Source organism: Natrinema soli (assembly GCF_028618695.1).
In genome coordinates this window covers 26,110-83,780 of sequence record NZ_JAQIVI010000091.1, presented here as the reverse complement: position 1 = coordinate 83,780, position 57,671 = coordinate 26,110, and the positions used below count along the sequence as shown (strand labels likewise).

At 56.6% G+C, this 57,671-nt stretch carries 48 protein-coding genes and 7 pseudogenes (1 of these 55 running past the window's edge); 27 read left to right on the top strand and 28 right to left on the bottom strand.

The window, feature by feature from the left end:
* The 3 genes from PGX04_RS05845 to PGX04_RS05835 form a co-directional block, all read left to right on the top strand.
* Nucleotides 1–372: the 3' portion of a PH domain-containing protein gene (locus tag PGX04_RS05845; RefSeq protein ID WP_273737642.1), read on the top strand. Its footprint begins 201 nt before the window's first position; the window shows 372 of its 573 coding nt (coding positions 202–573); its start codon lies beyond the left edge, outside the window; the stop codon is at nt 370–372.
* Between the two features lie 760 nt (nt 373–1,132).
* On the top strand, nt 1,133–1,333 hold the full coding sequence (locus tag PGX04_RS05840; RefSeq protein WP_273737669.1) for a hypothetical protein: 201 nt from the start codon (nt 1,133–1,135) through the stop codon (nt 1,331–1,333).
* Nucleotides 1,330–1,572 (top strand): hypothetical protein, encoded by a 243-nt coding sequence (locus PGX04_RS05835; protein ID WP_273737641.1) that lies wholly within the window; start codon nt 1,330–1,332, stop codon nt 1,570–1,572. Before PGX04_RS05840 ends, PGX04_RS05835 begins: the two co-directional genes overlap by 4 nt.
* Nucleotides 1,573–1,943: 371 nt before the next feature.
* Here PGX04_RS05835 and PGX04_RS05830 read toward each other — a convergent pair whose 3' ends face one another.
* Together PGX04_RS05830 and PGX04_RS05825 are read right to left on the bottom strand one after the other, a co-directional pair.
* A complete protein-coding gene (locus PGX04_RS05830; protein WP_273737640.1) occupies nt 1,944–2,243 on the bottom strand; it encodes a hypothetical protein in 300 nt (99 codons plus the stop codon).
* A 301-nt stretch (nt 2,244–2,544) separates the two neighbouring features.
* A complete protein-coding gene (locus PGX04_RS05825) occupies nt 2,545–3,132 on the bottom strand; it encodes a class I SAM-dependent methyltransferase (RefSeq protein ID WP_273737639.1) in 588 nt (195 codons plus the stop codon).
* An 81-nt stretch (nt 3,133–3,213) separates the two neighbouring features.
* On the opposite strand from PGX04_RS05825, the gene PGX04_RS05820 reads away from it, so the two are divergent.
* Complete coding sequence (locus PGX04_RS05820) at nt 3,214–3,537, top strand: rhodanese-like domain-containing protein (RefSeq protein WP_273737638.1); 324 nt, start codon at nt 3,214–3,216, stop codon at nt 3,535–3,537.
* 125 nt (nt 3,538–3,662) lie between these two features.
* Here the strand turns inward: PGX04_RS05820 and PGX04_RS05815 are convergent, their stop codons facing one another.
* The gene (locus PGX04_RS05815) at nt 3,663–4,196 is read right to left on the bottom strand and encodes an ArsR/SmtB family transcription factor (RefSeq protein WP_377042274.1); all 534 of its coding nucleotides are present in this window, start codon (nt 4,194–4,196) and stop codon (nt 3,663–3,665) included.
* A gap of 133 nt (nt 4,197–4,329) precedes the next feature.
* Between PGX04_RS05815 and PGX04_RS05810 the strand changes: the two genes are divergently transcribed.
* Complete coding sequence (locus PGX04_RS05810) at nt 4,330–6,618, top strand: heavy metal translocating P-type ATPase (RefSeq protein ID WP_273737635.1); 2,289 nt, start codon at nt 4,330–4,332, stop codon at nt 6,616–6,618.
* On the opposite strand, the gene PGX04_RS05805 is transcribed toward PGX04_RS05810, so the two are convergent.
* The 7 genes and pseudogenes from PGX04_RS05805 to PGX04_RS05775 all read right to left on the bottom strand — a co-directional run bounded on the left by PGX04_RS05805 (nt 6,615) and on the right by PGX04_RS05775 (nt 12,879).
* The gene (locus PGX04_RS05805; RefSeq protein WP_273737634.1) at nt 6,615–6,821 is read right to left on the bottom strand and encodes a heavy-metal-associated domain-containing protein; all 207 of its coding nucleotides are present in this window, start codon (nt 6,819–6,821) and stop codon (nt 6,615–6,617) included. The two genes, PGX04_RS05810 and PGX04_RS05805, sit on opposite strands and share 4 nt — an antisense overlap.
* 192 nt (nt 6,822–7,013) lie before the next feature.
* Nucleotides 7,014–7,771 (bottom strand): annotated as a pseudogene (locus PGX04_RS05800) (IS1595 family transposase); the annotation flags it as partial.
* Between the two features lie 781 nt (nt 7,772–8,552).
* Entirely contained in the window at nt 8,553–9,104 is a 552-nt protein-coding gene (locus tag PGX04_RS05795) for a hypothetical protein (protein WP_273737633.1), read from the bottom strand.
* Nucleotides 9,097–10,020, bottom strand: a complete 924-nt coding sequence (locus PGX04_RS05790; protein ID WP_273737632.1) for a ParA family protein — start codon at nt 10,018–10,020, stop codon at nt 9,097–9,099. The genes PGX04_RS05795 and PGX04_RS05790 overlap by 8 nt, the downstream gene beginning before the upstream one ends.
* Nucleotides 10,021–10,476: 456 nt before the next feature.
* A pseudogene (locus tag PGX04_RS05785) lies at nt 10,477–10,914 on the bottom strand (ISH3 family transposase); the annotation flags it as partial.
* The gene (locus tag PGX04_RS05780) at nt 10,914–12,143 is read right to left on the bottom strand and encodes a tyrosine-type recombinase/integrase (protein ID WP_273737630.1); all 1,230 of its coding nucleotides are present in this window, start codon (nt 12,141–12,143) and stop codon (nt 10,914–10,916) included. The gene PGX04_RS05780 and the pseudogene PGX04_RS05785, both read right to left, overlap by 1 nt.
* Nucleotides 12,144–12,168: 25 nt before the next feature.
* Nucleotides 12,169–12,879 carry a hypothetical protein gene (locus tag PGX04_RS05775; protein WP_273737629.1) on the bottom strand — a complete coding sequence of 237 codons (711 nt, stop codon included), beginning with the start codon at nt 12,877–12,879 and terminating at the stop codon, nt 12,169–12,171.
* Nucleotides 12,880–13,550: 671 nt separating this feature from the next.
* Between PGX04_RS05775 and PGX04_RS05770 the strand changes: the two genes are divergently transcribed.
* On the top strand, nt 13,551–14,144 hold the full coding sequence (locus PGX04_RS05770) for a hypothetical protein (RefSeq protein WP_273737628.1): 594 nt from the start codon (nt 13,551–13,553) through the stop codon (nt 14,142–14,144).
* 114 nt (nt 14,145–14,258) lie between these two features.
* On the opposite strand, the gene PGX04_RS05765 is transcribed toward PGX04_RS05770, so the two are convergent.
* From PGX04_RS05765 to PGX04_RS05745, 5 genes are all read right to left on the bottom strand, one after another.
* Complete coding sequence (locus PGX04_RS05765) at nt 14,259–16,031, bottom strand: ThiF family adenylyltransferase (protein WP_273737627.1); 1,773 nt, start codon at nt 16,029–16,031, stop codon at nt 14,259–14,261.
* Nucleotides 16,028–16,561, bottom strand: a complete 534-nt coding sequence (locus PGX04_RS05760; protein ID WP_273737626.1) for a hypothetical protein — start codon at nt 16,559–16,561, stop codon at nt 16,028–16,030. The genes PGX04_RS05765 and PGX04_RS05760 overlap by 4 nt, the downstream gene beginning before the upstream one ends.
* Entirely contained in the window at nt 16,558–16,929 is a 372-nt protein-coding gene (locus PGX04_RS05755; protein WP_273737625.1) for a hypothetical protein, read from the bottom strand. Before PGX04_RS05755 ends, PGX04_RS05760 begins: the two co-directional genes overlap by 4 nt.
* A gap of 1,834 nt (nt 16,930–18,763) precedes the next feature.
* Nucleotides 18,764–19,036 carry a hypothetical protein gene (locus PGX04_RS05750; protein WP_273737624.1) on the bottom strand — a complete coding sequence of 91 codons (273 nt, stop codon included), beginning with the start codon at nt 19,034–19,036 and terminating at the stop codon, nt 18,764–18,766.
* Nucleotides 19,037–19,038: 2 nt separating this feature from the next.
* On the bottom strand, nt 19,039–19,233 hold the full coding sequence (locus tag PGX04_RS05745; RefSeq protein ID WP_273737623.1) for a hypothetical protein: 195 nt from the start codon (nt 19,231–19,233) through the stop codon (nt 19,039–19,041).
* Nucleotides 19,234–19,828: 595 nt separating this feature from the next.
* Between PGX04_RS05745 and PGX04_RS05740 the strand changes: the two genes are divergently transcribed.
* Complete coding sequence (locus PGX04_RS05740) at nt 19,829–20,449, top strand: hypothetical protein (RefSeq protein WP_273737622.1); 621 nt, start codon at nt 19,829–19,831, stop codon at nt 20,447–20,449.
* 679 nt (nt 20,450–21,128) lie between these two features.
* On the opposite strand, the gene PGX04_RS05735 is transcribed toward PGX04_RS05740, so the two are convergent.
* From PGX04_RS05735 to PGX04_RS05725, 3 genes are all read right to left on the bottom strand, one after another.
* The gene (locus tag PGX04_RS05735) at nt 21,129–21,368 is read right to left on the bottom strand and encodes a hypothetical protein (protein ID WP_273737621.1); all 240 of its coding nucleotides are present in this window, start codon (nt 21,366–21,368) and stop codon (nt 21,129–21,131) included.
* Nucleotides 21,369–21,773: 405 nt separating this feature from the next.
* Nucleotides 21,774–21,920, bottom strand: coding sequence for a hypothetical protein (locus tag PGX04_RS05730; protein WP_273737620.1), 147 nt, complete (start codon nt 21,918–21,920; stop codon nt 21,774–21,776).
* 106 nt (nt 21,921–22,026) lie between these two features.
* Nucleotides 22,027–22,161, bottom strand: a complete 135-nt coding sequence (locus PGX04_RS05725; protein ID WP_273737619.1) for a hypothetical protein — start codon at nt 22,159–22,161, stop codon at nt 22,027–22,029.
* 83 nt (nt 22,162–22,244) lie between these two features.
* Between PGX04_RS05725 and PGX04_RS05720 the strand changes: the two genes are divergently transcribed.
* Nucleotides 22,245–22,421, top strand: coding sequence for a hypothetical protein (locus PGX04_RS05720; RefSeq protein WP_273737618.1), 177 nt, complete (start codon nt 22,245–22,247; stop codon nt 22,419–22,421).
* Nucleotides 22,422–22,430: 9 nt separating this feature from the next.
* A pseudogene (locus PGX04_RS34085) lies at nt 22,431–22,991 on the top strand (transposase); the annotation flags it as partial.
* A gap of 1,018 nt (nt 22,992–24,009) precedes the next feature.
* Here PGX04_RS34085 and PGX04_RS05710 read toward each other — a convergent pair.
* Nucleotides 24,010–25,296 carry a Cdc6/Cdc18 family protein gene (locus tag PGX04_RS05710; protein ID WP_273737617.1) on the bottom strand — a complete coding sequence of 429 codons (1,287 nt, stop codon included), beginning with the start codon at nt 25,294–25,296 and terminating at the stop codon, nt 24,010–24,012.
* A 600-nt stretch (nt 25,297–25,896) separates the two neighbouring features.
* Here PGX04_RS05710 and PGX04_RS05705 point away from each other — a divergent pair.
* A complete protein-coding gene (locus PGX04_RS05705) occupies nt 25,897–26,829 on the top strand; it encodes a WD40/YVTN/BNR-like repeat-containing protein (protein ID WP_273737616.1) in 933 nt (310 codons plus the stop codon).
* A gap of 271 nt (nt 26,830–27,100) precedes the next feature.
* Here the strand turns inward: PGX04_RS05705 and PGX04_RS05700 are convergent, their stop codons facing one another.
* Together PGX04_RS05700 and PGX04_RS05695 are read right to left on the bottom strand one after the other, a co-directional pair.
* Nucleotides 27,101–28,021 (bottom strand): ZIP family metal transporter, encoded by a 921-nt coding sequence (locus tag PGX04_RS05700; RefSeq protein WP_273737615.1) that lies wholly within the window; start codon nt 28,019–28,021, stop codon nt 27,101–27,103.
* 1,159 nt (nt 28,022–29,180) lie between these two features.
* A complete protein-coding gene (locus PGX04_RS05695) occupies nt 29,181–29,378 on the bottom strand; it encodes a heavy-metal-associated domain-containing protein (protein ID WP_273737614.1) in 198 nt (65 codons plus the stop codon).
* Between the two features lie 129 nt (nt 29,379–29,507).
* Between PGX04_RS05695 and PGX04_RS05690 the strand changes: the two are divergent.
* A pseudogene (locus PGX04_RS05690) lies at nt 29,508–29,888 on the top strand (Lrp/AsnC family transcriptional regulator); the annotation flags it as partial.
* Nucleotides 29,889–29,957: 69 nt separating this feature from the next.
* On the opposite strand, the gene PGX04_RS05685 reads toward PGX04_RS05690, so the two are convergent.
* Nucleotides 29,958–30,098: a hypothetical protein gene (locus PGX04_RS05685; RefSeq protein WP_021780798.1), complete on the bottom strand. Its 141-nt coding sequence runs from the start codon at nt 30,096–30,098 to the stop codon at nt 29,958–29,960.
* Between the two features lie 56 nt (nt 30,099–30,154).
* Here PGX04_RS05685 and PGX04_RS05680 point away from each other — a divergent pair.
* The 8 genes and pseudogenes from PGX04_RS05680 to PGX04_RS05645 all read left to right on the top strand — a co-directional run bounded on the left by PGX04_RS05680 (nt 30,155) and on the right by PGX04_RS05645 (nt 41,214).
* Nucleotides 30,155–31,434, top strand: a pseudogene (locus PGX04_RS05680) (RNA-guided endonuclease InsQ/TnpB family protein).
* Nucleotides 31,435–31,475: 41 nt separating this feature from the next.
* A pseudogene (locus PGX04_RS05675) lies at nt 31,476–31,688 on the top strand (LIM domain-containing protein); the annotation flags it as partial.
* 87 nt (nt 31,689–31,775) lie between these two features.
* Nucleotides 31,776–34,382: a heavy metal translocating P-type ATPase gene (locus tag PGX04_RS05670; protein ID WP_273737613.1), complete on the top strand. Its 2,607-nt coding sequence runs from the start codon at nt 31,776–31,778 to the stop codon at nt 34,380–34,382.
* Between the two features lie 36 nt (nt 34,383–34,418).
* Nucleotides 34,419–34,727 carry a cupredoxin domain-containing protein gene (locus tag PGX04_RS05665; protein WP_273737612.1) on the top strand — a complete coding sequence of 103 codons (309 nt, stop codon included), beginning with the start codon at nt 34,419–34,421 and terminating at the stop codon, nt 34,725–34,727.
* Nucleotides 34,728–34,771: 44 nt separating this feature from the next.
* On the top strand, nt 34,772–36,124 hold the full coding sequence (locus PGX04_RS05660; RefSeq protein ID WP_273737611.1) for an MmgE/PrpD family protein: 1,353 nt from the start codon (nt 34,772–34,774) through the stop codon (nt 36,122–36,124).
* A 141-nt stretch (nt 36,125–36,265) separates the two neighbouring features.
* A complete protein-coding gene (locus PGX04_RS05655) occupies nt 36,266–37,099 on the top strand; it encodes a phosphosulfolactate synthase (protein WP_273737610.1) in 834 nt (277 codons plus the stop codon).
* A 617-nt stretch (nt 37,100–37,716) separates the two neighbouring features.
* A complete protein-coding gene (locus PGX04_RS05650; protein ID WP_377042272.1) occupies nt 37,717–39,987 on the top strand; it encodes a copper-translocating P-type ATPase in 2,271 nt (756 codons plus the stop codon).
* 231 nt (nt 39,988–40,218) lie between these two features.
* Nucleotides 40,219–41,214 (top strand): ion channel, encoded by a 996-nt coding sequence (locus tag PGX04_RS05645; protein WP_273737608.1) that lies wholly within the window; start codon nt 40,219–40,221, stop codon nt 41,212–41,214.
* Between the two features lie 100 nt (nt 41,215–41,314).
* Here PGX04_RS05645 and PGX04_RS05640 read toward each other — a convergent pair whose 3' ends face one another.
* Both PGX04_RS05640 and PGX04_RS05635 read right to left on the bottom strand, forming a co-directional pair.
* Complete coding sequence (locus PGX04_RS05640) at nt 41,315–41,896, bottom strand: ArsR family transcriptional regulator (protein WP_273737607.1); 582 nt, start codon at nt 41,894–41,896, stop codon at nt 41,315–41,317.
* Nucleotides 41,897–41,902: 6 nt separating this feature from the next.
* Entirely contained in the window at nt 41,903–42,205 is a 303-nt protein-coding gene (locus tag PGX04_RS05635; RefSeq protein WP_273737606.1) for a hypothetical protein, read from the bottom strand.
* Between the two features lie 453 nt (nt 42,206–42,658).
* Between PGX04_RS05635 and PGX04_RS05630 the strand changes: the two genes are divergently transcribed.
* The 5 genes from PGX04_RS05630 to PGX04_RS05610 all read left to right on the top strand — a co-directional run bounded on the left by PGX04_RS05630 (nt 42,659) and on the right by PGX04_RS05610 (nt 47,972).
* Nucleotides 42,659–43,015, top strand: coding sequence for a four-helix bundle copper-binding protein (locus PGX04_RS05630; protein ID WP_273737605.1), 357 nt, complete (start codon nt 42,659–42,661; stop codon nt 43,013–43,015).
* Between the two features lie 81 nt (nt 43,016–43,096).
* Nucleotides 43,097–43,462, top strand: coding sequence for an SPW repeat domain-containing protein (locus PGX04_RS05625; RefSeq protein ID WP_337959448.1), 366 nt, complete (start codon nt 43,097–43,099; stop codon nt 43,460–43,462).
* Between the two features lie 84 nt (nt 43,463–43,546).
* Entirely contained in the window at nt 43,547–45,460 is a 1,914-nt protein-coding gene (locus PGX04_RS05620; RefSeq protein WP_273737603.1) for a glycoside hydrolase family 15 protein, read from the top strand.
* Nucleotides 45,457–46,956: a vitamin K epoxide reductase family protein gene (locus tag PGX04_RS05615; protein WP_273737602.1), complete on the top strand. Its 1,500-nt coding sequence runs from the start codon at nt 45,457–45,459 to the stop codon at nt 46,954–46,956. The genes PGX04_RS05620 and PGX04_RS05615 overlap by 4 nt, the downstream gene beginning before the upstream one ends.
* A gap of 2 nt (nt 46,957–46,958) precedes the next feature.
* Nucleotides 46,959–47,972: an SDR family oxidoreductase gene (locus PGX04_RS05610; RefSeq protein WP_273737601.1), complete on the top strand. Its 1,014-nt coding sequence runs from the start codon at nt 46,959–46,961 to the stop codon at nt 47,970–47,972.
* A gap of 134 nt (nt 47,973–48,106) precedes the next feature.
* On the opposite strand, the gene PGX04_RS05605 is transcribed toward PGX04_RS05610, so the two are convergent.
* The 3 genes and pseudogenes from PGX04_RS05605 to PGX04_RS05595 all read right to left on the bottom strand — a co-directional run bounded on the left by PGX04_RS05605 (nt 48,107) and on the right by PGX04_RS05595 (nt 51,393).
* The gene (locus PGX04_RS05605; RefSeq protein WP_273737600.1) at nt 48,107–48,805 is read right to left on the bottom strand and encodes a plastocyanin/azurin family copper-binding protein; all 699 of its coding nucleotides are present in this window, start codon (nt 48,803–48,805) and stop codon (nt 48,107–48,109) included.
* Nucleotides 48,806–49,004: 199 nt separating this feature from the next.
* A pseudogene (locus PGX04_RS05600) lies at nt 49,005–49,207 on the bottom strand (ISH3 family transposase); the annotation flags it as partial.
* 170 nt (nt 49,208–49,377) lie between these two features.
* The gene (locus tag PGX04_RS05595; RefSeq protein WP_273737667.1) at nt 49,378–51,393 is read right to left on the bottom strand and encodes a copper-translocating P-type ATPase; all 2,016 of its coding nucleotides are present in this window, start codon (nt 51,391–51,393) and stop codon (nt 49,378–49,380) included.
* A 406-nt stretch (nt 51,394–51,799) separates the two neighbouring features.
* Between PGX04_RS05595 and PGX04_RS05590 the strand changes: the two genes are divergently transcribed.
* On the top strand, nt 51,800–52,399 hold the full coding sequence (locus PGX04_RS05590) for a winged helix-turn-helix transcriptional regulator (protein WP_273737599.1): 600 nt from the start codon (nt 51,800–51,802) through the stop codon (nt 52,397–52,399).
* Between the two features lie 98 nt (nt 52,400–52,497).
* Complete coding sequence (locus PGX04_RS05585; protein ID WP_273737598.1) at nt 52,498–52,950, top strand: cupin domain-containing protein; 453 nt, start codon at nt 52,498–52,500, stop codon at nt 52,948–52,950.
* An 81-nt stretch (nt 52,951–53,031) separates the two neighbouring features.
* On the opposite strand, the gene PGX04_RS05580 is transcribed toward PGX04_RS05585, so the two are convergent.
* Nucleotides 53,032–54,639 carry an MDR family MFS transporter gene (locus PGX04_RS05580; protein WP_273737597.1) on the bottom strand — a complete coding sequence of 536 codons (1,608 nt, stop codon included), beginning with the start codon at nt 54,637–54,639 and terminating at the stop codon, nt 53,032–53,034.
* 381 nt (nt 54,640–55,020) lie between these two features.
* On the opposite strand from PGX04_RS05580, the gene PGX04_RS05575 reads away from it, so the two are divergent.
* Nucleotides 55,021–57,624, top strand: coding sequence for a heavy metal translocating P-type ATPase (locus PGX04_RS05575; RefSeq protein WP_273737596.1), 2,604 nt, complete (start codon nt 55,021–55,023; stop codon nt 57,622–57,624).
* Nucleotides 57,625–57,671 lie beyond the last annotated feature (47 nt).

The window sequence follows — 57,671 nt, the reverse complement described above, 5'->3', positions numbered from 1 at the left end:
CTGCCGGCGTGGGTTGGATACCTCCCGCTCGTACTCACTGTGGTCGGCGTGGTGATCGTCGGGAAGACGTATTTGGAGTGGCTGCGGCTGCTGTACGTAATCACCGACGAAGAGATCTACGTCAAATATGGGCTCATCTCGCGCGATGTCACCCAGATCCGTCTCGATCGCGTCCAGAACACTGCCTACGAGCAAACGATCCTCGAGCGAGTACTCTCGTTTGGCGATGTGCGCGTATACACTGCCGGGACGAGTACGGAAGACATCACGTTTCGAGATGTGCCCAATCCAGAACACATCAAATCCATACTCACACAACTGCTCAGTGACCAACAGCGCAGTAACAACAGAGAAAACCCCCTCTCACCGTAACTGATTTGGGTATACGCCCAGCTCGCTTAGTCGTAACCCGACAGAGAATACGCCAAGATGGCAGGAAAGCGTAACGTAGCAGAGCACTCACTGCGAGGGTGATAAGTTGTCGAGATGGGCGTTCGATATATTGATACGAATAGTGAACATGTCATTCTATGATACACTGATAGTGTCTGCCCGAGAAGCTATTTTAGAGGCGTCATCACTATCTTGTGCCCATGCTAACACTCAGAAGCAACCGACTACGAATTAGTCGTCTCAATCAGACCTGTGTATCCCGGCTAAGCAATAGCTCTTCTGCCGACATTGTAGCGGGGAGTCATTCACCAGTTCGACGGTCATGAGAACGCCTCAGATTCTTCTATCTCCGCGACGCTGATTTGGTGCTGTTATTGATGGAGAACACCATGTCACGGCCGTGATCCAGAGCAAGAGATTCGACAAACGGCGCGCGATAGCACTGTACCTGGTGAGTTTATAACCCCCTGAAAGGGTGCGGGGCTCAATGAAGCCCACCGCAGAAACCCATGCGAACAATCAACGTAGCAACCGTGTCACTAGACACTGAGACGGCGTGGTTTCTGAACCGAGGTATCGCCAGATGACCGACTGCAACGTGTGCCGAATGCCGTATTGTTCAGCACTCACTCGTGAGCGGGCTGGATACGCTGGCCGGTTCTGTTCAGACAGCTGTGAGGTCCGGTACGAACACCTGCAAGCGGACGCTCAAGACATGGCTCAGGAGGGATGCGTGCTGATGCTCGAGCAGATCGACCACCGTGGCAAGCGCTTCACGATCGATGACGACGATGTCGTCGACAACGGGAGAATCGACCGCTGTCGTCGGGCAGATGCCCTAGAGCGGCAGGCCCAGCGAGAGCTCCGCGAGCTCGAACGTGCGAAAGCGGTCGCTGGTCCAGCCGGTGCGAATCCCAACGTCGAGGTACTCGACCGATGACACCAGACGAGCCCGATCCACAGGACGTCCCTGAGTTCGACCAAGCTCTCGGTGTCGATGATCCGGTTCCCGACTCGGAGTACGGTGATCAGGGGTATCACCCAGAACGTGGCGCCGTGGATGGTGGTCAGATTCCCGTCGACGATCTGCATGAGGCACTCCTTGAGGCCGATCAGACCCTCAGAAAGATCGACGAACGACTTCCCGACCTACTGACGCTCAACAAGGTCACTCACTGAACTACGCGCTACTGCAGACGCGTATGCTCGGCTCGATCCTGAGCACCACAACGGTGGGGACTACGTCACCGTACGCAGCGTAGCCGCTCGTCGGAGATAGATCCTGTCTCTATCTCGGGTTTGCGCCCTCTTCTGCAGTTCTGCGGTAGTGAGTTGGCCTTAACCAACGATTCCGAGAGGAGTCCCAAACCGTTGGTTAATATTCCCAGTGCCTGGCCCCTGTTTCAGTACCTGCTACCGATGTATGGGTCTATCGGCGCCAAGAGGCCTGAGGCGCGTTCGAAAGCGTACCCAGCATCTACGAGCTCCACGAGGAGCCTGCAGCACAGCTTGCCGACCAGTGGCCCGCGCTTCCCTCGGCAGCACGGGTTTCATCGGAGTGCGGCGAACAGCTGCTCGCGGCGGCCCATGAGCGGACGACGTGGCGAAACACGACCCAATCTCGTCACGACGTCGAGCGCGCGACGTTCCTCTACGACGAAACCGGGAGCGGGATTCGCGATGAGACTTGTCTTGAGACCCTTCATGAGGACGCAGACGACGCCGTCTGGCTGGTGCCAGCGATTGCGCTCCAGCAATCCATCAAGGATACCAGTACCGAGAGCCCGGGACGCGAGAGCCCGAACAGGAAGTACCTCGAGTGTCGGGAGTGCAACCGGGAGACCGCACATCGATTCTGCGAATTCGAAGCTGTCCCTGACAATGAGTGGACCGGTCAGCCAATGTGGGAGTGCCAGGTGTGTGGAACGCCCCGATACGGGCCGGAACCTGAAGCAGATCAGTAGGGAATATTTCGTCTCGTTTGGTATAAGACAGCTATACAGTAGATGTGCGAACTGTCGGCTGGGATTCTTATCAGCTTCAGATGATTTTCTGAACGGAATGAAAGATACAGTGCGCGTATCGGTCACACGACTTTGCTGGTATCGGTGTTCGATGCAGAGCGTAGATTGACCAATTCAGAAGACCCGCCTATCGTTCCCCGATGAGCGCGTAATGGTACGGCGGCAGGTCAATTTCTTGAATATCCTCAAACGTCTCTGCCATGATTTCGTGCGTTTCGCTGACCGACATGCGTAGTTCCTCCGGCGGGCCGCGTGCTGTTCCATCAACGGTTGTTTCCTCTTTCGACAGGGCACGCCAATTTACGATAATGAACCGTCCGTTGGGACGTAGTGATTGATGCGCCTGTTTTGTAAATCCAACTTTGTCTTCAACGCCGTGGAAGGTATTCGCAATCAACACCACGTCAACAGGCTCGGGAAGTACGTCGGTTAGGTTCCGAGCGTCACCGTGGATATTGTTGATGTTTGCAAGTCCTCGCGTGTTAGCGGTCGCCGAGAGTTCGGCCAATAACTCCTCATCAACGTCAATTGCGTAAACCGGCGCACCATCGACCAGTTCAGCGGCGGGAAATGTGAAATAGCCGTTCCCCGACCCAATATCCCCAACAGACTGACCGGATGACAGTCCCAATGTTCGGAGCACGTCCTTCGGATTCGACCACAGTTCTTCCCACCAGTCCCAATCCGGTTGACGTGTATTCTGGAAACGGCTCATATCACACCATTTGTTTTGAGCAGATTAGTCCCGTCGTTTGAATCACAGTCCACATGAACCTCGATACGGAAGATAACCTTGATGACGACGATTAACCCCGAAACACTTCGGGAACAGTTGAAGAACGGCGAGGACGTGTGTGTCGTCGATATTCGGCCGGAAGACGACTACGAGGAAGACCATATCGAGGGGAGCCAGAATCGTCCCATCCGAGAGGCACTTCTTTCAGGGGATGTTGAGGAAGCCCTCGCCGAGTTGGACGACCTCCCGGACGATGAGGACCTTGTCATGGTTTGTGACGCAGGTGTCGCCTCAACGGAAACAGCCCATCAACTCCAAGACCAAGGTAAAGACGCGAGCGCCCTTGATGGCGGATTAGACGCATGGAAACGTGACCAAGAATAGTCGATAGACGCTGTTCTCGGCGACCGTTCTCATCGTTATGGGACTCGGATTTATCGCTGGCGTGTTCTAGTACCTATTCGTGACTTGCCATCTGTGACTTTCACTTGAGTGATCTTCAAGTACAGCTAGTCCCTCTGGGGGACCTCGTGTAGCTCGATGAGCGCCCGGTTCAGCAGTTCGCGGATGAGGAATTCTTCGTAGTGCTGTGTTGCACAGTACTCGCACGGCTTCATCTCCCGTGCAACCGCTTCGATGTCGTCGCCGTGTCCCTCATAGAGCGTTTCTACGAGGTTCGTTAGCTCCGCTGTCGCCGTTTCCTGCGCCCCAGTGAGCGTCTCCTCAGCGTCCTTTGGGAGATCATAGGAGAAGATGCGGGTGTTCGATTTGTAGTATTTCCGCGTGCCACCGCCAGCTTCCTCCAGTCGCGCTATTTCGACCACCCCTGCGTCCTTCAGGACGTTTACGTGATGGCGCACCGTCGTTTCGGCCTTCTCTTCGCCTCGGCGTCCCAGCTCATCGTGAATCTCCTCGATCGTCATCTCTTCCATAGTGAGCATATCGATGATCTTCGCTCGTACGTCGTTCTCCAGTGCTTTCGCCTTCTCCGGATCCGTCGTCACAACCTCACGGATCGGAACGTCAGATTCGAGTAGAGCCATTTTCTTGGGAGTGTATAGACGCACGGTGACAGTAAGAGTAACGCCATTCAGCCAGTAGTGGTATAATGAATAGAACACCGCTATAATATTCGTCGTAATGGTTTTCACCGTCGCGCAGCAGTCTACAACCACAATGGGAACGACACAGAACCAATTCAACGTCGGGGGGATGTCCTGCTCGTTCTGCGCCGAGAGTATCAAGAAGGCATACAGCCGAACCGACGGCGTCGAAGACGTCGACGTGAGCCTCGCCCACGAAGAGGTGCTCGTTCGCTACGACGACGAGACGCTGAGCGAGGTTGAATTGAAGGATACGCTCCGCGACCTCGGGTACACGATCCGTGACCCGGACAAAGAGAAGCGATTTGAGGAACAGCAGGCAGAACTCACCAACGGGAAACGTCGACTCTTGCTCGCCGGCAGCGCATCTATCGCTACCGCCGGATTGATGCTGTGGATGATCTTCGTGCTGGGGCGATTCGAATCGACATCGCTCGCGATGGATCTCGTTACCCTCGGCCTCGCACTCGGCACGATGTTCGGCCCTGGCCGCTACATCCTCGAGAAGGCATACAACAGCCTTCGAAGGCGCATCTTCAACCAGCACGTCCTGCTGGAGGCCGGTGCGTTCGCGGGCCTCTTTGGGGGCTTTCTCGGCCTGTTCGTCTTCCCCGAGTTCCCGACTGTCCACTTCTTCGCCGTCTCCGTCTTCATCACCACCTATCACATCCTCTCAGAATACACCAGTCTCCTCGTCCGAACGCGGGCATCCCAGGCAGTACAGAGCCTGCTCGACCTTCGGCCGGACACCGCCCGTCACGTCACCGACGACGGTGCTGTCAAAGAAGTCGCTATCGACGACCTCGAAGTCGGTGACCACGTGCGCGTCAAACCCGGCGAGACAATCCCCATCGACGGCGCGGTCGTCGATGGGGAATCGACCGTCGATGAGTCGGTCGCGACTGGCGAGTCTATCCCCGAAGAGAAACAGTCGGGCGGCGAGGTGATCGGCGGGAGCATCAACGAGACCGGGACGCTTCTGATTGAAGTAACCGCCACCGGTGAGGATGCGTTCCTGAATCAGGTGGCCCGTGAAATCGAGCAAGCGCGCGCGATGAAGCCCGGCATTATCCAGCTCGCCGATCGCGTTCTCAAGTACTTCGTCCCCGGCGTGCTGACGATCGCCGTCCTCTCGTTCCTGCTCTGGATTCTCGTGCCAGCAGTGGTCCCCGGCACGATCCTCGGCACGGGCCCACAGGTACAGACCGGAGCCTTCGCTGCGCTCGCGGTCCTCGTCCTCGGGTATCCGTGTGCGCTCGGCATGGCGACACCGCTGGCCCTGATTCGTGGCGGCGGCAAGGCCGCGAATCGGGGCATCCTGATGCGTAGTAGCGACGCCTTCCAGATTTTCCCGGACGTCGACCACGTCGTCCTCGACAAGACGGGGACCATCACGGTTGGGACGCCCGCAGTCTCCGAGGTCGTGGCGCTCGAGAGTGACGAAAGTGAGGTGGTCGCGACGGCGGCAGGCGCGGAGGCGTTCAGCGAACATCCCCTCGCCGACGCTATCCTCGAGGACGCCGACGAACGCGGCGTTGAGTATGCAGATCCCAAATCGTTCGAGTCGGTGACCGGCAAGGGTGTGACGGCGACAGTCGACGGGGATGATGTGCGGGTCGGCAAGCCAGATTGGCTTACGACAGAGGGCATCGACCTCTCAGCGGCCACCGACGAGATTGAGCGCCTCCAGCATCGGGGCCTCACTGTATCGGGCATCGCTCGTGATGGTACTCTCGTCGGCCTCGTCGGAATTGGCGACGAGATCAAGGCCGACGCCGCAGCGACAATCGAGCGGATGATCGATGCGGGGATTACCCCGGTAATGATCACCGGAGACAACGAGCGCACCGCTGAGGCGGTCGCGGCTGAAGTAGGCATCGACCAGGTAATGGCCGACGTCCTGCCGGACGAGAAGCGTGACAAGATCGGCCGTCTCCAATATGAAGGGCATCGTGTAGCGATGGTTGGTGACGGGATCAACGACGCGCCTGCCCTCACGCAAGCCGATATTGGGATCGCCATCGGTGCAGGCACCGACATTGCCATCGAGAGCGCGGACATTGTCCTGATGGGCGACCGCCTCGGCGGTGTGATGGACGCCTTCGAAATCGGGACGGAAAGCTACCGGAAGACGCGTCAGAACCTGCTAGCGGCGTTCACGTTCAACGGCGTCGGCGTCGCCGCCGCGACGACCGGACTGGTCCATCCGGTGTTCGCGATGATCGCGATGGTACTGTCAGTAACGGCCGTCCTCGCCAACAGTTTCGGTGGCCAACTACTCGCCGGCGAAGGCGTCAACACCGACTTCACCGTTGATGGGGAAAACACAGCAATTGGACAGGAGGATGAGGCAACCGTCTAGGCCGTGACGTCGTAGCCAGCGTCTCGAATCGCTGTAGTGAGGTCGTCGTCTGCGGTGTCCTCGTCGACGACGATCTCCACAGAATCTCCCTCGTGGTCGGCCTCGACGCGAGTGACACCCTCGACAGTTTTGAGCGCGTTCTCGACGTTCTGCTCACAGCCGTTGCAGGACATCCCGGTGACCGCAATCGTTTTTCGCTCCATATCTGTGTGCTACACGCTCCGGTGGCAAGACCATTACGGTAACAATGATATCGGTACAATACAGTTAGAGAGGGGGCCAAGAAACGGGTTCTCGTCGTGGAAGGCAGCTGAGTTACAAGAAGACCAGGAGTAAGCACCCACGTTAACCAACACAATCATCGTCTCGTCGTCGTTGGTTAATAGCAGCCGCTCTTATGTAGAATTGCGGAACGCCCCGATAACGAGACAATCAATGGCTTTCTCGACGGATCCGCCAGCGAGAGTGAGTGACCGAACGATGCCGAAAGTGTGAGCGGCCTGTTCCAAGCCCTGCTTGGACAGGCCGCGGAACTTCCGCAGCCACGGCTGAACGAGCGAAAACAGGCACTCAGCCTGGTTAATATGAACTCCGTCAGGCGATACGTACGTCTCCTTGTGTACGACCGTTCGATGGTCACGGTCCATCTCTCGGCACGCTTGTAGTCCGTCGGTCCAGACCTCTCCCAGCCGCTGGGAGAGGTCTTCAGCCTCCTGAATCACAGATTCAAGATCACCTTGGTAGTCGATTCCACATTGTCTACGGATCACACGAAGCGAGTCACGGCACGCCGCGACGAGCGTCAGCTGATCACCGTGGCGGCCTCGCCAGCGAGAGCGGCCAGATTGAGACAAGCCGCCGCGGGAACGGCTGTTCCGCGGCGGTTCTTGTCCTTTGTAGCCCGAACAGACTTTGCCTGATTCGTCGACTTGTGTCGGTCCATCGATGGTCCGGTCGAGAAGCTCCAGACGACGGGGAAGCCGCGCTGAACCGCGGCTTCCACCTCCCGAATCACTGTGTGAACCGTTCTGTATGTACGATCGAGGAACGGTGCGATCTGGTTGATGCTGAGCAACGTATCGGCATAGAGAGTGAACGCGAGAAGCACCTCTCCTGCGGTGAGGTGCTTCTCGTGGAACGGTGTTCCGTAGGTGTTTGAGCCCCATCTAGGAACAATCCGAGAGCATCGAACAATTCGGATGATTCGAACGTATCGATACACACAGTACAAGCGATCCAGAAGCCCTAGCTACTAATCGTACCGCCTCCCCCTAAACCCGAGAAGGTTTGCCTAGTCCGATACACACAGAAGACCCGCTACAGCCACATCCTGCCAATTATTTTACATACGAATGTTCCAGACGTTTCGAACATTTCGATACACACAAATATTCCAGAAGCTCCGAGACTATCGATGGCCCTCCGCTCCCATTTGAAGTCAAGAAGTTCCAAAAGATACGGAACGTTCAATATACACAGAATCCCACACCTGTCGATACACACAAGATCCAAACATTCCGAATATATTGTGTATGTCAGTATACACAGAAAACAGGTGTGGCGGTTAGTCTCTGATCCACTACACACATCTAGTTTTAGCCATTCTGAATGTACTGATACACAGAGAACATTCAGATGTTTCAGAACTATAGGGGCGCACAAACCAATAGGAATGATACTCGCATATATCGATATTTCAGTAGTTCTGGAACACACAGATCCTCCATTACACTCTGAAGTGTGGAATACTTATATTATTAAATCTACCCAGATGCGCAGGTTTTTCGAACAACTCAAACAGATGCTGTGGATGGCCTCGAGTTCGGTACTAGCAACAAGCCAAAGACATGGGACATACAGATCTTCTGTGAGTATCGAATGTATCGATAGGAACGAATCCTTCGAACAAAGCAGAACAGAAGATCGCGTATTGACTACTCTTGAGTGTCGAATTCTTGAGCCATGAACTCGATGAATTCCGCCTGATTCGCTAGGAGGAATTCCCCCATCTTGTTCTCGACCGACTTCTTCTGGAAGTTCTCGCCCAACTCTTTCTGGACGTCGATGTAAAGCGAGTCAGATGTAACACTATCCTCGAAAAGGGCCTCACTGACTTCAGGCAGAAGATTCCACTGCTTTCGCTGGAACTGGCCAGATCGATTGCCGAATTTGTCCGGCTGGTGCTTTTTACAGTACTTACTGCCCGGCTGAGCTTCATGGTCACACTGGGTTCCCTCTCGAGTGATCTCCTGACACCGAGACGGATCCGAAGACTGTGGCGCACCAGCCGAACCTGCGTCACCAGTAGCGTCAATCTGTTCCTGACTGCTTTCCGACTGCACCGAGCCCGAATCTTCTACAGCACTGGTTTCTTCCGACTGCATTAACTGCTGTTCTGACTCAGCAGAGTCCTCATCTTCATCAGGTTCGGTCTGACCCGGATTCGCGAGGCTATCACTAAGGCCTGCGAGGTCTCGCTCACCCATGCGTAGCCACCTCTTCCTGTTCTTGTTCCGCCTCACAGGATTCGATCACTAGCTCAGCAAGCGTGTCGAAGTGTTCGATCTGGTCACACTCTTGGTCATACTGAGCGACTGGCAGACCATTTTTGAAGGCGTCATTGATCGACTTTCGTTCCCGAAGCCCAGGTTTCGGAATCTCCGTCAGTCGCTCACCCAGTTCATCGATCGTTTCGAAAACTTCGAGGTCGACCTTCGCGTAGTCTGGCAGGTGTTCGCGGAAAGACTCGTTTAGATCCCTGGCGATCTGCTGTTCACTACTATCCCGACTGATCGTCTCCTGCATTCGGTTCGGTGTGATCGCAACGATCTCGATTGGGATATTGCCCTCGTCCCGGAGGGGGGACACCGTCCGTTCAAGAAGTCGCGCCAGACCGTTTACTGTCCCTGCTTCGGGTGTGATGGGGATGATCGTTCTTTGAACAGCTACAAATGCAGCATCAAGCATCTGTCCTTCCCCGCCTGGTGGATCGATCAAGAAGTAGTCGTAGCCCTTCTCGTAAAGCGGCGCAATGACTTCGTTACGGAGCTTATTCACCCCATACGTCGTATTCTTCATTCGGTCAACGACCTCGCCCATTATGTTCGTGCTCGGGAGCAGATGGATGCCGAATTCTGTTTCGATCAAGAGGTCCTCTGGATCGACATCACCGAACATCGCCTTCCCGACATGAGAATCGTCATCGTTGAGTACCTTCTCCTCCGTCTCATCATTGAGCAGTAGGCTCGTCAAGTGGCAATCGTGATCCAGATCGATCATCACGACCTCGTTGTCTTGAGCTGCAATTCGATCAGCAACATTGAGGCCGAGGGACGTTTTCGTTACTCCACCCTTCTGCAGCGCCGTGACTACACCAGGTAGTCCCTGAATATCTTCTGCCATTATTTTTTCACCATTGATTGGTTGGAAGTTGCAGATGTCCCAACCCTACCAATAGTGATTGTGTCTCGCATGTGCCGCGTATTTTGGTAGGTTTGGAATACCGTCACACTTCCCTATGTGTAGGAGTCACACTTATAATTTCGTATTACAGAACTCTTGAGCCTCCCATATATTCCGAATGTTTTGAGTTATCTGGTACACACAAACATCAGAGGTATTCACGGGAAAAGGCGCGTCAGAAGCTTGTCTTCTGAAACTGGTAACAATCGAGTGTTTCGGCACACACAGACATTTATGGGAGATCTTTCGGTGTTCCAGTACACACGGACAGACTCCCGGAGAGTATACTTCCGACCTATTTGATATATATTTCTGTACGTCGTAAGAGAGGACATGACCAAAAGCAGCCAAGAAAACGACCGTCGCAACCCCCCTTAAGAACTCGGGGGGAGCGTGTCCGGACAGCGGCGCGTACGCTTCGGGCACACCTACACCGTTCATCTCAATCTCCCAGCTCCGTTCTAACTCCTCCTCCAATGCGTGTCTGATCCAGTCACAGAAGGTCTTGAACGTGAATTCCTCAGGGAGGTCGCGCCCGCCCCGCCGTGGGCGGGCGACGACCGCCCAGCGCAGCACGAGCCAGAGGTTCTCCATCAGAAATCCAACCAGCACGAACGTAAACCGGACGACAGGTCCTTGGATCGGCGTTATCGCTCGTGCTTGGCGAAACACCCGGTAGCTTGTTTCAATGGCTGAGCGCTTTCGATAGAGTTGTTCGGCCTGCTTGGGCGTGCGATCAGTCAGATCGCACGCCACGTATCCTCGGACGACCTCACCATGTTTTCCGCGATCTCCGGCGTAATAGGAGACAGCAACCGCGAGCGGGAACTCGATTACTGCACCCCAAACGCCTCAGCTAACCGCTCGCGCATGTACTCGCGCCGATACTTCCGCCGTTCACCTTCCGAGAGGTAGTTTTTCAATACGACATTGGCGTCCGAACTCCCCTGGTCTTCAGCGATTGCATCCAGATTCTCGAGTAACTGTGTTTGCGAGCCGAGATACGTCGTATACCAGAAGCGCCGGCCCATTTTCGAGGTCGGCATCTCCCCACGAACACGGACACCCGCACGGTCGGCGACGCGCTGAAATCGGGCCTGTATCGTCTCACCGACGACGTGGCCGCTTTCGGCTTGCCTCGAGGGGAACAGATAGCCCGTCCACCCTCGGTCACGACCACCGAGGGCGTCGATCCGATCCGCCAGCGTCCCGCGGCCGTAGATCAACGCGACCGTCCCCGGCCCGTTCTTTCGTTCCTCGAAATAGATGTGCGGGTCGTCGCCCTCGAGGACGAGCTGGGAAACGTGCAACGCTGCGACTTCGTTGCGTCGAAGGCCCCACCCACACAGCGCGAGTACCAGTAGCTCCTCGTCAGGTGTCTCGACGGCGTCGTACAGCCGCCGGACTTGCTCGCTCGAGAGGGCAGCGTTATCGGGTTCCGTTCGTTCCCATCCATACTCCATGTCGATCGTATCCGCGGGGTTGTACGCGGCCTTCCCGCGGCGCTGGAGGTGCTCGTAGAACTGCGAGACGTCACCGAGGTATCGAAGCTTTGACTCGGCGCTCTCGAGGTCCCGGTCGAGTTCGTCGAACACCGCGAGGACGTGTTCAATCTCGTCGGCTTGGTGTGCGAGGTCGGCGAGGCGATCGACGAGGTCGGCCTGGCCGTGGACGTCGCGATAGAGTCTCGCGTAGGTAGCGAGTCGCGAGCGTTTCGTCGTGACCGTGCTTTCGGCGAGGTTCCGCCGCCGGTCGAGCGTTCGGACGTAGGACTCGAGTTCGTCGACGGTGGTTTCGGCGTCGATACCCCACGGGTAGGCGTCCGAATCATCGGCTTCAAAGTAGCCGACCGACCGGCAGAACTCCGAAAGCGTCGTATCGTGCTGTTCGCGGAGTGCATCCTGTAGCCCGCCGTATCCTACCTCGAGGAGATCCTGGTAGGTCGGTCGTTCGTCGAGATCGTGACCGGCGCGTCGCAGCTCCGGTTCTATTTCTTTGTTCCAAAACGACTGGAGTTCCTCGAGGGATTTGTGCGACCAGCGGATTCGGTCTTGTCGGTTCATTGGTCCGAGCTACCCCCGCCAGATTTCATGCTTCACCTCGCTCGTAAAACGGGATGTATTCCCACCACTGATATCGAGGATTAGACCAACCATCTGGTTGCTGTCCGCCGTGGGATTTGTACTGTGCGCCGGGAGTGGTGTGTTCTACCCCACCCGCGTCCCCGTCTAATTTACTGGACAACAGAGCCCCAATGCCGCAGGTAGCGTCAGGGCGCTGTTCCTTGGTCAGTCGCCACATAACGCGGATGGCGCGTTCGGTTGCGATAAACTCCTTTTTCGGTATTTCGCCGATTTCTACTGCATTCTGACGACTACCAGTACCATCACCCATCGATTCGCCACCGCCGCGCTTGCTGTATAAGCGGCCATAGGGACTGTGCTTGCTGGCAATCAGGAAAGCATCTATATTCAGACGCTTTCCATCGGCGCGGTACACATCGTCGCCATCGACGTAACTACGCCAATATTTGACTAGTTGCATCATACCGTCATGGACTTTCGCGCTGTCTTCGCCAATTTTGACCTCTATAGCGTACGTTCTCGCCGGGCCGTCGACTACCATGTCTGGCCGGTGGCGTTGGTTGATGTCGAACGTACCCCATCCGAAGTCGTGGTCGCGGTCCCAATATACGTCAATATCGTCTGAGCGAATCCAGTTCGACAATTCAAGCCGGAGGCCGTCTTCGGGGCCCGGGTCATGATCAACACCAGCACCGAAGTCGTTCAGATCAACCATATCACTTCCCCCCGTCCTGCATAATTGGTTCCTCAGATTGGTCGTTCATCGTTTCCCCACTCGAGAAGTCCGTATGCTCCGGGTTGGGTGCATTCTAAGACCGTCATTTTCGTACTTCTCTGTATTCGTGACAGTCACTAAAAGCTATCGTGTACTGGGTTGTCCGGAGTGGACAACCAAGATACACCGTATACTGACGGTAGGTGGCGACAATCCGATGAATCGTATAGTGCTATACGAATCTGTACCCACTTCCGCTAGATATGAATCGGCCGAAAACCAACGTCAGACACACTCTGGAGACCGTACACGAAACGAAGGGGTTGTTGGTCTACCTGCTACCTCTGCCCTGCGAAGGTGAGGTAAACAGTAAACCCAGCTATCAGTGCGATTATTAGACCGAATAGGGTCCCTCGAAGGCCCACATGGCCAGGCACAGCATCCGTGACCAGTGACCAAGAGAGAAGGCAGAGCACGCTTACAAGACCCCCGAGAACCATCGCTGCGATTTCACTCATAGTATGGTCCCTCCAGTTTTCGATGTTGATGCGTTGTGAGCATCACCTGTTCCGACTGCCGACAGCTACTTTATTCAGTCATGAAAACAGACATTCGCAAATCAAAGAACGCCATTCGGCAATTGCCGAAAGGGGTTCGGTGAATACAGAACGATGAATTCGGACCTTCCAGAATGGGTGCAAGAACCCCTTGAACTCGACAATAATCGCGAACTCCAACAACGCCATGTCGCCAAGGTGCTATATCATGGAGATCGTCCCTACTACCCGATCCGACGGATAAAGGCCGAACTTGACGGCGAGTTCGACAGGGATACTATTAGAGAGCGCCTCTCTGAGATGGAAGAACTCGGTGTCATCGATCAAGAGTCAGTCAATAATGGGATCATCTACTGGCTCGATCGAGAAGAATCAGATTGGCCGATCCCATCAGACGTGAGAGTTGAAGGAGATAATAGCGATCCGACCATCCAAGAGTTCATAGGACAACCACATATTCAGATACTTTCAATAGGGATCTTTGCTGCTACAATCTCGGGAATGATTGTCTGGTTTGGCTCGCTTCAATCAATCGGGACCGTTTCGTCGCCCTTTTCGACTACACAGATCCTATCTGTGGGGCTAACGTCCATTCTCGTGTCGTACATCGCGATTGTGTTCGCTTTTCTTATCTGGGTGCTTCAGAAGGGGTGGGAAACGCTGGAAATCGACATAGACCAATTGTTCGGACGCAAAAAGAGAGAATAGGGTTCTGTCTTCAGGTCTCAGTCTGCCTCGCCGCCAGCGAACGCTCCGATTTCAGTCTGATACTCGAGTTCTACTACAACCCCACCTCGAAAAATTCGAATGTCGGAAAAGGTCCTAGGATTCGCGGTGGTACGCGAGATCTGGGTCAGTCCCTGTTGGGAGGTCGAACGCATCGCCTATCCCAAGATGGTCACTCTCGGCCCGTCCACACGAGTCCTTGCACTCATCTGTCGGACCCCACTCCATTAACCCGGTACGGGGGAAGTGTCGTTGAACGCCAACGACGCGTTCGGTGACACCGAGGGCAAGTCCCTTTAGCCGGTACTCTATCATTCCGGCAACCGTCGCGTTCGCCCCTATGACCGACGGGGCGCGAGATTGGTCATTTAGGTCCACGCCACCTCGGACGTAGGCGGCGTCGCCTCGAACATCAGGCGGACGCATGGCAGTCGATACGTCGTCCTGATTGTAGACGTACGCGCACTCCATGCAGACATGACCTGGTCCAGTAACCATCACTTCCGATTTTGCGCTCTGGGATAGCGTCTCACTGTCGTCCATCCGAAGAATGGTGCCACCTGTAATGACGGGAATGAGGTGTGCGTAGGAGAGGTCGTCGAGGACGGTCCGCGCCCATGCGTTATCTGCTGCGTTGACGATGATGTCGCAGTCAAGGAGGGCTGGGATTACAGCGTCCTCAGGATCTTCCTCGATAACGCTCCCTTCAATGACGCGGACCTCGAAGTCGTCCACGGTCGCGCTTTTCATGGCGAGTGCGCCTGCGACTTCGGCCTTCGAGCGTTCGAGTCGAGCGTCCGTTTCGGTTGCTCCTTGCGCTCGGTTCAAGTTCCCATACTCGATATTGTCGAAGTCAGCAACGACCATCTCGCCAGCGCCGAGACGAGCGATGTGTTCAGAGAGTATCGACCCGACGCCGCCACAGCCGACGAGGCCGACTCGGAGGCCTGCAAGAATTTGCTGACCGGGTTCGCCCCACAGTTGCTCTGTAGAGTTCTGCGCGGCATATTGGGGTTTCCCTCCGGCACCTGCTGGCCCGTCAGGGAGGATATCAGTCGGGTGCTTTTCGATGCGCGGACCAACAACCCGAACTGCACCAGCGCGTACGGGTTCGTCAGGCTCGTCCGGCCGGAACGAACGGACATGCCAGCGAAGCTGGTCGGCTTCCGGAAGGTAAGCTTCCTCGTCAGTCCGGTCAATTGTACCGCTACTTGCCGAGACGATGGCCTTCAGCATAGGGCTGTCATCGTGAAAGTGTCGGCAGTGAAGTCGGTAATCACGTTCAGCCCCATCGATGTCGGGTTGACTCGGTTCGACACCGACTCCCGGTCCATGGGTGTGGAAGTACACGAGACCAGCTCGGTCCGATTCGAGTGCGGCCGCCTTATCGGTCGCTCGGCTCCGGTAGGAGGTGTCGAACCAAAACCGTTTGTCGAACCCGGTTCCTTCCTCGTAGATATCGCACGGATCATCATCGCCGCGATCTCCGACCTCAAACTCTGGGTCGGGGATAACGAGTTCGCGGAGGATGAATGTGGTTCGATTGCGGCCTGTACTCGGCATGATGATTCCGATGACACCACGTTCGCCGAGTTCGGCGTGGGGATGCTCGGGGTGCGGGTATAGAATCCCTCGGAGTTCCCGGCATCGCTCACGGGTCATCGACAGGTGGACTTCATTAGCGCCGACTGTTGCGTTCACCGTTTCACAGTCATGTAATGCGGTGAGTCGGTCGGGTTCTGATTTCCGGGTTTCATCTTCAGTGCCGGTCTTGTCGGAAACGGCTTCGCCATCCTCATCGTTTGTGTAGTTACCCCCGAAGGTGGATGTGCCGTCACCTCCGTTCGCGGTCGAATCGTCACCACTCATGCGTTATGGCCCTCCTTCTCCGAGAGACGGCGGTGGATGATGCCGATGCCCTTGCTCATGTCCGCGCCGTCGTTGACGGTCATACCCTTCCACTTGTAGGACCACCACGAGATGGCACTATTGGATACGCCGAGTGCGTCCGCCAGCGGTTGAGCATCGGGTCTCCCGCGATGCTGACGGCTCACTGGCTTACCGTCTGTGCGGTTCACGGGCGGGTGCGTGACGAACCCATAGGGAATCCCGGTTCCGAAGTTCACGGGGACGTTCATATAAACGTCCGTCGCGTCCTCCTCCCAGAGGTCGGCGTCGAGTTCAAACTCGTTGAGCGTGATGTAGACCGTATTCTGGTTCCGGCCGAACGCCACCGGCCGGACCGTCGGGTCTTCCAGGCGGTTCTGGAGGTGGTGCAGTCCGATTCGGAACTTGTCGTTGAACTTCTCGTGGTTCGCGGGAATGTGTAGGTCCGGCCACTCGTCGTCGAGGGGTTGGTCCGCTTGCGTCCCGTCAGGGGTATCGTTCACTGAACTCACGAGTTGCCCCCGCCACGGGCCATCACTCGGAAATGGCTCCGGTGCTTTTCGGTGAGGTCCACAGGATCGTCAGGCCCCCACTCTTCGACGGTAGAGTTTCCGCTACGTGCTTCTAGGGTGAACTCGTTGGCATCGGGTTCAACCAGCGAGATGATTTCGTGGGCTCTCACCGTGTCACTGTTGAACTTCTCCTTTTCGCCGCCGATGTGGACGACGTGGACGCCTTCACCTTCGTCGCCGAGGCTGTGGCCGCTGTCCGCATTCTTGTTCTTCTGCGATTCGTCGGTCGGGTTTGAGTTATCGTTACTCATGTATACCACTGCCAAGATGCCCTCTCGGCAGGGGCGACGCGGAGTCTCCGCTGGCACACCGTTTCTACCTCCGAAGGTAGTGATAGTCCGACCGCTTCACAGCCGGAAACACGGCGGGCGTACTGCGACCGAAACCCACTCGCGCGGGCATCGACTCCGGTCGTAGTTTTTAACCCACCGACCGTCTTGTCCCGCATCCGTTAGGATCCGAGGTGGTTAGTGAGACGGCGAGGCAGGGGTCGTTACGGACCTGTCGTAATTTGTACCGATAGGGTATTTAAATTACTGTGATATAAATGAACGCGGGTGGAGTTACCAATACACACAGGGATAGCTCTATCTGAGAGCGTTCGTAAAATTATGAATTGGCGAGAACAGTATAAACCGCCTCGCCGTCTCACTAACCAATCGAACACACAATAGTCCCGCATATAAGCCTGACGGTAAACAGGCTGTTAAGACTCTCTCGCTGGTGAATTCCTTATTGTCACGCACGTGCGTACGCGAGAGTCCATTATTGGAACGTCCACCTAATTTGGCTCGAATAGACACTAATCGTCGCCTTCTGTACGCTGAGTGCACCAGCCACCTCACTCAGCGAGTGAGATTTCATCACATACCAGTACGCTGCTTGTGCTTTCCGTCCAGCGGTGAGAATCTCGTCAGGTGTACTGCCCTCAACAGGGTAGAAGGGACCGAATTTGTCCCAAAGGCCGAGCAGAAGACGCGCACGCATTCCTTTCTTGAATTCACGTGTCCATGATTCTCCGTCCGAATGGTAAAACGTGATATGGATCGGGACTCGGTCGAAGGTGTCTAGTGAGACAGGTGGGTTAACCGTTGCAGTTGTCGTTACAGTAGTCCCTGCAGGACTAGGACTGATTTCTGTATCTGTTCCCCCGTACACTTGGCCGATGTGTCACAGTGGTTGATAATATGGTTTTCGCTCCCGGGTTGACTGCGGCCTACCTACGCGACGACTTGAAATCCCCTCGAATGCGGATTCTGTTCCAGCACCACGCTCTCAACGTTTGTCAGCTCCCACGGCAATTCGTATGGCGACTCTCACTGATAACCAAGGATACGATCCGAAATATAGTGATCTGTCTCAAGCCTAACTCCTTTGGAGGAAGTAACTCTCTTGGCTAGTGCTCATATACAAGAACGACACTACTACCTACGAATTTCCAGACTCACGGAAGTACACGAGTATCCGCTTGGCAGTGATCACCGGGCAGTCGTCGGCCTAGTATTCGCAGTGGAGCATTCGAGAAAGTCATTCTATCGGGCTGCACTATACCTCTGCCCGCTGCGATAGCGCATCCTCAATCCCCAGCCCGTGACTCGCGGCGATCTCGCCGGCCAGCACCTACGCTCGAGCCCCCCGTTCGGGTTGGGTGTCCATTCGATCCACGTGGTATTCGACGAGCGCCTCGACGACAAGCAAGTCCTCTTTTGGAGTTCGCATGTGGGGGTTGGGCTCGGCTTCGGATAAAAAGAGTCGGGCCTACACAACCGAGATGCGAAACTGTGGGAGTGAATAGAGGATGAATAGAGAGAGTGCCGTTAATCCAACGAACATGAGTGTGGTTGCGAATAGAAACAGCGAGTGGTATGTCTGTCCCCAGTACCCATACGCAACCACATTCGCAACGAGAGTCAGTAATGCTAGCAGTAGTGGGACGAACGCAGCACCCAACAAGACCGTAGAATACGGTAGATGGACCTGATAATCGACACCATCCGCATCAGTGCTCGAGTAGATGTATTGTGAGTTGACGAACGGTTCGTCGGTGTTTTGGCCGTGAACGAACCGAATCGAGACAAACATCACAGAGACCATTACTGCCAGAAATTGTAGCAGCTGGATCGATAGTTCCGGCACGGCCAGTTACTCGCCACCTTCGAGCCATTCATCCAGCTCGCCGAGCGCCCCATCGGCGACGACCAGGTACTCGTACTCGGCGGAGTGAAAGCGATACTCGCTCTCCCGGCGAAGCGTCACGTAGAAATGTGACTTGTCGATCGCAACGTCAGTTTCCGTGACCGGCGAGTACTCGGTCGTCGCCGTGTTGGTCGTTCGACGGGACACGGTCGAGACCTGCCAGTCGTCACGATCGGGCAGCGAGCGACCGCGGAAGCGTTGGGTTCGAGATTCGGGCATAGTCACTCGCCCTCTCGATACTGGTCTCGGAGTTCCACGACAGCATTCACCAGCGAATCGTAGGTGATTCTGACGCCGTCCTCTCCCGCTCGGATGGACTCACTTGAAATAACGACGTTCTCGCCGTCTTTGTAGAACTCAATACCCTCGGTGGTATCCAGTAACTCAAGGTCGTCGGTGTCGGGGATTTCGGGCATACGCGACAGTCGGGGCTCGAGGGCTATGGATCCATCGGGAAAGTGGAATGCGAGGACCGTGGTCTGTTCTCCCTGAGTGGCCGACCGTCCGGCCATGCGGAGTGTTGCTGTCCCGTGGGATATCGCTTCGGGAGTGACTCAGTGAGTGAGAGTGGTATTTCGAGGCCCGCGACGGGCAGGCGTTCAGATACCACGAGAGATTCGACTTCGAGCGCAGCGCCGTGCTCCGCGGGCAGGTGATCTGCTCGCACTCGTGCGTCGACGTGGACGTAGTTGGGCGGTGGGAACTCGAGCGGGAGCGGGGTGAGATCGATGGGTGAATCCGGCAACTACTCAGGCGGTACTGATCACTGGGCCCTTTGGAATTCACTATTCCCACAGGAACAGTTCTGCGTTCCTATCGGACGAACTTGGCCCGATAGGAGGACCTTTGCGGCGTACACTGATCCACAACGGTCACAAACGGCTACGGCCCGTTTGGGGTCAGCCATTGTATTCACCCAGTTTATCAGCACAACGTCCTATCTATTCATATCCGGCCCTCAGCATTTTGGCCGATCACTACACACGGATACTGAACGCTCCGGAGGAACCGATGAGTAGCGAGAGTGAGCAAGCATCGGCCGAATGCAGGCACTGTGAGACGACGCTTACCGGTGACGACCTCACGTACCGCGTCCTCTATGGGAACATCGAGCACGCACACGACGACGTCGTGTCTGAGAAACAGGTTGCCGGCCCCGGTGAGGAGATCGAACCCGGCACGGACGAACGGTACTACTGCTTCGACTGCTACAAAGCAGAGTACGACCGCGAGAAAGGTGCGCATTTCGAGTACGAAAGCGCCGACGAGTTATGGGCGATTCTCGAGGCGTCGAATGGCCGTCTCGTCGCCGACTCCAAGCCAATGACGATCGGCGGTCGTGGGTGGTTCCGCGTCGTCGACGGCGAGGTGGAAGCGCGCCACTCGGTGATGGTTCGGGGCGGCGATGAAGAGCACCAAAATGACTACGAAGAAGATTACGGAGATTTCCCCGATTGGGACGACATCGAACGGTGCGGTCCGGGAGAATACGCCGGGCACCACATGGGGTATGTAGACGCCTGCAACGACTTTCTATTCGTACTCAGTGAATTCTTCGATTGTGTGAGTGTCGGTGGGGCCCCAGAACAGAAGAGTAGTGATTCAGAGCCAGAAGAGATAGATATCGAGTAGAAACGGTATAACGCTATTACTCACGAGTAACATAGTTCTCTTTTCGGTAATACGGTAATAAACGCCAATCTGCAGGGCGCCACGCTTAGAACGGCCGCCGTGACGGTCGGCCTCGGCAGGGGCAACAGTGCAACCTCCGAGTGACCGGCAGACGCGACGGCCAGCGCTGTCTTTCGACTCGCGTTCTAAAGCCATTGTGGTGACAGGCGCGAGATTGATGCTCCCCCGACGGATACCACCAACTGTCGCGTCCACTGCACGCGGCATCCGATCATCCCGTCCAGCATCAGTCGTTGCCCGCTACGCCGGGCGCTCCGCTGTTCCGTTTTAGGAGTTTGAGCTGCCGAGTGATAGGTAGTCCTTGAGCCCATGCGAGATCCGTCCGGGCTATTGATCAAAGTAGGCCGCGTTCTACGAACCACTCCTTTACACCCTCGGCATTGAGTAGAAGTAACCCCATCAGTAGATAATTGGCCAAAAGAGCGATTACGCCGAGAATTCCATCTGCTGCACCACCAAGAGGTTCTAAAGCCGACGCGATCGCTGGGGCAATTCCGAGCCACCGCAAATAGATGAACGCTCTTGTGAAGCAGATTGTTGGTAGCGATAGCGTGGGTCGGGATCGGTCAACAGAACGCTTAGTTTAGGCGATGAGACATCCGTTCATATCAGCACTCATTCAACTCACCGTCGCAGAGAAATCGACAGAAGGCTCTCCACCAACAATGTACTTCGGAAGAGCGTAGATGAAAGTTGCTATAGACCCAGACAGAATAAAATATCCAGCTATCCAGCCAAAGTAGCTTGCAAACTTCATTTCGCCCGCATCAATTGTTCCACCTTGGTCCTCCTCTGTTTCGGAATCTAAATCATCTTGTTCACCTTGTGCGGCTCGTTCAGCAGAAGTATTTGAGGTCATTCATCCACCGGGATTTGGACTTTGTACCGGCAGTCGCGATTTGGACAGTTCGTATACGAGCCCCGTGGCATGGAGCCAGTGTACGTCCAGACGTGATCGCACTTGTGGCAGCGCATTCGGATTCCGTCGGTCATCAATGTGTAGTACTACACATTTGCTCATAGAAGTGCCGATTGAATCTCGCTCAGATCTTTGCCCAATCCAGGGGCTCGAAGAGTCCGGGTGATCTACCGCTTAGGAATCAACTGACTCGAATTCTTCGAGTCTCCTATCGACTGCAGCATCCAGAAGAGTTAGCCGCTGCAATAGTTCACTCCCCTCATTTACGAAGAAGTGCCCTTCCGACTCCTCAAGTAGACCAAGATCAACAGCTTGATCCGTGAAATCTACTTCTCCGCGATAAACCTAATTCGTCGAGATTCCGGCAGCATCAACTATATCCTTTTTCGAATACCCGTTCGATGGGTCAAGATTCCGGACCCTCTCAACAAAGTACATAAACGAGTTGTCTGCCAAAATGTGCCACGCCGCTGTAAATTCATCTTCTGGCATATCAGCAGTTGCCATTTCAAGAGATAAATCAGTTCAGCGGATTGTTCGCTCGAGGTCATGTTCCGATCACGCAGGTTTCCTGCTCGCATCCGGGGCACGTGTAGATCTAGTCTTCTCCGAGAGACGGACCGGAGATGTGACGGACATCCCATTCCTCATGGTCAAACTCGTATCCGCACTCGGGGTACGATTCGCCGTCCTCGAGCGATTCACGAGCTGGTCCCCAGTCGATCCCGTCCATATCTGGAATACATCGATCAGTACGATGGTCCGAGTCTTGCGTCGTCATGAAACCACCTCAAGCGACTGCTGCGGCATCGGATCATGGACACTCTCGTTCTCGACGACCTCGGCGAACTCGTCGACGCACTCGAAATCGAATCACGTTCCGACATGAAGCCAATTGCCATATTGTCAAACCTGATTTCGGACCCATCCAAGTCGATACCCATTGACATTGGATGGGAGCTCAACGCTGGCCTCTGGCCGGCGTTTTTGTGATGGTCGAATTCGGCCGACGACGAGGATGAAGACGACAATCTCTCAGCAGTATGAACGGAGCTGTGCGGCGAGTGGGAGTTCGAGGACGTGGACGGCGAACCGAGCGAGGGGATGTCGTTCTCGCGGTTGCTCGCGGACATCCAGCGCGAAGAGGACGTCGAAGAGCGTAAGCAGAAAGCACAGGACGGAGAGGTGGACACCGGCGAAACCGTGGTATTCGAGACGAATCATCCCTACGTAACCGCCGTTGACGCCGACGATCAGCAGATGGACGGCAAGGCGTTCGTCCACATGACCGAGCGGCTGATTCGGTGGTATCGTCATCGTTGGGGCATCGAGAACGGCTTCAAGAAGCAAAAGCATTTCATGGTGCGGACCACCTCGACGGAACGCGACTATCGGTTCTTCAACTTCGTGTTCGCGTGCGTCCTCTACAACGTCTGGCGGCTGGTCGATCTACTCGTGAAGCTCGCTATCGGCGGCGAGAATCGGACGTATGCGCCGCGCGTGGACGCAAACCAGTTCCTAACCGTGGCGAAGCAGTGCTACGGTCTCGACCCGCCTGATTGACGCCCGGCTACCTCTGTGATCACCCGGTTCGTGAGCGGCGGCACTGTTCAGCGCCGCTTTATTTTGTCCCGACCTCGTCCGATTCCGAGATACCCACCTGAGACTTATCGGTGCCCGTTCACCACAGCCGGAGTAGGGCCCAAACGAACGCTCGGACCGTACATTGAGCAGCTACCTAGCCGACATCAGGTACTGACTATCGGTCGACTGGCGTTCGACTGCCACTCACGTCGCTGAGTGGCAGTCAGTCGCAGTTCGGACAAGAATTTCGGCGGGCTGGACAGCAATACCTCTCACGAGGGGCAAACCCAGAGTGGATTTTACAGCAATGCGACCAACCTCCGTCTGAGGAAGCCACGAAACCGCGGGGCGATGACCCGCGGTTTCGTGCGGAACTCAGCGATATCGAGCGATCGTTGAACCAGCAGATCGACCAGCAACCACATATCGTACAACAGCATGCGATCCCGAAGTGGAACAACCGTACTGCGTACTCTCTTGAGGTCGTCCACGGCGCAAACTGCTTGATCCTACCGTAGGAGTTCTCTATTCCCGTACGGTGAGTGTAGCGTTTGATCTGGCGACGCGTCGAACAGCGATCCAGACGAATCTCGTCGGTGACGGCGAGATTCGTCAGGAATACCTGGACCTGGTCGTACTCCTCGTCCGGAAGAAGTCCAACAAGCGTCGTTTCGACTCTCGTGTTGCTCATGCTATCCTTGACTGGTCCGTAGAACCCGTGTTCATTTTGACCGTCACCTGCTTCTGCCCACGGCTGGTGATCGGGAATACTGCCACTAACCGAGGCTTCCAAGTATTTAAACCAGCACCCCCCGCGACTTCCAACTCATGTCTGACGCACGTCATACCATCATTTCCAACCCAACCAACCGTTCCATCCTTTAAATCAGTAACACCCCATGTTTTCCAACTTACGTCGGGATAGGTCCGTTACCAGCGCTTCTAACCGTTCCATCGCTTCGAGGTATATAAAAGACGACACCCCACTGGTTCCAAGTCACTCAGTGAGTGTGGTTTGCCGGTTTGCTTTTTCACGTAGATTGTCCAGATCCCCGATTTCACCGTCCTCTTCTTGCTCTAATGCATCGATCACTGTTTCAAGGGGTGTGTCAAGTTTGTATTTGTTCGGTCGCCCACGACCGCGCTGATCTCGGTTTACGTTCTTGAGAATACCGTTATCACACATTTCGAGCAGATGTTCGTGCGCTCCACGTCGAGTGAGTGGGTCTCGTCCAAACTCTTCCGCCACTGACTTGTAGTACTCATAGATGTCTCTTGTTTGAGCGGGTGTTTTCCCTTGGGCAGAGAGATTTGTGGTCGCCAGCAAGACGTACTTCCGATGTGATGGAAGTTTACGGATGCCAGTTGTCACTTGATTTCGCTCAATGATATCCTCAGCGTTTCGCACGTGTCCTTCCTCGATACAGTCACTATCTTCTGTCTCCACTGCTTCGTTCTCCGCGAGTTCAGCAGCTTTCCGGAGTAGTCGGATAGCTTGGCGAGCCGAGCCACGGTCTCGAGATGCTAGAGCCGCACAGAGTTCGATGACACCGTTTTCAGTCGTCCCCTCGTAGAACGCTTGCTCGGCGCGACGCGAGAGAATCGAAATGAGATCACCCTGCTCGTATGCAGGGAAGTGAAGCTCGGTCTCGCAGAGCGTGTCCTTTACCCGTGCAGGGAGATCGTCTCTGAAATTGAAGTCGTTACTGATCCCGATAATACACAGCTCGGCCTCGAGTTTGTGCATTGTCTGTCCACGAGTGAGCTGATAGAGAAGTTCGCTGTCGGTGCTGAGAGTGTTCACCTCGTCGAGTACGAGAATGATATTCTCGGCTCCCTTGTTCAGGTCGTCAAAGAGTTCATCATAGACCTGTTCAGCAGGATAGCCTGTCTTACTCAGCTCAGATTTGTCCAGGTTTAGTGTCGTCAGTGGATACTCGGGATTGCGGGCCTCGTTAATGAGTTCGATCGTCGATTGGTAGGACGTATTTGCGGATGAACAGTTGATTTCGAGGATATCCACATCGATATCCTGTTCCTCTGCCTTGTCCCGTAAATCGGGGAGAAGAGTACGAGTTGCGACGGTCTTGCCGACACCGGAATGGCCGTAGAGAAAGATGTTGTCGAGATCCCAGCCCTTCAGTAGAGGGCGGAGGAGTTTCACATAGTCTTCGAGTTCCTCGTCTCGCTCTTCCAGTTTCTTGGGTTTGTGCTCGGGTTTCAGGATGCTACGGTCTTTGATGATATGTTCGTCAAGGAATCCATCATCGTCGAAGTAGCCCATGTAACAACACCACACAGGATATCCTCATAAAACCACGTCTTCCAACTCTTCAACCCCCTACCATCACTTCCAACCAGCGGATTACTTATAAAACACACTCCCCCCACCATTTCCAACCTCCCCGTGAGAACAGGTGGAATCAGCTATACGTTGCTATAGAAAGAGAGAAAGACTTATTGCAATAACGCTAAAACCAAAACCGCACTAGCGAAAAACGCAGCTAGATGAGGCTAGATGAGAGGCTAGTTGTGTTAGGTTCCGCTATTCCTTCTACGTGTTTCTCCCTAAGTTGGAAACAGTGGGGTGGGAGGGGTTCTTAAAAGAAACAGGACTTGGAAGTAGCGGTTACGTCCGGTATCTCTATACACACTTCTCACCTATCATCTTGTACGGAACAACCTCCACCTGAAATCGTGGTATCCCTTTTCGAATTCCTTTTTCGACTCGAATGCTCTATTGAATTCGCATAAGACGCAGGGATCTCTCTTTGATTGCTCGTTCGAGGTTATAGACAGTGGCGGTGAGCATGAGTTCGCGGAACGGTTCACAACAAAACTCCCCAGACCCAGAGGTTAATCAGGCAGCGGACATACTTCTACCATGGCGGTACTCATCGGTACTCGTGACGGCGTCTTTCGTACAGCATCCATTCCCGTCGACGATGTCGAACAGGTGCTTGATAGCGGTGACACACCCCGAGTACAGACGTTTCCGGATATCGACGGCGTGTTCGCAGCCACGAAGTCGGGATTGCATCGGTCGATGGATGATGGGCGAACATGGGAAGACCTCGGCGTCCCACAGGAGGTGTACTCGGTTGTCGCCAGTCCCAACGGTGAGCGGCTCTACGCCGGCATCCATCCTGCGCACCTCTACGTTTCGATTGATCGCGGTGAGACGTGGCGCGAACTCGAGGGCTTTCAGGACCTCCCCTCGCGGGACCAGTGGCATACGCCGCGTCACCGCAACGAAGCCCATGTGAGGAGTCTCGGCGTGCATCCGGAAACACCCGACCGCGTGATTGCCGGAGTCGAGGTCGGCGGCGTCCACGTCAGCGAGGACCAAGGCGAGACGTGGACCGAGCGCCGTGACGGCGTCCACGACGACGTCCACCACGTCCTCGTCCTCGGGGCAGACGAGTACGTCGCCTCGTGCGGTGATGGCCTCTACCGAACGCGCGATGCCGGGCAGTCGTGGACGCGGCTCGACACGGAGCTCAATCACCGATACTTCCGCGAGGCCTTCACACTTGATGGGCGATTGTATGCAGCGGCGGCACGAAGTTCGCCAGGGACGTGGAGCGGTGAGGGAGGTGCTGACGCGGTCCTATTGGAATCAACGGATCGAGGTGAGACCTTTGAGTCCGTCACGTACCCTGGTGGGCCAGCTGAGGTTATTCTCGCGTGGACTGACGTCGATGGGCATGTGCTGGCGGGTACGAACGCCGGCCGATTCATCAACCGCGACGAGAAGGGGTCGTGGACCGATGCTGGGATGGTACCAGTAGGGATTCGATCGCTTGCGGTCTGCTGAGCTCCTCTCGCTTAGCTGTTTCAGAACACGCTTCTTGAATGGATCGAGCATAGTGACGAGGGGCACTGCTAGATTGAGGAGAAACTGATGGGCGGCGTCGGGGTATCTCGTTCGATCCCCGCTCCATCGCTGCAGTAGTATCAACGAGTGAACAACGGCAGATCGCCGAAGCGGCCGTTTTCGGCGGGATGAGCTGATACATTACTGATCTATCATTTTTTGATCCCAATCTAGTAGTGCCTGACGAGGCAAATTAGACGGAGTAACAAGGCTATGCGAGCACCACGTCGAGCGTGAGCATGAGTGCCGCGCCGATCATCAGCCCAAGTGTTGCGACTCGTTCGTGGCCGCGTGAGTGCGTTGCAGGGACGATTTCGTCGCCGATGACGTAGAGCATCCCGCCAGCAGCGAACCCCATCGCGTACGGCAGTAGTGGAGCGGCAACTATGACGGCCCACGCGCCGAAGAGCGCGAGTGGGATCTCGACGAGGCCGGCGCGAATGCCTGCAACCGCCGCGTACCAGCGACGGCCGAGACCAGCGTTAATCGCCGCGACCGAGACTGCGAGCCCTTCCGGGATGTTCTGAATCCCGATCGCGAGCATGAGCGCGATACCCCCTGAAACATCACCGCTCCCGAAGCCGACCCCGACCGCGAGTCCTTCCGGCATATTATGCAGCGTGATGGCAACCGTAAACAGCAGGACAGACATCACACGGGCGTTCACCGAACCGGATTCAGTGGTTGCCGATCCAGCGAAGTGGGCGTGCCCGTGACTGTCTTCCCCACCGTCAGTCTGTGTTTCTGAATCGGGGACAAGTCGATTACTGATCATGGGACCGACATATTGGACCCACCGTTCACCGCGGTCGAGGACTGCGACGCCCAAGAAGAACCCGACGAGTACGGGAACAACACCTGCAAGCGCGACGCCGCCGAGTTGGAGCGCGCGGTATCCTGGTTCGGACGCGAACTCAATGCCGGGGAGAAGCAAGCTCGTGAAACTCGCTGATAGCATGACCCCAGCAGCAAATCCAAGCGCGGCATCGAGCCATTTTTCGGTCGGGTTCCGCCAGACGAGGACGACTGATGCGCCAACGAAGTTGAAAAATGCGATGACCAGTCCACCAGCGAGCCCCTGAACCACTGGATCTGTTCCGACAAGGTCGACGAACAGCTCTTCAATTGTCATTCAGTATTCCCCAACGGTTCTGAATCGCTACGGTATAACGGCGAGTGTATCGATATACTCGGATGGCCTCCACCAGCGCAGCAATGTCTCGTTCGTCTCGAATGCAGCAGGACACTGTGTTACCCATGCATGGCTTTAGACTAGTCTAATACTTTAATTTGACTAGTAGAAAAGTGCGCCGAATTAGCAACGTGATCCTCTGTGTTTTCCGTTTGATGTAAGTACTTGCCAGCGTTTCAAACCATGATCGTGATACCCCCATTGAATGAGGCCACATACAATACAGGCATCAGCGCGACAAGCGTCAGGTTAAGCCAGAAGAGCTGAAAAAGTGGGTGGCTTCGCACTGGTTTCGATCTATCTTGGGTGATAGCAGGTACTGCTTGCAATATCTCCCGCTCGAACAGTTGATTACGCTCACCAGCTGTGAGGCGTTCGCGTGATAAACGGCGATCCCAACCAAAGAATCATTCACCTGGGTGATCGCGTCACCCGCTGGTACCCGGCATATATCGTAGGTAGACCGAGCGGGAACGCCAACACCCCGAATACGACAAGTGCATACGGTGATAGTCGCGACCGTCGTACTGCGAGTAGTGTTGTGCCGAGGCCGATCAGAACCACGGCGTACGCTGCATTGCTCCAAATTACATCGTACGAGGAGCAGTAGAGCCAACAGACGAGGGTGTAGGATGGTGCGTTCCAGGTCGGTGGATGCAGTTTGGGCCAGAAGAACCTGCAATAGGTCGTCCACCCGAGCATTGCAAGCATCGGCAGCCCAGCGAGCCACAGCTCAGAACCGAACCGAAGGTCTGATCCATACCGCCTGTATCCGGCCAGAAACAGTGTTGGAAATCCGATGATCCACAGCCAGATCCCGACCGTATAGGTGACCGGCCAGTGTTCAATTCGTGGCTGCTGGACTGGCAGACGAAGAGAAGCCGGCAAACTTGCCCACGGAAACGACGGGTCAGGAACCGGATTCGTGAACAACGCAGCGAGACACAGAATCGTTCCGATGAATAGTCCATAGAGCCCATACGTCGTATACTGGTCGAGCCATCGCGGCAATGATCTTCGACCGGTAGCGTGTATTGGTGATGAAATACCCGACATTGGTCTTCTTCTAAGGCTCGAATACCGCTAGTTGCAGACGATCTTACGCTGATGCCTCGTATCCTGCCTCGTCGACAGTCTCGACGAGCGCTTGCGTTTCAGCATCACCCTCCACAGTTACTGTCTCTGCCTCGCGGTCGGCCGTCGCCGCCGTCACACCCGTGACGTCTTCGAGCGCTTCTTCGACGGTCTGCTCACAGTGCCCGCACGTCATCCCTTCGACCGTAATTGTCTCGCTCATACAGATAGAGATACGGGAGCCTATTCTTTGTGACTTTCTCCTTCCAATCCAAAGTAGAGCAGCAGAACTTCTTTGAAGGTGAAAGCTAGTATCGACGCTGTATGGATTCTTGATGTAGTAACTCATTGTATGCGAGACCTCGACGAAACCGATATAGAGATTCTGACGCTCTTGGGAGAGGATGCGCGGCGGCCGTTCAGCGAGATCGCCGACGAGGTGGGTCTCTCAGGACCGGCCGTCTCGGACCGCGTGTCGCGTCTTCAGGAGACAGGAATTATTAACCGCGGTCGATGTTGATCGATCCCAGCTTCAAGCTGGCATCCCGGTGTTCATCCAGGTGGACGTCACCAATGGAGATGTCGACGACCTCACTGATCAGATAGGGAGTGCTGAGGCGGTCGAACACGTGTTCGTGACCGCAGACGGCGAAATCTGGACGCCCGCGCACAGGTACAGAACGTTCGCCGGTGGCTCGATGGATTTCTCGTCGACACCGATGGCGTCGACTACCTAAAACAGCGAGAGAGTCCCGCCGTTTACCGGGCGTGAATCGCGTCACTCGACGACGCGAACAACCGGTTACTCCCCGGCCGGAGTCTCCAAGTCGTCGGCGGCGTGGATCAACATCCCACGCCACGTCAGGCCGTGTTCGTTTTTCACGCGTTTGATGCGCTCGTACTGTTCGTCGTCGGGCACTTCGATGTTAACGTGGTTCGACACGGTATCTACGAGAACCCGTAGGTTTATGCTAGTTGCGCTCGTACACAGATGTAGCGATGAAGCGCACCAACGAGTTCGAAGTGTTCCTCAGTCCGACGAGGACGAGGAGATACTTCGCCGCTTGTTGGACGCTTCAGCCGCTCTCTGGAACGAGATCAATTACCAGCGTCGAACCAACTTCGACGACCCGGACGGCGACGTTTGGGAGATCGACGAATACCGCGGACGGTACGGCGGTACGCTCGGCGCGTCAACCGTTCAGCAGATCGAACGCAAGAACCGCGAAGCGTGGCGCTCGTTCTTCGCACTCCGAGAGAAGGGCGAAGCCAACGGCAAGCCCGGCTTCTGGGGCAACCAAGACGAGGGCCGCGAACTGCGGACGTACATCCGAAACACGTCGTACTCGGTCGAGTGGGGCGAATACTCCCGGCTCGAGATACTCGTCGGCCAAGACCTGAAAGAGGAGTACGGTCTTGGATACCAAGAACGCCTCCGGCTCGAGGTTCGCAGCAATCCGAACTGGAAAGAGTACGACAAGCAGGGCCGGTTGGAACTGTATTACGACGATGTGAGCGAGACGTTCAGGGCCTTTCAGCCAGTCACTATCGACAATTCTCGACTGGCACAACCACTGGCAGACGAATCCGCCGCTCTGGATATCGGTGCGAACAACATCGTCGCCTGTACGGTTTCGACCGGCGAGCAGTACCTGTACGCGGGCCGCAACCTGTTCGAACGATTCCGCGAGACCACGCAACGGATTGCCGATCTCCAGTCGAAGCTTCGGGACGGGCGGTACAGTTCGAAGCAGATCGACTCACTGTACCGTCGTCGGACGCGACGGCGCGACCACGCGATGGACGCGCTCGCCCGCGACCTCGTAGAACGACTGTACGACGAGGGCGTTTCGACGGTGTACGTCGGCGACTTAACCGACGTGCTCGAGACGCACTGGTCGGTTCGGACGAACGCCAAACTGCACAACTTCTGGGCGTTCCGGCGGTTCGTCGGACGACTCGCCGATACCGCCGAAGAGTATGGCATCTCCGTCGAAGTCCGCACGGAAGCGTGGACCTCCCAGACGTGTCCGAACTGCGGTTCGACCGAGGACACGACTCGGCACCGGGACACGCTGACGTGTTCTTGCGGCTTCGAAGGCCACGCGGATCTCGTTGCAAGCGAGACGTTCCTGAGGCGGCACGAAACGGTAGCACGGCCGATGGCACGGCCCGTGTGCCTCAAGTGGGACAGTCACGACTGGCTGGAGTCATCACGCTCTCCCTGTCCCAACGAGGAGCACACAAACTCGCAAGTTGCCTCCGTGGACTCGGCATAGCCGAGACTCCCAGCGCGAGGAAACCCCGGCGTTCACGCCGGGGAGGATGTCATACGGTGACGTTGATGGACGATGTCGAATGGAGGCCGTCACTCGATGGGACTGAGTTCGCGCTCACCTGCGCGGAATGTAGCAACACTGTCGATAGCCAAGGCGAATCCACGCGCATTGATGGGGAGGTGTATCATTTCTGCTGCCCGTCCTGTCAGAGTCAGTTTGAGGAGCGGTATACCCGTCTCGAAGAAGGTGCGTGAACGCTTACGATTCTAAAGAGAGGGGCAGCCCGTACTTTGCATTTCTATCAGAAAGAGGGGTAAGAAGAGAGCCCCTATAATATCATAATGAGTGCGCAGACCACACACCTCGAAATCCAGGGCATGAGCTGTGCGAATTGCTCACAGACGATTACCGATGCCCTGGATGATCTCGACGGCGTCTCAGAGGCGAATATCAACTTCGCCACCGACGAGGGCACCGTCGAATACGATTCTGAAGCGGTATCGCTCGGTGAGATATACGACGCGATCGACGATGCGGGGTATCACGCCGAGACCGCTACGGTCTCGATTGGCATCTCGGACATGACGTGTGCGAACTGTGCCGAGACCAATGAGGACGCGATCGAGAGTGTACCCGGCGTCATTAGCGCGAAGGCGAACTATGCGACCGACGAGGCACAGGTCGAGTATAATCCGGCCGACGTCTCCCGCGAGGCGCTCTACGACGCTATCGAGGATGCAGGCTACACGCCGGTTCGCGATGACAATGATAGCGATGAGTCCGATCAGGAGCGCCGCGACGCCGCACGGCAGGCCGAAATCAGCAAGCAACTCCGGTTGACGCTATTCGGGGCTGTGCTGTCGGCACCGCTGCTGTTCTTCGTCGTCGAGAAGTTCCTCTTGGGCGGGACGGTTCTCCCAGAGACTGTCTTCGGCGTCGAGTTCGGCTGGATCGAGTTCCTGCTCGCGACGCCCGTGCAAGCTGTCCTCGGTTGGCAGTTCTACAAGAATTCCTACAAGGCGCTCGTCAAGAACAAGCAGGCCAACATGGACGTCCTCATCGCTCTCGGATCGTCCACGGCATACGTCTACAGCGTGGTCGTCCTGCTCGGCCTCATCGCCGGCGGCCTTTACTTCGATACGGCCGCGCTCATCCTCGTGTTCATCACGCTCGGGAACTACCTCGAAGCCCGTTCGAAGGGCCAGGCCAGTGACGCCCTTCGGAAGCTGCTCGAGATGGAGGCCGAGACAGCTACCGTCGTCGACGAAGATGGCAATGAAGTGGAAATCCCACTTGAGGACGTCGAAGTCGGCGACCAGATGAAGATCCGACCTGGTGAGAAGATTCCGACTGACGGCGTTGTCGTCGACGGCCAGTCCGCCGTCGACGAATCGATGGTTACCGGCGAGTCCGTTCCTGTGGAAAAGGAAGAAGACGACGAGGTTGTCGGGTCGACCATTAACGAGAATGGCGTGCTGGTCGTGGAGGCGACGAAGGTCGGCGAGGATACTGCGCTCCAGCAGATCGTCCAGACGGTCAAGGAAGCACAGTCCCGCCAGCCGGATATTCAGAACCTCGCGGATCGTATTTCCGCGTACTTCGTCCCGGCGGTCATCGCGAACGCCCTCCTGTGGGGGGTTGTCTGGTTCCTTTTCCCCGAGACACTCGCGGGATTCGTCGACTGGCTGCCACTGTGGGGGCAGGTCGCAGGCGGCCCGGCCGTGGCCGGTGGAACCGTTTCAGTCTTCGAGTTCTCGATCATCGTGTTCGCGTCAGCGGTGCTCATCGCGTGTCCCTGTGCGCTCGGACTGGCGACTCCGGCAGCCACAATGGTTGGGACGACCATCGGCGCGCAGAATGGTGTCCTGTTCAAAGGTGGCGACATTCTCGAACGTGCGAGGAACGTCGACACGGTCGTCTTCGATAAGACCGGGACGCTGACTGAGGGTGAAATGGAGTTGACCGACGTCGTCGGTTTCAATGCGGACGGACAGCCCGTTACTGATGGTGGCGACACGGCAGCCGATGGGGGCCAGGTCACTACACGTGACCGTCTCTCCGAGGAGGACGTACTCCGGCTCGCTGCCACGGCCGAGAGCGGGAGCGAACACCCGCTCGCCCGCGCTATCATCGAGGGGGCCGAAGAACGCGGTATCGACGTGACTGATCCTGACGACTTCGAGAACGTCCCCGGGCACGGAATCCGCGCCACGGTGAGCGAGAGTGAGGTGTTGGTCGGCAACCGTAAGCTACTGCGGGATAGCGGGATCGATCCGTCACCCGCTGAGGAGACGATGGAGCGCCTCGAGAACGAGGGGAAAACTGCGATGTTGGTCGCCTATGAAGGAGACCTCGTCGGCGTCGTCGCAGACGCGGATACGGTCAAAGAGAGCGCGACTGAGGCGGTTATTGCGCTCCAAGAACGTGGAGTCGACGTGATGATGATCACCGGCGACAACGAGCGGACCGCCCGTGCAGTCGCCGAGCAAGTTGGTATCGACCCTGAGAACGTTCGTGCCGAGGTACTCCCCGAAGACAAGTCCGACGCGATCGAGGCTATCCAATCGGAGGCTCGACAGGCGATGATGGTCGGTGACGGCGTCAACGACGCGCCTGCACTCGCCGTCGCACACGTTGGGTGTGCGATCGGCTCGGGAACGGACGTGGCCATCGAAGCCGCGGACGTGACGCTGATGCGTGATGACCCCTACGACGTGGTAAAGGCGATCCGTATCTCCGATGCGACGCTCGAGAAGATCAAGCAGAACCTCATCTGGGCGTTAGGTTACAACACGACGTTGCTCCCGCTGGCGTCGCTTGGGCTACTCCAGCCCGTGCTTGCTGCCGGTGCGATGGCGTTCTCCAGCGTCTCCGTGTTGACTAACAGCCTACTGTTTCGGCGATACACTCCTGACCACGACTATGAGCTGCTCGGCCGACTGCGCTAATCAACGAAATACCGCTCTAACAGGTCTAACACAACCATGGCACAGGAAACAGTCAAAATGGAGGAGTACTCCTTTGATCCTGTTCGGAAGACAGTATCCCCAGATACGGCGGTCGTTTGGAAAAATGTCGGGTCGGCGTCCCACGTCGTCGATAGTGTGCAGTTTCACGATGTTGCTGATCAGTGGCAATTAAGAACACAGGTTCTCCGATCTGGCGATAGTGCCGTCTATGAGTTCTCGGAGGAGGGAATCTATGAATACTACTGTGGACTTCAAGGAGAGGATATGTGCGGCGTCGTCCTTGTAGGGGACGTCTCACTATCCAAGCGTCTCCCCTGTGAATAAGATCGAGGAAAGGGGACTTCCTCCATGCGGCCGTACCTCCACGTATGACGACGACCGAGGAACTTGCCACGTTCGTGCAGGATGTCTCTGTTGAAGAGTTCTCTGCGGACACGCGAGAGGAACTGAAAAAGAGGGTACTCGATTCGGTCGGTATCGGAATCAACGCTCTCGGAGCGGAGCCGGTGGAGGTCGTCCATCGGACGGTCCAGCGAGCTAACCAGGGCGACGGCTGCACGCTCTGGGGGCGCGGCGAGACCGCGTCGCCAGTCGGCGCCGCAATGCACAATACGGCATTGACGCGCTATCTCGACTTCATGGACTCCTTTCTCGCGCCCGGCGAGACGCCCCACCCCAGCGACAACATCGGTGCAGTCATCGCCGCAGGCGAGTACGTCGACGCCTCTGGCGAGGAATTGCTAGAAGGTGTGGGTGTCGCCTACGAGATACAGGGTGAACTCGCCTGGAATGCACCGGTTCGAGACAAGGGATGGGATCACGTGACCCACACAGTCATCTCGGCGACCTGCGGCGTCGCGAAGGTGCTTGACCTTGACGTCGAGACGACCAGGGACGCCATCGGCATCGCTGGAACTCCCCACAATGCTCTCCGTGTGACCCGTACCGGCGGCATCAACGAGTGGAAGGGAATCGCGTCGGCCAATGCCGCCCGTAACGCCGTCTACGCGGCCCTGTTAGCCCATGACGGTATGGAGGGCCCCAATAACCTCTTCGAGGGGCAAAAGGGGTGGAAACAGATCATCAGCGGCGAGTTCGAGGTCAACCCCGACCCCGGCTGCACGAGAGTCCACGATGTCATGACGAAGCGCTACGTCGCGGAAACGTACGCCCAGTCCGCCGTTGAGGGCGTTATCGAGCTGTCGGAGGAGGAGGATCTCGATGGCAGTGCCGTCAAGCTCATTGATTTGGAGACGTTCGCCGGCGCGAAGCTCATCATTGGTGGCGGCGAAGGTGATCGCCATACAGTCGAGACGAAGGCCCAGGCCGACCACTCGCTCCCATACATGCTGGCAGCAGCGCTTCTCGACCGCGAGATGGGCAATGCCCAGTATGAGCCGGAACGCATCACCCGTGATGACGTCCAGTACCTCCTCCGGCACGTCACCGTCGAGGAGGACGAGGCATTCACTGAACGGTTCGAAGCCGGGGAGATGCCCGCTCGCGTGACGGTCGAACTCGAGGATGGCACCACTCACATGGTCGAGAAGGATTCCTTCCAAGGCCATCCGACGAACCCGATGAGCTGGGGTCAAGTCGAGTCGAAATTCAACGACACGGCCGGCACCAGACTCGGCGAAGATGACCGGGACGATATCGTTGCGATGATCAGGGACCTGGAGTCGCACACCGTCGACGATCTCGTCAACCTGCTTGCGTAGGGCGTCGCACGGCTCGTTGAACAGGACTTGTCGGACTGTTCGCGTCGCTAGGTCTCCGGGGGGTGACGGCCCTCAAGTTCTGATTGAGCTGGCCATTGACCCACTCACTAAGGACACGGAGACCAAATCTACTACCGCATTATGGTCGACCGTACCTTCGAGTTCCTGCACCACAACGAGCGCGAGGAGAAGCCGCGAGAGAAAGGGATCACGGAGATCCGGGGTCCGTACTACGACCCGATGGGGCCGCGCGAGCTACGGGACATCTTGGAGACGATGGGGCAGTACGTGGACATCTACAAGTTCAGTGGCGGGTCGTTTGCGCTGATGCCAGAGGAGGCCGTCACGGAGTTGATCGACGTCTGCCACGAGTATGACGTCAAAGTCTCCACTGGCGGGTTCGTCGAGAACGTCCTCATTCGCGACAACGACAAAGTCGAGCGGTACTTCGAGGAGGCCGAACGGCTCGGGTTCGACATCGTCGAGCTATCGAGTGGATTCCTCGCTATCGGAACCGACGACATGGTGCGGATGACGGAGATTGTCGCCGAGGACTACGAAATCGACCCAAAGCCGGAGATCAACGTCCAGTTCGGGGCTGGCGGCGCTACTGATCCAGAGGTCCTCGAGGAGCAGGGTCAACAGGATCCCGAGCAGGCCATCGAGGAGGGCCGTCGCCACCTCGAGGCGGGCGCGGACCTCCTGATGGTCGAAGCCGAAGGTATCACCGAGGAGGTCACTGAATGGCGAACCGACGTCGCCTACCAGATCGCGAATGAACTCGGGATCGAGAACCTCGTGTTTGAGGCGCCGGGACCGGAGATGTTCGAGTGGTATATCAAGAACTTCGGTCCCGAGATTAACCTATTCGTCGATAATTCCCAGATCGTCGAACTGGAGTGCATGCGGTCTGGCCTCTGGGGGAAGGCGACCACCTGGGGTCGCACCGTCACCTGGAAGGGCGATCGCGAGTAGCTGAGCTACAGGTTGAGAGCCATTGAGCCGCTGGATAGGTCCGGTTCCGTGTCTTGGAGCTTTCTTCTTTCGAAGATTAAAACGAGCGGCGGCGAACACTACTTGGTCTCATAGAACTCATTCTGTACCCTCCTCTAATGAAGAGAATCTCTATTGTTCAGTGATTGTGTACTATCACTACTGTTCCTATATAACCTTCCTACTACGAGATCTAAACCGTTCAGCGGCACTGTCTAGTTAATTGTCTCTGTTGTAGAACGACGTTTCAGCGGTTGTTTCCCTCCTACAGACGCATCTGTAATTATCGCTTCTTGTGAGAGGTTGGCTGAAGGTACCGAATTTTTGCCGTTCATCGGAAAATACCTAATTATATAAAATACTAGACTGTAATTTCACAGTCTCTATCGCACTACCATCGTCTCCCCATCTCGTGGTTTACCTTATCTATACAGTTCCCTCATCACATATTTGTAATTCTTCCTTTATTTATGACCACTCAGTCGATTTCTATATTAAAATAATTAAATTTACCACCAATTCTGATTCTCAATTAGTGGATCACCTTCCTCAAGCAAGCCATATACCCTTGTCGTGTTCTACCCTAACGAGGATAACTTATGGACGATCACAGAGAGACACCCGGCGACAGAGACTCCTCTAATCATCACTCGGGTCAAAGCGACCATGACGAACACGCAGGCGGGCAGGGATCTGATGACGAACAAGAGGAACCGCGCGTTGAACAGTCGATGCTTGAAGAGGAAGCCGAAGACGCAGATGAGGGCGAGCGCGAGGTCGACGAGAAGTACGAACACGGGATAGGTCACGGAGCCAATAGTGGTGATCACGAGGGTCATGGCGGTAATGGCGGAATGCACAAAGGTCACGAGCAAATGTTCCGGCGGCGCTTTTTCGTCTCAACCCTGCTTTCGATTCCTGTACTACTCTACAGCGAAACGCTCCAGGCGTGGCTCGGCTTTTCGGTGCCAGCGTTTCCCGGAAGCGAGTGGATCAATCCCGTCTTCGCGGTGATCGTCTTCGTTTATGGTGGCGTGCCGTTTCTCCAGATGGCGGTGCCAGAACTCAAGGACCGCACACCGGGGATGATGACACTCATCTCGATGGCGATTACCGTTGCATTCATCTACAGCCTCGCGAGCGTTGCCCTGCCGACCGAGTCGGCCTTCTTCTGGGAACTGGTGACGCTCATCGACATCATGCTGCTCGGCCACTGGATCGAGATGCGGTCGGTCCGACGGGCCTCCAGTGCACTTGATGAACTTGCAAAACTCCTTCCCGACACTGCCGAGCGTCTCACTGAGGACGGAGATACCGAAGAAATTCCCGTAGACGAACTTGAAGAGGGGGATCTCGTTTTAGTTCGTCCCGGTGCGAGCATCCCCGCCGACGGCGTCGTCGAGGAGGGCGATTCTGACGTAAATGAGTCGATGATTACTGGTGAATCAAAACCGGTCTCGAAAGAACCAGGTGACGAGGTGATCGGCGGGACGATCAACGGTGACGGGAGTCTTCGCGTCCAGATCAGTGCCACAGGCGAGGAGACTACGCTAGCAGGTATTATGCGTCTCGTTGAAGAAGCGCAGGAGAGCAAGTCCCAGACCCAGATGCTTGCTGACAGAGCAGCGGGCTGGCTTTTTTACATCGCGTTGGCTGCCGCAGTCGTGACCGCCATTGCGTGGACCGTCGCCGTCTCGTTCAATGCGACGGTCATTGAACGGGTCGTGACCGTACTGGTGATCGCCTGCCCACATGCGCTCGGACTTGCCATTCCGCTGGTCGTTGCGATCAATACCTCGCTGGCAGCACGGAACGGAATGCTGATCCGTGACCGAATCGCGATGGAGCAAGCTCGAGAACTTGACACAGTCATTTTCGACAAGACAGGGACGCTCACAAAAGGCGAACAAGGCGTGGTCGACGTCGAAACCGTTGACGACGTCGACGAGAAAGACGCACTAGCACTGGCCGCAGCCGTCGAGAGCGACTCCGAACACATGGTCGCACAGGCGGTTCGCGAGGCTGCCGACGAGAAGGGGATTGCTCCGCCGAGTGCCACGGACTTTGAGGCGCTCAAGGGTCGCGGTGTGCGCGCGTCCGTCGACGGCGACACGGTGCACGTTGGCGGTCCGAATCTCCTGTCACACCTCGAGGCTGACATCCCGTCCGAGTTGCGGACGTTCACAGACCAGGCCGGCGAAAACGCACAGACAGTGGTCTATCTGGTTCGCAAGGACGAACCCATCGCAGCGTTAGCGCTTGCAGACATCGTCCGGGAAGAGAGCTACCAGGTCATTGACGCGCTCCATGAACTCGGTCTCGAAGTCGCGATGCTGACTGGGGACTCCGAGGATGTCGCCCGTGCGGTCGCTGACGACCTCGGCATTGACACGGTCTTCGCGGAGGTGCTGCCTGAGGACAAGGACAAAAAGGTGACCGAACTCCAAGAACAGGGCAAATTCGTCGCAATGGTCGGTGACGGGGTCAACGATGCGCCTGCACTGACGCGTGCCGACATTGGTATTGCCATCGGATCTGGAACGGACGTCGCTGTCCAGTCGGCAGATATTATCCTCGTCCAGAACAATCCGATGGACGTCGTCCGCCTCGTGAAGCTGAGTAAGGCGAGTTACCGGAAGATGCAGGAGAATCTCGTTTGGGCTGCTGGCTACAACGTGTTCGCCCTTCCGCTTGCGGCAGGGGTTCTTGCGCCGATCGGAATCCTCCTCTCTCCTGCAGTCGGTGCGCTGCTCATGTCACTCAGTACCGTTATCGTCGCGATCAACGCCCAGTTCCTTCGTCGAGTCGATCTCGACCTTCCGAGTCTGTCAGGCGTGTCCGCACCGCAAAAACCACAACCGGCAGACTGACGAGAGTGAACTCGCTGTTGGCCGTTATACGTACTTGATGACTGTGGACAAGACCTCTGAATGGTTCGCAACAGCCTACTCTCTGCTGTGCCAACTGATATTTTTCTGACCGACCATTTGACCAGATCCTACATACTCTCAATTTCTCGAGTTGCGTGTTCAAGCCACAATGTTACCCAATACTCGAGCAATATCCGTACATGATAGCACTAACTCATGAGGTGAAATAAAATGAATGTCATATATCTCGTTCTTGGTACTATTCTGGTTGTGAGTGTCGCAGTAGATCTCCTTTGGACAACGCTCTGGATTGCAGAAGGCGCTGGTCCACTAACGTCCTTATTGATGGCATGGACGTGGGTGCTGCTACGGAAGATCGGGACTCAGAATGTCCGTATTCTCAGCCTGTCAGGGCCGTTAATCCTTATCATAGGACTCACAATGTGGATTGTACTCCTGTGGAGTGGTTGGACGTTAATTTTTGCCAGTGCCGAGAATGCTCTCATCGATACGCTTCATCGGGGACCGATCTCATGGTCCGATCGAATCTACTTCACCGGATATACAATCTTCACGCTCGGAATGGGAGATCTCGTTCCGAGAAAGGGTATTTGGCAGCTGACAACTATCCTTTCGTCAGCTAGTGGCCTTCTTTTTATAACATTAAGTATAACATATATGCTCTCGCTTCTCGATGCTGTCACACAGAAACGTTCGTTCGCCAGTACCGTGAGCGGACTTGGAACGCAAAGCGAAGAAATTCTACGAACGAGTTGGGACGGAGAAGAGTTCCGAGGACTTGACCTACCGCTAAACACGATCACAACACAACTTAATACCCTTACAACGAACCACAAGGCGTATCCGATCCTCCATTATTTCTACAGCCAGCAAACCAACCAGGCGGCTGTAGTTAGTGTCGCAATTCTAAATGAATTACTAACTACACTTCAATTTGGGGTCTCAGAAGAAGTTAAGCCCGACGAAGTTCTTATCCAGAGTGCATGGACAAGCGTTCAAAATTACCTTAGAACGCTTAATCAAACGTTCGTTGATCCTGCAGATAGTACTCCGCCACCACCAAATCTGGATCTCTTACGGGACAAAAATGTGCCAACAGTCTCCGACGATGCATTCTTCTCGTCTCTTGAGGAGTTGAGCGAACATCGACAGCTCTTGCTCGGTCTTATCAATTCTGATGTTCGACAATGGCCCCCTCTAAATTGATTTATTTCTATAACTAAGAATCATCTTTGGAGGGTTAGTATAGCTGAGACCCGCATTGTGGGATCCTTGCCCGTCGTAACGAAGAAGAATATAAAAACACCTAACTCTGAACACCAGTTTCATCATCTGTTATCGAAACTGTGTCAAACTGTCCGCAAAGATATTGTTCTCCACGTCGAGTCAGCCGATACTTTCCTCGTTCGATCTTTTCAACGAACCCGTGGTCAGCTAATTTGATCAAGCGACGGTTCACCTCTTTCTGACTGAAGCCGGTATTGAATGCGACAATCGACGGTGTCAGTGTCAGATTGGTACCGTGCATCATCTCCAAGATTTTATCGTCCATCGGCGTCATCCAGTCATCCTGTTGACGTATACGGTCGGGATCGTTCAGTAATACCCGTGCCCACTCTGTTGTTCGGACATCGTTCAATACAGGATCATAAAAGCCGAGGATGACCAGGAGTGCAGCAATCCCGTGAACCCAATGGATGAGAGATGGCGCAAACAGTTCAGTGATTGGTCCGCCGATTACGGCTAAGACCAATCCGGCGACCGTGAGGAGCATGAACCGTCGGTACGCCGTCACTGATTCCTCAAGCCAGAGGAAATACAACAACTCGAGCGCAACCACAATTCCGACTGCTAGATTATATCCGGCGAAGGGTGTCAGTCCGTCCACGACAACTCACCCCAGTGACTGACGCTGTTGAATCTGGTAGTGTCTAAGTATCAGCAGGCCAAGGAATATTGCAATAATCGTGTTTGCTGCGCTTCGAAGCACGTGCAGGACCAGCGTATCTGGCCCAACGATGAGCAACATTGTGTGGTATATCGTCAAAATGACCATCACGAGTGAGAGAAGAGCAATTGCCAAACCGAATGGTGAGTCTCGGAAAATGCCCCATGACAGGAGCGCGAACACCCCGGCGCCAGTACCGGTGACGAGTGCAAAAGGGATACCGAGGAGCTGAATGTCAGGGGGTATCATACAATGACCTATGGGTTTCCGAATCGTTAAACTACGGCCTGAGATTGCATCGATGGCACGGCAGTACGAACATCCCCGCGCACGGAATGGCCCGCTCGTGGGACTGATGTCGGTGATCGGACTCCCGGTATCGTTCCCAACGTCACAAGAGTAGGCTCGTGTGCACTCTTCAGAACATCGGCAACGTTTTGTGGGCAGTTCAACTTCACAGTCGAAGTCCTTTCAAGAGGTGTCTCATCATTCAACGCTAATACTGCATTAGGGGATGGAGTGGGGACTGGCTCAGCTATGCGCCGAAGAAACCGCCGATTTAACTCACTACAACAATTTCTGCAACGGCCTCACCGATTAGTCACACCCTGGGACTTGGTGTGAGTATTACTCCTCACTGTTTAGTCGGATTGTCATGCGGTATGGATAACAAAGTCGGTTGTCGTCGACGGATCGAGTGCAATGGCACTGACCGAAATCGACCACGTCAGCGAGAACGACCGAATGGCTGAGTGTATTGACAACTGCTTCGAGGCGGCCCAAGCCTGTGAGTGGTGCGCCGACGAATGCATCCAGATGGGCGATGAGGAGATGGCACGCTGTATTGAATTGTGTCGAGACGTTGCCGATCTTACGACTACGCACGCTCGGTTCATGGTCCGTGATTCCGGGTACAGTAGCGATCTCGCAGGCATTTGCGCCGATGCCTGTGAAGAGTGTGCGGACGAGTGTGACCAATTCGATGCTGAACATTGCCAAGTCTGTGCTGATGTGCTACAGGAGTGTGCCGACTCCTGTCGAGACATGGCATCGGCCTGAGGCCCCAATCCACCGCGATTCGTCGATATAAGCGCCAATCGCTTTCGACGACCCGAATATGGGCACCGACGAATGAATACGATGATGAAACTCACCGCCGGCGGCAACAGTGCGCTCGGCTGCTGGCTGATTGTGGCACCGTTCGTTCTCGATGCGCCGGCAGCCGGCCGCTGGAATGATGTGCTCGTCGGTGCTGCGATCGCCCTCGTTGCCGGCTACAATTACACGAAAGCGCTCAGACGACAGTCCGTGAGCGCACGTGGCGCAGGATTTGTCACAGTTCTCGGATGCTGGCTCATTGTTGCACCGTTCGCCCTTGGTCTTGAGAGCCCGATACTGTGGAACGACGTCGTCTCAGGAACTGTCGTGGCGGGCATTGGAAGCTATAATATATACATCGCAACTGCTGTCGGCCGCAACGAGTCTTTTCGTATGACTGCCGAATAAAGATCGTACCCGTCCATAATCGAGGTATTGCCAGACAACCGAGCGATCGATCTGAGTACTAAAACACCACAAAGCCACACACTCATGCAGTACAAACAACTCACGGAGTACGGCGCGATCGGCGACGGGAATACGGTCGCCCTCGTCGGCCGTGACGGCTCGATCGATTGGTGTCCGTTCCCGCACGTCGAGTCGCCGAGCGTCTTCGCCGCGATACTCGACGCCGATCGCGGCGGTCGCTTCGTTGTCCACCCGACGCAGTCGTTCGAGTCCGTCCAACGGTATCGCGATCGGACTGCCGTCCTCGAGACGACGTTCCAGACCGCTGACGGCAGCGCGACAGTAACGGACTTCATGCCGGTCACCGAGGCGACCAGATCGGCCGACCGGCAGCCCGCCATCTACCGGAAGCTGGACTGTGACAATGGCCCACTTGAGTTCGAGGTCGCATTCGAGCCGCGGTTCGACTACGCACGGGACGTACCCGCCGTCGAACCGGCTGCCGACGGCGTCGTCGCGATCGGTGCTGACGAGCAGGCCGTCCTCTCAAGCGACATGCCGCTTGAACCGTCGACCGACAGCCACGAGGCGAGCGCGACAGTGACACTCGAGGCCGGTGAGACGCGCTGGCTGGTCCTCGGCTACGGCGAGGCGATCCCGCTTGAACCGTCACGACATGGGGAGACCTTCGAGGGCGTTGTTGACTACTGGCGGGCATGGAGCCATGACTGCGACGGTACGGCCTGTCCTATTGGCGGCCCGTGGCACGACCTGGCGGTTCGGTCGTCACTTGTCCTCAAACTCCTCATCCACCGGGAGACAGGCGCGGTGTGTGCGGCGCCGACAACCTCGCTCCCCGAGAACCTCGGCGGCGTCCGCAACTGGGACTACCGGTTCAACTGGATCCGCGACGCGGCCTTCACGGTCCAGGCGATGGCCGAACTGGACCACCTCGACGAGGCGCGCTCGTACTTCCAGCTCTGTCTCGACCATTGCCGGGATCACGACCCCGCCGAAATCCCACCGGTCTACGGGCTTCATGGCGGCGACGACCTCGAAGAGTGCATCCTTGATCACCTCGAGGGTTATCGCGGATCGGCCCCCGTTCGCGTTGGCAACGCGGCCCGCCAGCAGCGCCAGCTCGATGTCTACGGCGAATTGATCCTCGCGATCTACGAGAGCGTTCGTTACGGCGAGGCAGTGACGACCGACGACTGGGCGGTCATATGCGATCTCATCGACTACGTCTGCGAGGGATGGGACCAGCCCGGCGCCAGCATCTGGGAGCCCCGCGATGACCCACAACAGTACGTCTACTCGAAAGTGATGTGCTGGGCAGCACTGGATCGCGGGATTAAGCTCGCTGAGGCTGCCGGCGACGACGTGTCAGCTCCACTCGAGCGCTGGAGGACGTGCCGCGAGGACGTTCGCGACGCGATCCTCGAGCGCGGATACAGCGAGCGTGTGGACAGCTTCGTCCAAGCGTTCGGCGACGAGACGCTTGACGCGGCGAACCTGCTCATTCCGGTCGTGGGCTTCCTTCCCCCCGATGACGCTCGCGTCCAGGGCACGATCGACGCGACGATCAACCGCCTGGCGACCGACGACGGCCTCGTCCGGCGCTACGAAGGCGACGACGGGCTCCCTGGTGAGGCGAGTCCGTTCGTCGTCTGCTCATTCTGGCTCGTCATGGCACTCGCGCTGGCGGGGCGGAACGACGAAGCGACCGATCGCTTCGAGTCCGTCCTTGAGTACGCCAGCCCGCTCGGGTTGTTTGCCGAGGCGATCGATCCCGAAACCGGCGAACAGCGTGGCAACTTCCCACAGGCGTACAGTCACATTGGACTCATCAATAGCGTCCTCTATCTCGCCGACGCGGACGGCTCGAGCGGTGGGTCACGGGCGCCGCTCGGACGCGACGAGTGGAATGAGGACGAGGGCTTGAGCGAGGAGATCATCCGGCAACCGACCGATACCGAGAGAACAGATACCCAATGACTGACGAGAGACGCGACGACTTGAACGGAGAACCGACCGATCCGGGAGCGCGACACTCGAGAGCGAACAAGAGAGATCTACACGACGAGAATAGTAGTGGGAAGCACGAAGACGACCGAGAACGGAACGACGGTAACGGTGACGGATCGATGCGTCCAGGCGACATGATGCTCTCCCACCCTACGGAGGAGATCTGGCCCCAGTATGCTGTCATCTCGCTTGGAGTCTGGCTCGTCGTGAGCCCGCCAACGTTGGGCTATGAGAGTACATTGATGACCTGGGGTACCGTTCTCACCGGACTTGTCTTGATCGCGCTTGCCGGTATCACGATCTACCGGGAGAGCGGCTATGCCAACTATGCCAACGGCTTCGTCGGCCTGTGGCTGGTGTTCTCGCCGATCGCGTTCTGGGCGCCGACGGCCGCGGCGTACGCCAACAACATGCTCGTGGGCGTCATGGTGATTACATTCACGGTGCTCATCGTGATGCGCTCGGAGATGGAGGGGCCGGCCGTTCCCCCGGGCTGGTCGTATAACCCCTCGACAGGCGCACAACGCGCACCGCTCGTCGTACTCGGGGTATTCGGCTTCTTCGCCTCGTGGTACATGGCCGCCTACCAACTCGGGTACATCGGTAGCGCCTGGGATCCGCTGTATGGCACAGGTACCGAGCAGATCCTCACGTCGAAGGTGTCAGCGGCGTTCCCGGTCTCTGATGCGGGCCTCGGTGCGGTTGCCTACTCCGTCGAGGCTTTAATGGCCTTTATGGGTGACCGTCGACGGTGGCGCACCATGCCGTGGATGGTCACTTTCTTCGGCATTGTCGTGATCCCGCTGGGCTTCGTTCAGGTACTATTGGTCATCATGCAGCCGATTATGGTCGGGACGTGGTGTACGCTTTGTCTCCTGTCGGCGTTCGGCATGTTGTGGATGATCTCGCTGACGGTTGACGAGGTCGTCGCGATGGGACAATACCTTGTTCGGCTGATGCGCCAGGGAGACAGCCTCTGGACCGCCTTCTGGATGGGCGGAATGATCTCTGAGGACGAGTCTGGCGTCGACGAGACCGAGACGCGACCGATTGGCGACTCACCAGTTAGCGAGCCGTTCTGGGGTGTTTCGATCCCCTGGACGTTGCTCGTTGCGATGGCGCTGGGCGTCTGGTTCATGCTCTCGCCGACCATCTTCGGGACCTCGGGTCTCATGGCCGACAGCAGCCACCTCATGGGTTCGCTGGTCGTCTCCTTCACCGTGATCGCGACCGCCGAACCTGCTCGTGCGATTCGATTCCTCAATATCCCACTCGCTGTGTGGATTATCACCGTGCCATGGTTGGTCGCCGACGTCCCGACGATCGCCGCAATCAACGCCACCGTCGCTGGCACGCTTGTCCTGTTCCTCAGCATCCCGCGCGGTCCGATCGTGGACCGCTACGGCGGCTGGGAGCGCTACGCCACCCTCGAATCAGTTAGCCGATTGAACCCCCTGAGTAACTAACCATGTCCGAATCAACCGATACAGAAGTCGTCGTTATCACAGGTGCATCAGCCGGCGCTGGGCGAGCCACCGCTTGTGCCTTCGCCGAACGCGGCGCGAAGATCGGCCTGCTCGCACGGGGCGAGGACGGACTCGAGGGTGCGCGCGAGGAGGTCGAGGGAGCCGGCGGCGAAGCGATCGTTGTCCCGACGGATGTCGCCGACCCCGAGCAGGTTGAGGCTGCAGCTGAGTCCGTCGAGGACGCGTTCGGACCGATCGACGTCTGGGTGAATAATGCGATGGTGTCGGTCTTCTCGCCAGCTGCGGAGATGACCGCCGAGGACTACCGCCGTGTTACCAAGGTCACGTACCTGGGCTATGTCCACGGAACGCAGGCCGCACTCGACCGAATGCGGCCCCGCGACGAGGGAACGATCGTGCAGGTCGGCTCGGCGCTAGCGTATCGCGGTATCCCGCTCCAGTCGGCCTACTGCGGGGCGAAACACGCGATCCAAGGATACACGGAATCCGTACGAACAGAACTTATCCACGATGATTGTGATGTGCAGCTCTCAATGGTGCAGATGCCCGCGATGAATACTCCACAATTCGAGTGGTCAAAGAGCCGACTGCCGCAGAAACCCCAACCGGTGCCACCGATCTATCAGCCAGAGGTCGCCGCTCGAGCGATCACTTGGACCGTCGATCGCGGCAAGGACGAACTATGGGTCGGGCGCTCGACAGTAAAGGCAATCCTCGGCAACCGGCTTATCCCACGCCGGCTCGACAACTATCTCGCGAGTGGTGGTTACGACTCCCAGTTAACCGACGAGCAGGCCGATCCTGATCGGAAACACAATCTCTATGAGCCGGTAGCGGGCGACTTGGGCGCTCACGGGTCATTCGACGACCAGGCACGCAACCAGAGCTACCAGCTGCAGGCGTCAATACATCGGCGCACACTTGCCCTACTCGCTGGCCTCATAGCAGCGATCGTGAGCGCAATTCTCGGTCAGCGTATCATCTTCTCTGACTAACTGCTGGTAGCGATTGTTATACTACAGCCTTAGTCCTTCGTGGCAACGGTATTAGCTTGAAATAGTGGCACATCTTTGAACTTGTAGAAATTGTTGATAAAGAAAGAGCGCTAACCTGTATCAATCAGTTACCGTTAGTGGTTCTCTTCGTGACCTCCGTGGTCATCTTCGCCACTTGCGTGTCCACCATGCTCACTTTCGCCACCATTTTGGACCATCTCGTTCAGCTCGCGGATCTTCTCATGAGTTTCGTCGGGCAGTTCAGACTGTGGCTCAGACATTCCCGGCTGATTATCAAGGTTGGGATCACCGACGACAACGCTCCCGATCATTCCCGTGTTTTCGTGTGGACGACAGTAGTAATCATAGATACCTTTGGTTTCGAACGTGTGTTCAAAGGTTATTCCTTGTTCGTCAACCGTCCCACTATCCCATGCCTCAGCGTCATCAGGGATCCGCTGGGGCTTGTCGTTCGACGGTGCATAAGCGGTCGTCGTATGAGAACCGCTCTTGAGCGTCCACGTGACCGTCTCTCCGGGTTCGATTTCGACAACGTGGGGCTCGAAGTGAGTTCCAGAGTCGTTCGTCATCATTGTTACTTCGGCTGCACTCTCAGACGTACTGTCCGTTTCATCAGGGCTGTTCTCGTTCCCAGAGTCTGACTTCGTTTCATTGCTCTGATTGTCGGGGACCTCGCTCGAGTTAGCAGCCCCCTCATCCGGGTTGATATCGTTCTCTGATTGGTCGTCTCCGGTCAGACAACCGGCAAGTCCAGTTACAATTGCACCACTAGCTATCTCAAGTACGTGCCGCCGAGATGACCGATCGCTCATTGTGATTGCTAAATTGGCGATACGTCTCCTCTGGTTTCCTTATTCGACGTATAATATCAACAGTTATCCAACTTTCGTCAGGAAGATATCTAATTAGATGCCATTTTGCTAGGAATACATATATCATCTCACTTTTAGGCGCGGGAGAAGGTCAATTGCAAATCTGAGTCTCAATAGTTACTCAGCTTTGCACGTTGTATGGACCTTGGATCGTCGTTATCGCTCGTGCTTGGCGAAACACCCGGTAGCTTGTTTCAATGGCTGAGTGCTTTCGATAGAGTTGTTCGGCCTGCTTGGGCGTGCGATCAGTCAGATCGCACGCCACGTATCCTCGTACGACCTCACCATGTTTTCCGCGATCTCCGGCATAATAGGAGCAGCAACCGCGAGCGGGAACTCGATTACTGCCCCCAAACGCCTCAGCTAACCGCTCGCGCATGTACTCACGCCTTGGCTCTCGACTGTTAAATACAGAGCCTGAGTTCATCGCTGACTCTCACTAACGTTTAGCCCTCATTGACGCCGTTCGTACTAACACGTGGATCGATATATGGTCAAGCGGTGCTCGAACTTTAGTCGGCGGGTTGAGGACGCTCTGATGCGGACACGCCCGGAAGCGAGGGCAGCTCTAAATCCACCCGTCGGAGGAACTGGGCGTTGATTGCCACAATCACCGTCGAGAGCGACATCAACAGCGCACCCACTGCCGGTGAGAGTAGGATTCCGATCGGTGCCAACACTCCAGCGGCGAGTGGGATGGCGAAGACGTTGTACCCAGCCGCCCAGACGAGGTTCTCCTGCATCTTCCGATAGCTCGCCTTGCTCAGTTTCACGAGGCGGACCACGTCCGTCGGGTTGTTCTGGACGAGGATGATGTCCGCCGATTGCACCGCGACGTCCGTCCCGGAACCGATAGCGATACCGATGTCGGCCCGGGTGAGCGCCGGCGCGTCGTTCACGCCGTCACCGACCATCGCTACGAGATTCCCTCGCTCTTGCAGCTCCTGGACCTTCTCGTCCTTGTCTTCAGGGAGGACCTCGGCGAACACCGTGTCGATGCCGAGTTCGTCGGCGACCGCATTGGCGACGTCCTCGGAGTCACCGGTGAGCATCGCCACCTCGATGCCGAGTTCGTGAAGCGCATCGACGACGTGATAGCTCTTCTCCCGTATCACGTCCGCCAAGGCGAACGCCGCGACGAGCTCGCCGTCGCGGATGAGGTATACCACGGTGCGTGCATTCTCGCCGGAACGTTCGGCGAACGTTCGAAGTTGATCGGGAACCTCGCTCTCCAAGGTCGAAAGGAGGTTCGGCCCCCCAACGTGGACGGTCTGCCCATCGACGCGTGCCCGAACTCCCCGTCCTTTGATCGCCTCGAAGTCGGCCGCCCGGGGACTGGCGACGTCGCGTTCGTCGGCCGCCTCACGGATGGCCTCGGCGATCATGTGCTCGGAGTCGGCCTCGACGGCCGCCGCTAACCCCAGCGCCTCTTCTTCGGTCACACCCTCGACGGCCTCGATGTCTACGACGCCCTGCTCGCCCTCGGTGAGCGTTCCCGTCTTGTCGAAGATGATCGTATCGAGCTCTCGTGCTTGTTCCATAGCGATGCGGTCCCGGATGAGCATCCCGTTACGCGCGGCCAGCGACGTGTTTATAGCCACGACCAGCGGGATCGCCAGCCCGAGTGCGTGCGGACAGGCGATGACCAGCACCGTGACGACGCGCTCGATCACTTCGGCATTGAACGAGACGGCGACGGTCCAGGCGATAGCGGTCACGACTGCTGCGGCGAGGGCGACGTAGAAGAGCCAGCCCGCTGCTCGGTCGGCGAGCATCTGCGTCTGGGACTTGCTCTGCTGGGCCTCATCAACGAGCTGCATAATGCCGGCCAGTGTCGTTTCGTCGCCAGTCGCGTCGATACGGACTCGGAGGCTCCCGTCCCCGTTGACCGTCCCGCCGATGACCTCGTCGCCCGGTTCCTTCGAGACGGGCTTGGATTCGCCGGTGATCATCGCCTCATTCACGTCGGAGTCGCCCTCTTCGACAACGCCGTCGGCTGGGACGCTCGCCCCCGGACGGACGAGCACGAGATCACCTTCTTCGAGTTGGTTCACGGGGATCTCCTCGGTGTCACCAGACTCAGTGATCCGCTCGGCCGTATCGGGCATCAGCTTCGCCAGTTCATCGAGTGCGCTGGAGGCTCGCCGGACCGACCGCATCTCGATCCAGTGGCCCAGCAGCATGATGTCGATCAGCGTCACGAGTTCCCAGAAGAACGCTGACTGGGTCGGAAACACGACGCTTGCAAGACTGTAGACGAAGGCGACGGTGATCGCCATGGAAATGAGCGTCATCATTCCGGGCGAACGGTCTCGCAACTCGGGGACGGCCATCTGCAGGAAGGGAATCCCACCGTAGGCAAACACGATCACCGCGAAGACAGGATTAATCCATTCGCTGCCGGGGAACGCTGGAACCGAGAACCCGAGCCACTCTTGGAGGGTTTCGCTGTAGAGGAGGACTGGAATCGAGAGGAGCGTCGAGATGAAGAACCGCCGCCGGAACATCTGCTCGTGGCCTTCGTGCATCCCACCGTGGTCGCCATGGCCGTTGTCTCCACTGTGATCGCCATGACCATCGTGGGCAGTCTCTGATACCTGCGCCTCCTCTTCCAACATCTCCTGCTCAACGTGTGATTCCTCGTGATCTACGTTCTGCCGAGCTGAACGTCCATCAGGTTGGTCCTGATCCGAACCTAAGGGCATCTCGCCCCTATTCTCGTCATGATTGTGGCTATCGTGATTTGTCATTTGGTGTCTCCGTTTAGTGGAGCAGTTTCATCTGTGATCTGGCCAGCGGTTCGGATTCTCTCACTCATTCACCTATACGGGACCCATTTTTATGGTCTCTTTGCCTAGCAGACATAGGCAAACATCCCCCCGTAGTTTCCGAATTAAGGAAAACAGGTATTTGGATACGCGATCTAATTACCGCATGCGCACCTTAGACGAGACAGACTTCGAAATCCTTCGGCTCCTAACCGAAGATGCACGCCGGCCCTACCGTGAAATCGCTGACGCCGTCGATCTCAGTTCACCGTCGGTGTCTGACCGCGTTAGTCGTCTACAAGACATGGGAATAATCCGCCGGTTCACGCTCGATCTCGACCGCTCAAAACTCCGTGGAGGTGTTCCCGTTCTCGTGGAACTCGCAGTCCAACCCGATATGGTCGAAGATATCCGGGATACCCTTGCACTGGCAGATGGTGTTGAGCACGTGTTCACGGCCTCTGATCCTCGCGTATTCTTCCAGTCCCGTCTCCCGAATGCAGATGTTCGGACATTCTTGATAGACACGTTCGATACTGAGGAGTGGGAGGCGATTACTGATTACGAGGTCGTTGTCCTCACGAGTGCCGACTGGACACCCCAAGTCAGTGGTACCGACCTTGCAGTCACCTGTGCCCAGTGTGGCAACGACGTGAGTGAGGACGGTGAGACGCTCGAAATCGACGGCAGTTTGTACTATCTCTGTTGTCCCTCCTGTCTGGAGCAGTTCAAATCACGGTACGATCAGTTCAGCGCGAACGCCTGACTGAGTCACTTTCCCGTCCTCTTTGAGGGCGCTCCTTACAACCTCGTCTAAGGATACGAGACGAAAGGGATAACCAACCGGTCAAGAGTAGCAAACGTATGCAGAAGGTTACGCTCGATGACCTAGAGAACAATCCGATGAACGCCGACGTAACGAAACACGCGACGGAACCGCTGAACCTCAATAATCTGGCCCTGAACTACTTCGAACTTGAACCGGGCGACGAGTTTTCCGGCGGGTTGCACACGCATATGAATCAAGAAGAGGTCTTCTACGTCGTCGAGGGGACTGCGACGTTCCGTACAAAAGACGACGAAACCGCCGTTGAAAGCGGCGAAATAGTTAGATTCGAACCGGGAGAGTACCAGTCAGGGAAAAACGAAGGAGAGCAGCGGGTTCGCGCGATTGCACTCGGCGCTCCACAGGACGCTGGTGAGACTCGCGTTGCCGTGCCGTGTCAGGAATGTGGCGCGGACTATCACGTCGCCGAAGTTGGTGACGACGGTGTCTCGCTTTCGTGTCCGGACTGCGGAAACGATCCCGAACAGTAGGATACGCCGCAGAGGCGAGAGCAAGCGCACTGAAACCTCGGACTACGAGCGGAACTTCGACTCAAGTGGTTCTTTGTGAGATCAGTCAAGGGATTGGGTTGCTTCCCCTCCTGTCTCGTTTTCTACCGGGACATCTTCACTAAGTTCGGCATTCGGGAGCGTGAGCGCGACCAGGAACCCAATTACCATAATCACTGTCGCTGCCAGGAAGACCGCGCTGAAGCTGTTAGAAAGCGCGCTTGTCACGACTTGAGCGGCCTCCGGGGACAAGCTGTTAAGCATCGATGGGGTGATCTCTTCGCCGCCTTCGATGAGGTGCTGTGCAGTTGATTCATCGAGACTAGTCCCTGTGAGTCGGGTCGAGAGTTGATTTCCGAGGACGGCACCGAGTATTGCGACGCCGACCCCCTCCCCGAGCGTACGGCTGAACATAACCGACGACGTCACGACGCCCAGATCTTCTCTCTCAACGGCGTTCTGGACGCCCACTTCGAGTGTGGGCATCGTCAATCCGAGGCCACTCCCAGTCACGAACATAAACACGCTCGCCCAGAGGAGGCTGGTGTTGACATCCATCGTACTGAGGAGGTAGTAGCCTCCAGCGGCAAGGGCCGCACCCACGACAGTGAATGGCTTGTAATAGCCGAACCGGCTCATTAACTGTCCGGTGACAGCGGAGAGGACGATGAACCCGCCGATGAGTGGGACGAGGAGGAGACCGGCGTTCGTCCCGGAAACGTCAAGGACGGTCTGGAGGAAGATCGGAAGGTAGGTCAGCCCACCAAGCAGTCCGATGCCGACAACAGCAAAGCCGATGAAATCAATTCCCGCAATCGTCCGGTCCCCAAGGAGCGAGACCGGGAAGATTGGCTCGTCAATGCGGATCTCTTGGTAGACGAAGAGGCCAGTACTGGCGAGCAGAACTGCCCCGAGGGCGAGTATCTGACCGGAATTCCATTCGAAGCGAGAGCCACCCCAGGTCGTGATGAGTAATAGGGTGACCGTGGCGACAGTCAACAGGAGTGCACCAAGATAGTCGATGGTGTGGTCTTCGCTGGGAATCGGGAGGTCGAGATGAGTCTGGACCACTCCGAGGGCAACGAGTCCGATGGGGATGTTGATGAAGAAAATCCAGCGCCACGTGAAGTGTTCTGTAAGGTACCCACCGAGAATCGGACCGCCCATCGTGGCGAGGCCGAAGAGCACCATTACGTAACTGATGTACTTCCCGCGCTCACGGGGGGTGAAGAGGTCGCCGACAATGATGGTTGCCATCGAGAGGAGCCCGCCGCCACCGATTCCCTGGATTGCACGGAAGATCGTAATCTGTGCCATGCCACTCAGATACTGATCGAGTATCGGGATTTGCCCGGCGAAGCCGCTCAGAACGCTCCCAATGAGGAACGTGACGATGGCGAAACTGTAGACAGGTCCCCGACCGTAGATGTCCGAGAGTCGCCCGTAGAGTGCGATTGTGACGGTCACCGTAATGAGATAGCCCGTAATGAGCCAGGAGTAGCTCCCTACACCACTGAGATCCCCGACAATCGTTGGAAGTGCGGGAGAGATGATGGACTGGTCCATTGCCGCCATGAGCATTCCGGCTATCACACCTAGGAAGATGATCATACGCTGGCGGTTCGTCCCACTAAAGGAGGCCTCGCCGTCGTTGCGGGATTGCTCATTCATAGCTGTTCACCTCGTGCGTACCGACGAGCGTCACGCTCGGTAGCTCCAAGCGAGCTCGGGTTGATTGCCTTCGCATCACATCTACCTATACGTACCACTATTTAACGCGGTTTTTGCTTACCAGAACTAGGCAAATAGCAGTACTAACCTTTTATCCAAAGAATAAGGGTGGGGTTCGGCTATACAACCTGACGATGCTGATTTCGATTCAGACTACGTTTTCACCGTATAGAGTCTTTTGTATTGCAAGCCATTCGACGCCTGTAGACATCGAATTTATGGTTATTCCCATACTATATTTGTATTCTAAGGTAGTTCCCCAATTATTCCTAATTCCTGAAAGGGAAACTCCACTGAAGAAGGAGCCCGTATGTATAGGTGATGAGTCAGCGAAAAAGCCACATCGATATTCAGGGGATGAGCTGCGCGAACTGTTCGCAAACGATCTCCGACGCCGTCGGTTCACTTGACGGTGTCTCAGAGGTGAATATCAACTTCGCCACTGACGAGGGATCGGTAGCGTATGACCCCGAGGCTGTCTCACTCGGTGAGATTTACGACGCGATTGAGGACGCGGGTTACACGCCAGTGACCGACTCGGTCACGATTGCGATCACCGATATGTCGTGTGCGAACTGCTCGGAGACGATACAGGATGCACTCGAACGGACCCCAGGCGTCGTTGACGCCGACGTCAACTTCGCAACCGACGAGGCACAGATCATGTACAACCCGGCGGAGACGACTCTCGGGAGCTTCTACGACGCCATCGAGGACGCTGGCTACTCGCCTGTCCGAGAGGATGCTGAGACCGGCGATGGCTCAGGCGGCGATGCTCGAGAGGCCGCCCGCCAAGAAGAGGTCCGTCGGCAACTTCGGCTAACGCTGTTCGGCGCAGTACTATCCCTGCCCCTGCTGGTGTTCATGGCCGACCACCTGCTGGCGCTCGGGCTCGTCGGAGACGAGCTCTTCGGACTCCCGTCCGGATGGGTTGCGTTCGCGCTAGCGACACCCGTCCAGCTGGTACTCGGTAGACCGTTCTACAAGAACTCCTACAAGGCACTCGTCAAGAACGGCCGCGCCAACATGGACGTGCTGATCGCGCTGGGATCGACCACCGCATACGTCTACTCTGTGGCGGTTTTGCTAGAGCTAATCGCTGGTGGGCTGTACTTCGACACGGCGGCATTCATCCTCGTGTTCATCACGCTTGGTAACTACCTCGAGGCCCGCTCGAAGGGGCAGGCCGGTGAGGCGCTCCGGAAACTCCTTGAGATGGAGGCCGACACCGCCACCATCATCGATAAAAAGGGGAACGAGGAAGAAATCCCGCTCGAAGACGTCGATGTCGGCGACCGAATGAAGGTCCGCCCAGGCGAACAGATCCCGACCGACGGCGTCGTCGTCGACGGCCGGTCGGCAGTCGACGAGTCGATGGTCACCGGCGAGTCAGTCCCCGTCGAGAAGTCCGAGGGAGACGACGTCGTCGGTTCGACCATCAACGAGAACGGTGTCCTCATTGTCGAGGCGACGAAAGTCGGGAAGGACACCGCGCTCCAGCAGATCGTCCAGACGGTGAAGGAGGCACAGTCTCGTCAGCCCGACATCCAGAACGTCGCCGACCGCATCTCTGCGTACTTCGTCCCTGCAGTCATCGCGAACGCCGTCATCTGGGGCGTCGTCTGGTACTTATTCCCCGAGGTGCTCGCGGGCTTCGTCGACGCCCTCCCGCTGTGGGGACTCGTCGCAGGTGGCCCCGTCGCCGCAGGCGGCGTCTCGGTCTTCGAGTTCGCGATCATCGTGTTCGCCTCGTCCGTGCTGATCGCTTGTCCCTGTGCGCTGGGCCTGGCGACGCCCGCTGCGACGATGGTCGGAACGACCCTCGGTGCACAGAACGGCGTCCTGTTCAAGGGCGGTGACGTCCTCGAACGTGCCAAGGACGTCAACACGGTCGTCTTTGACAAGACCGGGACGCTCACGAAAGGCGAAATGGAGCTGACCGACGTCGTTATCTTCGACGGCGGCGGCCAGCCTCTCACCGAGGGTGGGAATCCTGCTACTGATGGCGGGCAACTCACTGCTGCTGAGCGGCTTAGTGAGGACGACGTACTTCGGCTCGCAGCGATCGCGGAGAGCGGGAGCGAACACCCGCTTGCCCGGGCGATTGTCGATGGAGCGAAAGCTCGCGGTATCGACGTGGCCAACCCCGACGACTTCGAGAACGTCCCCGGTCACGGCATTAAAGCGAACGTGAGCGGCAGCGAGGTGCTGGTCGGCAATCGGAAGCTCCTGCGTGACAACGGGATCGACCCATCGCCCGCTCAGGAGACGATGGAGCGCCTCGAGAACGAGGGGAAGACGGCGATGCTAGTCGCTTACGAAGGTGAACTCGTGGGCGTCGTCGCCGACGCCGACACGGTCAAGGAGAGTGCGAAGGACGCCGTGCGCCAGTTGCAGGAGCGCGGCGTCGACGTGATGATGATCACCGGCGACAACGAGCGTACTGCACGCGCCGTCGCTGAACAGGTCGGTATTGACCCCACAAACGTCCGTGCAGAAGTCCTGCCCGAGGACAAGTCGGACGCGGTTGAGTCCATCCAGGCCGACGGCCGGCAGGCGATGATGGTCGGTGACGGGGTCAACGACGCACCCGCACTCGCGGTTGCGTACGTCGGGACGGCCATCGGCTCGGGTACGGACGTGGCGATCGAGGCGGCGGACGTCACGTTGATGCGCGACGACCCCCTGGACGTGGTGAAGGCGATCCGCATCTCGGACGCAACGCTCGAGAAAATTAAGCAGAACCTCGTGTGGGCGCTGGGGTACAACACAGCGATGATTCCGCTGGCTTCGCTCGGGTTACTCCAACCCGTGCTCGCCGCCGGCGCGATGGCGTTCTCGAGTGTGTCGGTGCTGTCGAACAGCCTGTTGTTCCGCCGGTACACGCCCGATCACGACTACAAGCTACTCGGTCGTCTTCGCTAAAAACCTCAATGCGATTTCGCTTTAGTATTTTCCGAATACCGTATCTG

Excerpts from the sequence above, each read along its gene's own strand:
- PGX04_RS05840 (WP_273737669.1), top strand. The coding sequence starts at position 1,133 with ATGCTCGAGCAGATCGACCACCGTGGCAAGCGCTTCACGATCGATGAC.
- PGX04_RS05835 (WP_273737641.1), top strand. The coding sequence starts at position 1,330 with ATGACACCAGACGAGCCCGATCCACAGGACGTCCCTGAGTTCGACCAA.
- PGX04_RS05830 (WP_273737640.1), bottom strand. The coding sequence starts at position 2,243 with ATGTGCGGTCTCCCGGTTGCACTCCCGACACTCGAGGTACTTCCTGTT.
- PGX04_RS05825 (WP_273737639.1), bottom strand. The coding sequence starts at position 3,132 with ATGAGCCGTTTCCAGAATACACGTCAACCGGATTGGGACTGGTGGGAA.
- PGX04_RS05820 (WP_273737638.1), top strand. The coding sequence starts at position 3,214 with ATGACGACGATTAACCCCGAAACACTTCGGGAACAGTTGAAGAACGGC.
- PGX04_RS05815 (WP_377042274.1), bottom strand. The coding sequence starts at position 4,196 with ATGGCTCTACTCGAATCTGACGTTCCGATCCGTGAGGTTGTGACGACG.
- PGX04_RS05810 (WP_273737635.1), top strand. The coding sequence starts at position 4,330 with ATGGGAACGACACAGAACCAATTCAACGTCGGGGGGATGTCCTGCTCG.
- PGX04_RS05805 (WP_273737634.1), bottom strand. The coding sequence starts at position 6,821 with ATGGAGCGAAAAACGATTGCGGTCACCGGGATGTCCTGCAACGGCTGT.
- PGX04_RS05795 (WP_273737633.1), bottom strand. The coding sequence starts at position 9,104 with ATGGGTGAGCGAGACCTCGCAGGCCTTAGTGATAGCCTCGCGAATCCG.
- PGX04_RS05790 (WP_273737632.1), bottom strand. The coding sequence starts at position 10,020 with ATGGCAGAAGATATTCAGGGACTACCTGGTGTAGTCACGGCGCTGCAG.
- PGX04_RS05780 (WP_273737630.1), bottom strand. The coding sequence starts at position 12,143 with ATGAACCGACAAGACCGAATCCGCTGGTCGCACAAATCCCTCGAGGAA.
- PGX04_RS05775 (WP_273737629.1), bottom strand. The coding sequence starts at position 12,879 with ATGGTTGATCTGAACGACTTCGGTGCTGGTGTTGATCATGACCCGGGC.
- PGX04_RS05770 (WP_273737628.1), top strand. The coding sequence starts at position 13,551 with ATGAATTCGGACCTTCCAGAATGGGTGCAAGAACCCCTTGAACTCGAC.
- PGX04_RS05765 (WP_273737627.1), bottom strand. The coding sequence starts at position 16,031 with ATGAGTGGTGACGATTCGACCGCGAACGGAGGTGACGGCACATCCACC.
- PGX04_RS05750 (WP_273737624.1), bottom strand. The coding sequence starts at position 19,036 with ATGCCCGAATCTCGAACCCAACGCTTCCGCGGTCGCTCGCTGCCCGAT.
- PGX04_RS05745 (WP_273737623.1), bottom strand. The coding sequence starts at position 19,233 with ATGCCCGAAATCCCCGACACCGACGACCTTGAGTTACTGGATACCACC.
- PGX04_RS05740 (WP_273737622.1), top strand. The coding sequence starts at position 19,829 with ATGAGTAGCGAGAGTGAGCAAGCATCGGCCGAATGCAGGCACTGTGAG.
- PGX04_RS05735 (WP_273737621.1), bottom strand. The coding sequence starts at position 21,368 with ATGACCTCAAATACTTCTGCTGAACGAGCCGCACAAGGTGAACAAGAT.
- PGX04_RS05730 (WP_273737620.1), bottom strand. The coding sequence starts at position 21,920 with ATGCCAGAAGATGAATTTACAGCGGCGTGGCACATTTTGGCAGACAAC.
- PGX04_RS05725 (WP_273737619.1), bottom strand. The coding sequence starts at position 22,161 with ATGGACGGGATCGACTGGGGACCAGCTCGTGAATCGCTCGAGGACGGC.
- PGX04_RS05720 (WP_273737618.1), top strand. The coding sequence starts at position 22,245 with ATGGACACTCTCGTTCTCGACGACCTCGGCGAACTCGTCGACGCACTC.
- PGX04_RS05710 (WP_273737617.1), bottom strand. The coding sequence starts at position 25,296 with ATGGGCTACTTCGACGATGATGGATTCCTTGACGAACATATCATCAAA.
- PGX04_RS05705 (WP_273737616.1), top strand. The coding sequence starts at position 25,897 with ATGGCGGTACTCATCGGTACTCGTGACGGCGTCTTTCGTACAGCATCC.
- PGX04_RS05700 (WP_273737615.1), bottom strand. The coding sequence starts at position 28,021 with ATGACAATTGAAGAGCTGTTCGTCGACCTTGTCGGAACAGATCCAGTG.
- PGX04_RS05695 (WP_273737614.1), bottom strand. The coding sequence starts at position 29,378 with ATGAGCGAGACAATTACGGTCGAAGGGATGACGTGCGGGCACTGTGAG.
- PGX04_RS05670 (WP_273737613.1), top strand. The coding sequence starts at position 31,776 with ATGAGTGCGCAGACCACACACCTCGAAATCCAGGGCATGAGCTGTGCG.
- PGX04_RS05665 (WP_273737612.1), top strand. The coding sequence starts at position 34,419 with ATGGCACAGGAAACAGTCAAAATGGAGGAGTACTCCTTTGATCCTGTT.
- PGX04_RS05660 (WP_273737611.1), top strand. The coding sequence starts at position 34,772 with ATGACGACGACCGAGGAACTTGCCACGTTCGTGCAGGATGTCTCTGTT.
- PGX04_RS05655 (WP_273737610.1), top strand. The coding sequence starts at position 36,266 with ATGGTCGACCGTACCTTCGAGTTCCTGCACCACAACGAGCGCGAGGAG.
- PGX04_RS05650 (WP_377042272.1), top strand. The coding sequence starts at position 37,717 with ATGGACGATCACAGAGAGACACCCGGCGACAGAGACTCCTCTAATCAT.
- PGX04_RS05645 (WP_273737608.1), top strand. The coding sequence starts at position 40,219 with ATGAATGTCATATATCTCGTTCTTGGTACTATTCTGGTTGTGAGTGTC.
- PGX04_RS05635 (WP_273737606.1), bottom strand. The coding sequence starts at position 42,205 with ATGATACCCCCTGACATTCAGCTCCTCGGTATCCCTTTTGCACTCGTC.
- PGX04_RS05630 (WP_273737605.1), top strand. The coding sequence starts at position 42,659 with ATGGCACTGACCGAAATCGACCACGTCAGCGAGAACGACCGAATGGCT.
- PGX04_RS05625 (WP_337959448.1), top strand. The coding sequence starts at position 43,097 with ATGATGAAACTCACCGCCGGCGGCAACAGTGCGCTCGGCTGCTGGCTG.
- PGX04_RS05620 (WP_273737603.1), top strand. The coding sequence starts at position 43,547 with ATGCAGTACAAACAACTCACGGAGTACGGCGCGATCGGCGACGGGAAT.
- PGX04_RS05615 (WP_273737602.1), top strand. The coding sequence starts at position 45,457 with ATGACTGACGAGAGACGCGACGACTTGAACGGAGAACCGACCGATCCG.
- PGX04_RS05610 (WP_273737601.1), top strand. The coding sequence starts at position 46,959 with ATGTCCGAATCAACCGATACAGAAGTCGTCGTTATCACAGGTGCATCA.
- PGX04_RS05605 (WP_273737600.1), bottom strand. The coding sequence starts at position 48,805 with ATGAGCGATCGGTCATCTCGGCGGCACGTACTTGAGATAGCTAGTGGT.
- PGX04_RS05595 (WP_273737667.1), bottom strand. The coding sequence starts at position 51,393 with ATGCACGAAGGCCACGAGCAGATGTTCCGGCGGCGGTTCTTCATCTCG.
- PGX04_RS05590 (WP_273737599.1), top strand. The coding sequence starts at position 51,800 with ATGCGCACCTTAGACGAGACAGACTTCGAAATCCTTCGGCTCCTAACC.
- PGX04_RS05585 (WP_273737598.1), top strand. The coding sequence starts at position 52,498 with ATGCAGAAGGTTACGCTCGATGACCTAGAGAACAATCCGATGAACGCC.
- PGX04_RS05580 (WP_273737597.1), bottom strand. The coding sequence starts at position 54,639 with ATGAATGAGCAATCCCGCAACGACGGCGAGGCCTCCTTTAGTGGGACG.
- PGX04_RS05575 (WP_273737596.1), top strand. The coding sequence starts at position 55,021 with ATGAGTCAGCGAAAAAGCCACATCGATATTCAGGGGATGAGCTGCGCG.